This window comes from Amycolatopsis sp. NPDC021455, assembly GCF_040640995.1.
Taxonomy (GTDB): Bacteria; Actinomycetota; Actinomycetes; order Mycobacteriales; family Pseudonocardiaceae; genus Amycolatopsis.
Window position 1 is genome coordinate 1 of record NZ_JBFACT010000013.1, and the last position, 54583, is coordinate 54583.

General features: G+C 71.9%; 60 protein-coding genes and 1 tRNA gene (1 of these 61 cut by a window edge). 30 read left to right on the plus strand and 31 right to left on the minus strand.

Annotation, left to right across the window (positions count from 1 at the left end; all coding sequences use genetic code 11):
* Positions 1-120: 120 nt before the first annotated feature.
* On the minus strand, positions 121-891 hold the full coding sequence (locus AB0G28_RS17930) for a TetR/AcrR family transcriptional regulator (protein ID WP_361089559.1): 771 nt from the start codon (positions 889-891) through the stop codon (positions 121-123).
* Between the two features lie 61 nt (positions 892-952).
* On the opposite strand from AB0G28_RS17930, the gene AB0G28_RS17935 reads away from it, so the two are divergent.
* Positions 953-1366 carry a DUF1992 domain-containing protein gene (locus AB0G28_RS17935; protein ID WP_361089561.1) on the plus strand — a complete coding sequence of 138 codons (414 nt, stop codon included), beginning with the start codon at positions 953-955 and terminating at the stop codon, positions 1364-1366.
* Here AB0G28_RS17935 and yidC read toward each other — a convergent pair.
* Positions 1349-1993, minus strand: a complete 645-nt coding sequence (gene yidC, locus AB0G28_RS17940) for a membrane protein insertase YidC (protein WP_361089564.1) — start codon at positions 1991-1993, stop codon at positions 1349-1351. The two genes, AB0G28_RS17935 and yidC, sit on opposite strands and share 18 nt — an antisense overlap.
* 62 nt (positions 1994-2055) lie before the next feature.
* The gene (locus AB0G28_RS17945) at positions 2056-2352 is read right to left on the minus strand and encodes a DUF6412 domain-containing protein (RefSeq protein WP_361089566.1); all 297 of its coding nucleotides are present in this window, start codon (positions 2350-2352) and stop codon (positions 2056-2058) included.
* A gap of 47 nt (positions 2353-2399) precedes the next feature.
* On the opposite strand from AB0G28_RS17945, the gene AB0G28_RS17950 reads away from it, so the two are divergent.
* The 5 genes from AB0G28_RS17950 to AB0G28_RS17970 all read left to right on the plus strand — a co-directional run bounded on the left by AB0G28_RS17950 (position 2400) and on the right by AB0G28_RS17970 (position 6440).
* On the plus strand, positions 2400-3521 hold the full coding sequence (locus tag AB0G28_RS17950; RefSeq protein WP_361089568.1) for a metallophosphoesterase: 1122 nt from the start codon (positions 2400-2402) through the stop codon (positions 3519-3521).
* An 85-nt stretch (positions 3522-3606) separates the two neighbouring features.
* A complete protein-coding gene (locus AB0G28_RS17955) occupies positions 3607-4257 on the plus strand; it encodes a DUF998 domain-containing protein (RefSeq protein ID WP_361089570.1) in 651 nt (216 codons plus the stop codon).
* 13 nt (positions 4258-4270) lie between these two features.
* Positions 4271-5062, plus strand: a complete 792-nt coding sequence (locus AB0G28_RS17960; RefSeq protein ID WP_361089572.1) for an alpha/beta hydrolase — start codon at positions 4271-4273, stop codon at positions 5060-5062.
* Between the two features lie 183 nt (positions 5063-5245).
* Complete coding sequence (locus tag AB0G28_RS17965) at positions 5246-5764, plus strand: O-acetyl-ADP-ribose deacetylase (RefSeq protein WP_361089574.1); 519 nt, start codon at positions 5246-5248, stop codon at positions 5762-5764.
* A gap of 28 nt (positions 5765-5792) precedes the next feature.
* The gene (locus tag AB0G28_RS17970; RefSeq protein ID WP_361089576.1) at positions 5793-6440 is read left to right on the plus strand and encodes an HAD family hydrolase; all 648 of its coding nucleotides are present in this window, start codon (positions 5793-5795) and stop codon (positions 6438-6440) included.
* Here the strand turns inward: AB0G28_RS17970 and AB0G28_RS17975 are convergent.
* Positions 6430-6897 (minus strand): NUDIX domain-containing protein, encoded by a 468-nt coding sequence (locus AB0G28_RS17975; protein ID WP_361089577.1) that lies wholly within the window; start codon positions 6895-6897, stop codon positions 6430-6432. The genes AB0G28_RS17970 and AB0G28_RS17975 overlap by 11 nt on opposite strands.
* A 101-nt stretch (positions 6898-6998) precedes the next feature.
* Between AB0G28_RS17975 and AB0G28_RS17980 the strand changes: the two genes are divergently transcribed.
* Complete coding sequence (locus AB0G28_RS17980; protein WP_361089579.1) at positions 6999-7439, plus strand: DoxX family protein; 441 nt, start codon at positions 6999-7001, stop codon at positions 7437-7439.
* A gap of 27 nt (positions 7440-7466) precedes the next feature.
* Here the strand turns inward: AB0G28_RS17980 and AB0G28_RS17985 are convergent, their stop codons facing one another.
* The 5 genes from AB0G28_RS17985 to AB0G28_RS18005 all read right to left on the minus strand — a co-directional run bounded on the left by AB0G28_RS17985 (position 7467) and on the right by AB0G28_RS18005 (position 12689).
* Positions 7467-8069 (minus strand): ATP/GTP-binding protein, encoded by a 603-nt coding sequence (locus AB0G28_RS17985; protein WP_004561734.1) that lies wholly within the window; start codon positions 8067-8069, stop codon positions 7467-7469.
* A complete protein-coding gene (locus AB0G28_RS17990; protein ID WP_093948128.1) occupies positions 8050-8421 on the minus strand; it encodes a DUF742 domain-containing protein in 372 nt (123 codons plus the stop codon). Before AB0G28_RS17990 ends, AB0G28_RS17985 begins: the two co-directional genes overlap by 20 nt.
* Positions 8418-8834, minus strand: a complete 417-nt coding sequence (locus AB0G28_RS17995; RefSeq protein ID WP_093948129.1) for a roadblock/LC7 domain-containing protein — start codon at positions 8832-8834, stop codon at positions 8418-8420. Before AB0G28_RS17995 ends, AB0G28_RS17990 begins: the two co-directional genes overlap by 4 nt.
* Positions 8834-11434, minus strand: coding sequence for a nitrate- and nitrite sensing domain-containing protein (locus AB0G28_RS18000; RefSeq protein ID WP_361089581.1), 2601 nt, complete (start codon positions 11432-11434; stop codon positions 8834-8836). The genes AB0G28_RS17995 and AB0G28_RS18000 overlap by 1 nt, the downstream gene beginning before the upstream one ends.
* 598 nt (positions 11435-12032) lie before the next feature.
* A complete protein-coding gene (locus AB0G28_RS18005; protein WP_361089583.1) occupies positions 12033-12689 on the minus strand; it encodes a transcriptional regulator in 657 nt (218 codons plus the stop codon).
* 196 nt (positions 12690-12885) lie between these two features.
* Between AB0G28_RS18005 and AB0G28_RS18010 the strand changes: the two genes are divergently transcribed.
* Complete coding sequence (locus AB0G28_RS18010) at positions 12886-14742, plus strand: AMP-dependent synthetase/ligase (RefSeq protein ID WP_361089585.1); 1857 nt, start codon at positions 12886-12888, stop codon at positions 14740-14742.
* Positions 14743-14776: 34 nt separating this feature from the next.
* Here AB0G28_RS18010 and AB0G28_RS18015 read toward each other — a convergent pair whose 3' ends face one another.
* On the minus strand, positions 14777-15676 hold the full coding sequence (locus AB0G28_RS18015) for an SDR family oxidoreductase (RefSeq protein ID WP_361089587.1): 900 nt from the start codon (positions 15674-15676) through the stop codon (positions 14777-14779).
* A 354-nt stretch (positions 15677-16030) separates the two neighbouring features.
* Here AB0G28_RS18015 and AB0G28_RS18020 point away from each other — a divergent pair, with 354 nt between their 5' ends.
* Together AB0G28_RS18020 and AB0G28_RS18025 are read left to right on the plus strand one after the other, a co-directional pair.
* Complete coding sequence (locus AB0G28_RS18020; protein WP_361089850.1) at positions 16031-17275, plus strand: MFS transporter; 1245 nt, start codon at positions 16031-16033, stop codon at positions 17273-17275.
* A gap of 569 nt (positions 17276-17844) precedes the next feature.
* On the plus strand, positions 17845-19059 hold the full coding sequence (locus AB0G28_RS18025) for a GGDEF domain-containing protein (protein WP_361089589.1): 1215 nt from the start codon (positions 17845-17847) through the stop codon (positions 19057-19059).
* Positions 19060-19113: 54 nt separating this feature from the next.
* Here the strand turns inward: AB0G28_RS18025 and AB0G28_RS18030 are convergent, their stop codons facing one another.
* Positions 19114-19995 (minus strand): hypothetical protein, encoded by an 882-nt coding sequence (locus tag AB0G28_RS18030; protein ID WP_361089591.1) that lies wholly within the window; start codon positions 19993-19995, stop codon positions 19114-19116.
* Between the two features lie 321 nt (positions 19996-20316).
* Between AB0G28_RS18030 and AB0G28_RS18035 the strand changes: the two genes are divergently transcribed.
* The 3 genes from AB0G28_RS18035 to AB0G28_RS18045 all read left to right on the plus strand — a co-directional run bounded on the left by AB0G28_RS18035 (position 20317) and on the right by AB0G28_RS18045 (position 24975).
* Positions 20317-22485: a phospholipase gene (locus AB0G28_RS18035; protein ID WP_361089593.1), complete on the plus strand. Its 2169-nt coding sequence runs from the start codon at positions 20317-20319 to the stop codon at positions 22483-22485.
* Between the two features lie 144 nt (positions 22486-22629).
* On the plus strand, positions 22630-24327 hold the full coding sequence (locus AB0G28_RS18040; protein WP_361089595.1) for an LCP family protein: 1698 nt from the start codon (positions 22630-22632) through the stop codon (positions 24325-24327).
* A gap of 180 nt (positions 24328-24507) precedes the next feature.
* Complete coding sequence (locus tag AB0G28_RS18045) at positions 24508-24975, plus strand: helix-turn-helix domain-containing protein (RefSeq protein ID WP_361089596.1); 468 nt, start codon at positions 24508-24510, stop codon at positions 24973-24975.
* A gap of 8 nt (positions 24976-24983) precedes the next feature.
* Here AB0G28_RS18045 and AB0G28_RS18050 read toward each other — a convergent pair whose 3' ends face one another.
* On the minus strand, positions 24984-26435 hold the full coding sequence (locus AB0G28_RS18050) for an NAD(P)/FAD-dependent oxidoreductase (RefSeq protein WP_361089598.1): 1452 nt from the start codon (positions 26433-26435) through the stop codon (positions 24984-24986).
* A gap of 112 nt (positions 26436-26547) precedes the next feature.
* On the opposite strand from AB0G28_RS18050, the gene AB0G28_RS18055 reads away from it, so the two are divergent.
* Positions 26548-27105 (plus strand): helix-turn-helix domain-containing protein, encoded by a 558-nt coding sequence (locus AB0G28_RS18055; protein WP_361089853.1) that lies wholly within the window; start codon positions 26548-26550, stop codon positions 27103-27105.
* A 204-nt stretch (positions 27106-27309) separates the two neighbouring features.
* Entirely contained in the window at positions 27310-27726 is a 417-nt protein-coding gene (locus AB0G28_RS18060; RefSeq protein WP_361089856.1) for a hypothetical protein, read from the plus strand.
* Between the two features lie 3 nt (positions 27727-27729).
* Here AB0G28_RS18060 and AB0G28_RS18065 read toward each other — a convergent pair whose 3' ends face one another.
* Positions 27730-27951 (minus strand): DUF3618 domain-containing protein, encoded by a 222-nt coding sequence (locus AB0G28_RS18065; RefSeq protein ID WP_004559246.1) that lies wholly within the window; start codon positions 27949-27951, stop codon positions 27730-27732.
* A gap of 118 nt (positions 27952-28069) precedes the next feature.
* Here AB0G28_RS18065 and AB0G28_RS18070 point away from each other — a divergent pair.
* Positions 28070-28146 (plus strand) — tRNA-Leu (locus AB0G28_RS18070).
* A 50-nt stretch (positions 28147-28196) separates the two neighbouring features.
* Here AB0G28_RS18070 and AB0G28_RS18075 read toward each other — a convergent pair.
* Together AB0G28_RS18075 and AB0G28_RS18080 are read right to left on the minus strand one after the other, a co-directional pair.
* Positions 28197-28826 carry an NAD(P)H-binding protein gene (locus AB0G28_RS18075; protein WP_361089600.1) on the minus strand — a complete coding sequence of 210 codons (630 nt, stop codon included), beginning with the start codon at positions 28824-28826 and terminating at the stop codon, positions 28197-28199.
* Entirely contained in the window at positions 28823-30226 is a 1404-nt protein-coding gene (locus tag AB0G28_RS18080) for an MFS transporter (RefSeq protein WP_361089602.1), read from the minus strand. The genes AB0G28_RS18075 and AB0G28_RS18080 overlap by 4 nt, the downstream gene beginning before the upstream one ends.
* Before the next feature lie 81 nt (positions 30227-30307).
* Here AB0G28_RS18080 and AB0G28_RS18085 point away from each other — a divergent pair, with 81 nt between their 5' ends.
* Genes AB0G28_RS18085 through AB0G28_RS18095 form a run of 3 tightly spaced genes read left to right on the plus strand, consistent with a single transcriptional unit; the run spans position 30308 to position 33220 of the window.
* A complete protein-coding gene (locus tag AB0G28_RS18085; RefSeq protein WP_361089604.1) occupies positions 30308-30970 on the plus strand; it encodes a TetR/AcrR family transcriptional regulator C-terminal domain-containing protein in 663 nt (220 codons plus the stop codon).
* 55 nt (positions 30971-31025) lie between these two features.
* Positions 31026-32402: an amidase family protein gene (locus AB0G28_RS18090; RefSeq protein ID WP_361089606.1), complete on the plus strand. Its 1377-nt coding sequence runs from the start codon at positions 31026-31028 to the stop codon at positions 32400-32402.
* Positions 32403-32407: 5 nt separating this feature from the next.
* Positions 32408-33220 (plus strand): MerR family transcriptional regulator, encoded by an 813-nt coding sequence (locus AB0G28_RS18095; protein ID WP_361089608.1) that lies wholly within the window; start codon positions 32408-32410, stop codon positions 33218-33220.
* On the opposite strand, the gene AB0G28_RS18100 is transcribed toward AB0G28_RS18095, so the two are convergent.
* Positions 33189-34148 carry a saccharopine dehydrogenase NADP-binding domain-containing protein gene (locus AB0G28_RS18100; protein ID WP_361089610.1) on the minus strand — a complete coding sequence of 320 codons (960 nt, stop codon included), beginning with the start codon at positions 34146-34148 and terminating at the stop codon, positions 33189-33191. The two genes, AB0G28_RS18095 and AB0G28_RS18100, sit on opposite strands and share 32 nt — an antisense overlap.
* 70 nt (positions 34149-34218) lie before the next feature.
* On the opposite strand from AB0G28_RS18100, the gene AB0G28_RS18105 reads away from it, so the two are divergent.
* On the plus strand, positions 34219-35139 hold the full coding sequence (locus AB0G28_RS18105; RefSeq protein WP_361089612.1) for a helix-turn-helix domain-containing protein: 921 nt from the start codon (positions 34219-34221) through the stop codon (positions 35137-35139).
* Here the strand turns inward: AB0G28_RS18105 and AB0G28_RS18110 are convergent.
* The gene (locus AB0G28_RS18110) at positions 35133-36215 is read right to left on the minus strand and encodes an aldo/keto reductase (protein ID WP_361089614.1); all 1083 of its coding nucleotides are present in this window, start codon (positions 36213-36215) and stop codon (positions 35133-35135) included. The genes AB0G28_RS18105 and AB0G28_RS18110 overlap by 7 nt on opposite strands.
* Before the next feature lie 118 nt (positions 36216-36333).
* Between AB0G28_RS18110 and AB0G28_RS18115 the strand changes: the two genes are divergently transcribed.
* From AB0G28_RS18115 to AB0G28_RS18140, 6 genes are all read left to right on the plus strand, one after another.
* Positions 36334-37218: an AraC family transcriptional regulator gene (locus tag AB0G28_RS18115; protein WP_361089616.1), complete on the plus strand. Its 885-nt coding sequence runs from the start codon at positions 36334-36336 to the stop codon at positions 37216-37218.
* 50 nt (positions 37219-37268) lie between these two features.
* Positions 37269-38156: a hypothetical protein gene (locus AB0G28_RS18120; RefSeq protein WP_361089618.1), complete on the plus strand. Its 888-nt coding sequence runs from the start codon at positions 37269-37271 to the stop codon at positions 38154-38156.
* Between the two features lie 203 nt (positions 38157-38359).
* Positions 38360-38542, plus strand: a complete 183-nt coding sequence (locus AB0G28_RS18125) for a hypothetical protein (protein ID WP_004559256.1) — start codon at positions 38360-38362, stop codon at positions 38540-38542.
* Between the two features lie 190 nt (positions 38543-38732).
* Complete coding sequence (locus AB0G28_RS18130; RefSeq protein ID WP_361089620.1) at positions 38733-39278, plus strand: hypothetical protein; 546 nt, start codon at positions 38733-38735, stop codon at positions 39276-39278.
* Between the two features lie 24 nt (positions 39279-39302).
* The gene (gene bcp / locus AB0G28_RS18135) at positions 39303-39776 is read left to right on the plus strand and encodes a thioredoxin-dependent thiol peroxidase (protein ID WP_361089622.1); all 474 of its coding nucleotides are present in this window, start codon (positions 39303-39305) and stop codon (positions 39774-39776) included.
* A 34-nt stretch (positions 39777-39810) separates the two neighbouring features.
* On the plus strand, positions 39811-43002 hold the full coding sequence (locus AB0G28_RS18140; protein ID WP_361089624.1) for an NACHT domain-containing protein: 3192 nt from the start codon (positions 39811-39813) through the stop codon (positions 43000-43002).
* Here the strand turns inward: AB0G28_RS18140 and rdgB are convergent.
* The 5 genes from rdgB to AB0G28_RS18165 are packed head-to-tail and all read right to left on the minus strand — an operon-like array spanning position 42999 to position 46634.
* Positions 42999-43607, minus strand: coding sequence for an RdgB/HAM1 family non-canonical purine NTP pyrophosphatase (gene rdgB, locus AB0G28_RS18145; protein ID WP_361089625.1), 609 nt, complete (start codon positions 43605-43607; stop codon positions 42999-43001). The genes AB0G28_RS18140 and rdgB overlap by 4 nt on opposite strands.
* Entirely contained in the window at positions 43604-44380 is a 777-nt protein-coding gene (rph, locus tag AB0G28_RS18150; protein WP_091317310.1) for a ribonuclease PH, read from the minus strand. The genes rdgB and rph overlap by 4 nt, the downstream gene beginning before the upstream one ends.
* Positions 44381-44404: 24 nt before the next feature.
* A complete protein-coding gene (locus tag AB0G28_RS18155) occupies positions 44405-45172 on the minus strand; it encodes an MBL fold metallo-hydrolase (RefSeq protein WP_361089627.1) in 768 nt (255 codons plus the stop codon).
* Between the two features lie 29 nt (positions 45173-45201).
* Positions 45202-46008, minus strand: coding sequence for a glutamate racemase (gene murI / locus AB0G28_RS18160; RefSeq protein ID WP_361089629.1), 807 nt, complete (start codon positions 46006-46008; stop codon positions 45202-45204).
* The gene (locus AB0G28_RS18165) at positions 46005-46634 is read right to left on the minus strand and encodes a rhomboid family intramembrane serine protease (RefSeq protein ID WP_361089631.1); all 630 of its coding nucleotides are present in this window, start codon (positions 46632-46634) and stop codon (positions 46005-46007) included. Before AB0G28_RS18165 ends, murI begins: the two co-directional genes overlap by 4 nt.
* 94 nt (positions 46635-46728) lie before the next feature.
* On the opposite strand from AB0G28_RS18165, the gene AB0G28_RS18170 reads away from it, so the two are divergent.
* The gene (locus AB0G28_RS18170; protein WP_361089633.1) at positions 46729-47589 is read left to right on the plus strand and encodes an arylamine N-acetyltransferase; all 861 of its coding nucleotides are present in this window, start codon (positions 46729-46731) and stop codon (positions 47587-47589) included.
* Here the strand turns inward: AB0G28_RS18170 and AB0G28_RS18175 are convergent.
* Positions 47547-48263 (minus strand): aspartate/glutamate racemase family protein, encoded by a 717-nt coding sequence (locus AB0G28_RS18175; RefSeq protein ID WP_361089635.1) that lies wholly within the window; start codon positions 48261-48263, stop codon positions 47547-47549. The genes AB0G28_RS18170 and AB0G28_RS18175 overlap by 43 nt on opposite strands.
* 9 nt (positions 48264-48272) lie before the next feature.
* Between AB0G28_RS18175 and AB0G28_RS18180 the strand changes: the two genes are divergently transcribed.
* Positions 48273-49103 carry an MBL fold metallo-hydrolase gene (locus tag AB0G28_RS18180; RefSeq protein WP_361089637.1) on the plus strand — a complete coding sequence of 277 codons (831 nt, stop codon included), beginning with the start codon at positions 48273-48275 and terminating at the stop codon, positions 49101-49103.
* A gap of 1 nt (position 49104) precedes the next feature.
* Here the strand turns inward: AB0G28_RS18180 and AB0G28_RS18185 are convergent, their stop codons facing one another.
* From AB0G28_RS18185 to AB0G28_RS18195, 3 genes are all read right to left on the minus strand, one after another.
* Positions 49105-50055 (minus strand): cysteine synthase, encoded by a 951-nt coding sequence (locus AB0G28_RS18185; protein WP_361089639.1) that lies wholly within the window; start codon positions 50053-50055, stop codon positions 49105-49107.
* Positions 50056-50058: 3 nt separating this feature from the next.
* Entirely contained in the window at positions 50059-50331 is a 273-nt protein-coding gene (locus tag AB0G28_RS18190) for a MoaD/ThiS family protein (RefSeq protein WP_004559268.1), read from the minus strand.
* A gap of 66 nt (positions 50332-50397) precedes the next feature.
* Positions 50398-50805: a M67 family metallopeptidase gene (locus AB0G28_RS18195; RefSeq protein WP_361089641.1), complete on the minus strand. Its 408-nt coding sequence runs from the start codon at positions 50803-50805 to the stop codon at positions 50398-50400.
* An 81-nt stretch (positions 50806-50886) separates the two neighbouring features.
* Here AB0G28_RS18195 and AB0G28_RS18200 point away from each other — a divergent pair, with 81 nt between their 5' ends.
* Positions 50887-51267, plus strand: coding sequence for a hypothetical protein (locus AB0G28_RS18200; protein WP_361089643.1), 381 nt, complete (start codon positions 50887-50889; stop codon positions 51265-51267).
* Positions 51268-51272: 5 nt separating this feature from the next.
* On the opposite strand, the gene AB0G28_RS18205 is transcribed toward AB0G28_RS18200, so the two are convergent.
* The 5 genes from AB0G28_RS18205 to clpS are packed head-to-tail and all read right to left on the minus strand — an operon-like array spanning position 51273 to position 53868.
* Positions 51273-51767 (minus strand): hypothetical protein, encoded by a 495-nt coding sequence (locus tag AB0G28_RS18205; RefSeq protein ID WP_361089645.1) that lies wholly within the window; start codon positions 51765-51767, stop codon positions 51273-51275.
* Positions 51764-52006, minus strand: coding sequence for a Clp protease ClpS (locus AB0G28_RS18210; protein WP_361089646.1), 243 nt, complete (start codon positions 52004-52006; stop codon positions 51764-51766). Before AB0G28_RS18210 ends, AB0G28_RS18205 begins: the two co-directional genes overlap by 4 nt.
* Before the next feature lie 31 nt (positions 52007-52037).
* Positions 52038-53018, minus strand: a complete 981-nt coding sequence (locus AB0G28_RS18215; protein WP_361089648.1) for a P1 family peptidase — start codon at positions 53016-53018, stop codon at positions 52038-52040.
* On the minus strand, positions 53015-53572 hold the full coding sequence (locus tag AB0G28_RS18220) for a DUF2017 domain-containing protein (RefSeq protein WP_004560463.1): 558 nt from the start codon (positions 53570-53572) through the stop codon (positions 53015-53017). The genes AB0G28_RS18215 and AB0G28_RS18220 overlap by 4 nt, the downstream gene beginning before the upstream one ends.
* Positions 53569-53868, minus strand: a complete 300-nt coding sequence (clpS, locus tag AB0G28_RS18225; RefSeq protein WP_043776748.1) for an ATP-dependent Clp protease adapter ClpS — start codon at positions 53866-53868, stop codon at positions 53569-53571. The genes AB0G28_RS18220 and clpS overlap by 4 nt, the downstream gene beginning before the upstream one ends.
* 74 nt (positions 53869-53942) lie before the next feature.
* On the opposite strand from clpS, the gene AB0G28_RS18230 reads away from it, so the two are divergent.
* Positions 53943-54583 carry the beginning of a nicotinate phosphoribosyltransferase gene (locus AB0G28_RS18230; protein ID WP_361089650.1) on the plus strand. 661 nt of this gene lie beyond the right edge of the window, so only the first 641 of its 1302 coding nucleotides appear in the window; its start codon is at positions 53943-53945; the stop codon falls past the right edge of the window.

Genomic DNA, 54583 nt, shown 5'->3' on the forward strand with positions numbered 1-54583 from the left:
GTGACGGGAGTTCAGCCGTGGCCTATACCTATCGGGTGCGTCCAACGCACCCAATGTGGCGTTCGGTGCGTTGGACGCACCGAACGCCACATTGGGGCGTTTGGAGCCGACCCCTCGGTGCTAGCGGACCAGGGCCTCGATGCCGTCGAGCATCCGGTCGAGGCCGAACGCGTACGCCGTGTCGCCCTGGGCCTTGGCGCTCTGGTCGAAGCCGCCGCCGAGCCAGATCCGGTTCATCGCCGGGTGCGCGTCGACGACGAAGTAGTTCTCCCAGAACGAAGACCGCTGGTGCCACCAGGCCTCGGTCGACTGGCCGGTGCTGCGTTCGAGCCGCGCGTCCTCCGCCCCGAGCGCCGCGTTCGCGTCGACGTACGTGCCGATCCCGTTGGCCGCCGCGACCGCCTGCCGCGGCGAAAGTCCCAGACTGTCCATGATGGACAGCAGGTACTCCTGGCCGGCCAGCTGACCGGGCCCCAGCGGCGGCCGGACCCGCGACACCTCGCACAGCCACGGGTGACCGCGGTAGGCCGCCCACGTCCGTTCCGCGTACAACGCCACCTGCTCGCGCCAGTCGCCGGGCCGCGGCTCGCCCGGGCCGGGCAGCCGCCGCTCGACGAGGACGTCGTCGACCATCAGGTCCACCAGCTCGGCCTTGCCGGGCACGTAGGTGTAAAGCGTCATCGTGCCGGCGCCGAGCTCCTTGGCGACGCGGTGCATCGACGCGGCCGCCAGCCCGTCGGCGTCCGCGACCGCGATCGCGGCGGCGACGATCCGCTCGATCGTCAGCGTCGGGCGTCGGCCCCTGGTCGGTTCGGGCGCGCCGCCACGGGCGCGCCAGAGCAGCGCGAGCGTCCGGTCGACGTCTTCGGCCCCAGTGCGTTCGACGGTCATGCGTTCCCCTCGCTTCTCGCTCGGAGATTACCCTGGAAGGGGACACAGGGGGTGTGAGGAGATGACCCGACGCAAACCACCCAAGGTCTCTTTCCGCTGGTGGGTGGACCGGCAGATCGACGAAGCCCGCGAACGCGGCGAGTTCGACGACCTGCCCGGCACCGGGAAGCCGCTGCCGAAGCCCACCGGCAACGACGCGGCCACCGACTGGGTGCTCCGCGAGGTCAGGAAGGGCGGGCACGACACGAAGGCGTTGCTGCCGCCGGCGCTCGCGCTCAAGCGCGAAGTCCAGGACCTGCCGGAGCGGCTCGCCGGGGAGCGGACCGAACGGCAGATCCGGGACGTCGTCGAGGACCTCAACGCCCGGATCCGCCAGGCCTACCTGAACCACCACACCGGGCCGCCGCTCACGGTGGCGCTGGTGGACGTCGAGGAGGCCGTGACGGACTGGCGGCGCTCACGAGCCGCGTCGTAGCAACGCCCGCTCCGCCGCGGTCCACGCGGTCGTGGTGAGCAGGTAGATCCCGGCGGCCTGGGGCACGACGAGCGTCGCGAGCACGGTGCCGTAGGGCAGCAGCCGCAGCAACTTCCCGCCCGGAACGTCGGCGGCGGCGGGCTGCCGGCGCACGGAGAACCACGCGACGACGGCGAGCCCGGCCGCGATCACGAACACGAGCGGGCTGCCGGCGAGGCCGTGCGCGCCCAGCGGCGTCCCGAACAGGGTCGCGCCGAGCAGCGAGTTGGGCTCGCCGCCGATCGTGGCCGTGGTGAACAGCCGGTACATGACCATGAAGAACGGCAGCTGCAGGAGCATCGGCAGGCAGCCGACGAACAGCGAGGTCCCGGACTCCTGCTGCAGCTTCGTCATCTCCGCGGCCAGCCGCTCGCGGTCGCGGCCGTGTTTCTCCTGCAGCGCGCGGATCTCCGGCAGCAGGGCGGTCCGGGCTCGTTCGCCGCGGGCGGCCGACCGGGCGAGCGGGTGCAGCAGCAGCCGCACGCCGAGGGTGAAGACGACGATGGCCAGCGCCGTCGAGAGCGGGCCGGTGAGGGCGTGGATCAGGTGGTACGCGCCTTCGACGGGCACGTCGAGAAAGCCGAACATGGGCAGCACTCCGCAAGGTGTGAAGGAATGGGGTGAGCGGAATGGCTGCGTCGAAGTGGTTCCTACGCAGCCGTGCTGCGCGAACCGGGTGCTCGTGGGCGGCTCCGGCCCGGTCTGCCCGGGTCGCGGAGCCGGATCGACTCGGCGCGCCGGGCCCGGCGGCGCAACGCCGTCGCGCGGCTGCGCACCGGCGCCGACCACAGCGCGAGCTCGGCGCGGTGCGTGCTGCCGACCAGCAGGACGACCAGGAGGCTCGCGGCGGCCAGGGAGGCGAAGGCGACCAGCGCCGTCGGGCTCGCCAAAGCGGGGAACGCCAGCTCCAGCAACGTGTGCACGGCGCCCCCCTTTCCTTCCAGCACCAGAGTAGCGAAAACGGTAACAGCCCGATGGGCTGTAACCTGGTTCGATGAGAGGCCAACTAGTCGTCGTGCCGATCCTGGCGCTGCTCCTGCTGTTCACCGTCCCGTGGTGGACGCTCGTGCTCGCGCCGGACTGGGGCACGGCGGCCACGATCGCGGGCACCGCGGTGTTCGCGCTGGGCCTGGTGACCATGCCGGTCGCCATGGTCCGCGGCCACGCGCGGCGCCAGCAGGACGCCGCCGCCCGCCTCGGCGACTCGCTGCTCGCGGTGATCTGGGTGCTGTTCAGCTGGTCCGTCCTGAGCCTGGTGCTGCGGGTCGCGCTGCTCGGCGTCGACGACCCGGCGCGGTCGCGGATCGTCGCCGGCGCGGTCGCGCTGATCGCCGCCGGGCTGCTCGTGCACGGGAACCGCGTCGCCATGCGGGTGCCGCCGGTGAAGGCGGTCGACGTCGTCATCCCGCGGCTCGGCCCGGGGCTCGACGGCCTGCGCGTGGCGGTGCTGACCGACACCCACTTCGGCCCGATCGACCGGACGAAGTGGTCGGAGGAGGTCGTCGCGGCGGTGAACGCCCTGGAGGCCGACGTCGTCTGCCACGCCGGCGACCTCGCCGACGGCGCGGTGGCCAAGCGCCGCAAGCAGGTCGACCCGCTCGGCGGCGTCCAGGCCGGGCTCGGGCGGTTCTACATCACCGGCAACCACGAGTACTTCGGCGAGGCGCAGGCCTGGCTCGACCACATGGCAGGGCTCGGCTGGGACACCCTGCACAACCGCTCGACGCTGCTCGAGCGCGGCGGCGACCGGATCCTCTTCGCCGGCATCGACGACCCGACCGGCACGGCGTCCGGCCTGCCCGGCCACGGCCCCGACCTGGCCGCGGCGCTGGCCGACCGGCCCGACGGCGTCCCGGTGGTGCTGCTGGCCCACCAGCCGAAGCAGGTCCGCGAGGCGCGCGAGGCGGGCGTCGACCTGCAGATCTCCGGCCACACGCACGGCGGGCAGATCTGGCCGTTCCACCTCCTGGTGCGGCTCGACCAGCCGACGCTGTCCGGCCTGACCCGGCACGGGGAGACCCAGCTGTACAACAGCCGGGGCACGGGGTTCTGGGGACCGCCGTTCCGGATCTTCGCGCCCAGCGAGATCACGCTCCTCACCCTGCGCCGGGCCTGACCCGAGCGCGGCCGCCTTCGGGTGGCTGCCACCGACAAAATTTTTTGTCTTGACAGTCTCGGTCGTCGGGTGTCAGGCTGTCCGCATGACCGCCACCGCCTTGCACCCCACCCGCGCCCTGCCCACGCCGACCACCCGCGCCCTGCTGGCCTGCGGGGCCCTCGCGGGGCCCGTCTTCGTCGGCACCGGGCTGGTCCAGGGCCTGACCCGGGCCGGCTTCGACCTGACGCGGCACCCGGCGAGCGTGCTCGCGAACGGCGACCTCGGCTGGGTCCAGATCACGAACTTCGTCCTCGCCGGCCTGCTGACCCTCGCCGCCGCGGCCGGGATGCGACGGGTCCTGCCCGGCCGGTGGGGACCGAGACTCCTGGCGGGCTACGGCGTGAGCCTGCTGTGCGCGGGTGCGTTCCGCGCCGACCCGCAGGACGGCTTCCCGCTCGGCACGCCGGCCGGTCCGCCGTCCTCGGTGAGCTGGCACGGCACGCTGCACTTCGTCTGCGGCGGCCTGGGCTTCGCCGCCTTGGTCGCAGCCTGCTTCGCGATCGGTTCGCACCTGACGCCGGCCCGGGCGTGGTACTCGCGGATCACCGGAGTGCTGTTTCTCGTAGGCTTCGCAGGCGTGGCGTCGGGGTCGGCGAGCCCGGCCGTCGTCCTCGGCTTCTGGGCGGCCGTGGTGATCGCCTGGACCTGGCTCGCGACCACCTCCACCCACCTGATGCGGCGCACCGTCGCCTGAAAGGAGAATCCCCATGAGCACGACGGTTTCCGCCGACGGCACGAAGATCGCCTACACCCGGGCGGGGTCCGGCCCGGCGATCGTCCTGGTCGACGGCGCGATGTGCTACCGCGGCTCGACCCCCAACGACGCGCTGGCGAAGGAGCTGGCCGCGAAGTTCACGGTGTACACGTACGACCGCCGCGGACGCGGGGAGAGCACGGACACCGGGCCGTACACGGTCGGCCGCGAGGTGGAGGACATCGCCGCGCTGATCAAGGAGGCGGGCGGCGAAGCGTTCCTGTTCGGCATCTCCTCCGGCGCCGCACTGGCCCTCGAAGCGGCGCGCAGCCTCCCGGTCCCGAAGCTGGCGGTGTACGAACCGCCGTTCGTGGTCGACGACACCCGCCCCCGCGTCCCGGCCGACTACCCGGCCCGCCTCGACGCGGCACTGCGGGAGGGCAAGCGCGGCAAGGCGGTCAAGATGTTCATGACCGAAGGCGTCGGCCTGGGCAACGCGACGGTGGCGACGATGCGGATCATGCCGTTCTGGGCGAAGCTCAAGCGAGTGGCCCACACACTCCCGTACGACACGGCCCTGGTGGCGGACCACCAGGCGGGCCGCCCGCTGCCGGCGGCCTGGCCGGAGGTGAAGATCCCCACGCTGGTCATCGACGGCGGCCGCAGCCCGGAGTGGATGCGCAACGGCGTGTCGGCGCTGGCGAAGGTCCTGCCCTCGGCGGAGTACCGGACGCTGCCGGACCAGACGCACATCGTGAAGGCGCCCGCGCTGGCACCGGTGCTGACGAAGTTCTTCCTGAGCTAGGCGGCGATCGTCCGGTCCACGGCACCGAGGTCACGGGGCCGTCCGCGCGCAGGCGCTCGTCCAAGGCTCGCGCGGCGGCTTCGGGCACCACGTGTTCGCTCATCGCTCCGGTCCGCCGCTCCGGTTCCACCCCGCGATGAAATCCAGCAGCACCGAGCCGGTATCTCCGGCAGGATCGGTCCCGTGCGCATCCGGATCCTCGACGCCGACATCACGACCCTCGAGGTCGACGTCGTCGTCAACGCCGCCAACTCCTCGCTGCTCGGCGGGGGCGGGGTCGACGGCGCCATCCACCGCAAGGGCGGTCCCGAGATCCTCGCCGAGTGCCGGAAGCTGCGAGCCGGGCACTACGGCAAGGGGCTGAAGACCGGGCAGGCCGTCGCGACCACCGCGGGGAAGCTGCCCGCGAAGTGGGTCGTGCACACCGTCGGCCCGGTTTGGTCGGCTTCCGAGGACCGCTCCGGGCTGCTGGCCGACTGTCACCGCAACGCCCTGCGCGTGGCGCGGGACCTGGGTGCCCGGACCGTCGCCTTCCCCGCCATCTCCACCGGCATCTACCGCTGGCCGCCGGAGTCGGCCGCCGAGATCGCGCTCACCACCGTCTCCGCAGCCGATCCCGGCCCCATCGAGGAAGTCGTCTTCGCCCTGCGCGGTGAAGCCGCCGTCGAAGCCTTTCGGGCTCGTCACAACTCGCTTGCCTGAACGATCACCGAACGGGCAGGGTGCAGGCGTGTCCACCCGCGCCCTGGTTTTCGACTTCGACGGCACGCTCGCCGACACCGAGTCCGCCGTCCTGCAGGCGTGGCAGGAGGTCTTCCGGGAACACGGCACCGAGCTGCCGATGGCAGCCTGGTACGCCGTCATCGGCACGCAGCACACCACGCCCGCCATGTTCGCCCTGCTCGCCGAGCACGCTCCGGGCATCGATCCCGAAGCCATGCGGCCCCGCACGCGCGCCCGGGTCTTCGAGCTCCTCGAAACCCTCGGCCCCCGCGAAGGCGTCCAGGCCTACCTCGAGACCGCGAAGGACCACGGCCTCAAGCTCGCCGTCGCCTCCAGCTCGTCCGGGGCCTGGGTGAACCCGCACCTCGCACGGCTCGGCCTCGACCGCTACTTCGACGCCGTCCTCACCGGGGACCTCCACAAGGCCAAGCCCGACCCGGACCTCTACCTCGCCGCCCTCGACGCGCTCGGGACAGCAGCGGAAGAGACCATCGCCTTCGAAGACACCCCGCACGGCGTCACCGCCGCCAAGGCCGCCGGGCTGACCTGCGTCGCCGTGCCGAACGCCATCACCTCGAGCCTCGACTTCGGGCAGGCGGACGTCGTGCTGCCGTCGTTCGCCGCCAAGCCCCTGGAAGCGCTGCTCAGCCGCTGACCAGCGGCAGCAGCCGGTCCAGGAACGGCAGCTGGCCCTTCACCAGCTTCTCCCGCGCGACCTCGAGCGAAAACCACGCCACCCGGTCGACCTCGGGGAACTCCTGCTGCCTGCCCGATCGCGGCGGCCACTCCATCGTGAACGTCCCGGGCACCACCTCGGCCGGGTCGAGGTCGGCCTCCACCGCCCACGCCGTGACGACCTTGCCGCCCGACTGCTTCACCACGCCCAGCTCGACGTATTCGCCGTCCGGCGCCGGCAGCCCCAGCTCCTCCTCGAACTCGCGCCGCGCCGCCTTCTCCGGCGACTCGTCCGGGTCCAGCTCGCCCTTGGGCAGCGACCACGCGGCCGCGTCCTTCTTCGCCCAGAACGGCCCGCCCATGTGCCCCAGCAGCACCTCGACGTCGTCGCCGCGGCCGCGGTAGAGCAGGAGCCCGGCACTGTGTTTACCCGCCATGGAGAAAGTCTCCCAAGATTTTTCCACGAGGGTGTCGAAACCCGCCGGGCCCGCTCGACGCGTTGGCAGAAGGCAGAAGGAACCCAGGGAAGGAACCCACCATGACCGCCACCATCGCCCGCGAGACCCGGACCACCGCGACCCCGGCCAAGACCCAGGTCACCGGCATCGTGACCGGCGCGAGCCGGATCGTGATCTCGTTCCTGTTCGGCTTCCACGGCCTGCAGGGATTCGGCTTCTTCGGCGGGATCGACGGCCAGGGCGGCGGCGTCCCGTTCGGCTCGTTCCCCGGCTGGTGGGGCAGCGTCTTCGAGCTCGCCGGCGCGCTGCTGCTGCTCGTCGGGCTCGCCAGCCGGCCCGCCGCGATCCTGCTGTCGGGCGTGATGGCCTACGCGTACTTCACCGTGCACGCCCCGATGGGCCTGCTGCCGCTGCAGAACATGGGCGAGCCCGCCGCGGTCTACTCGTGGGTCTTCCTGCTGTTCGCCGCGATCGGCCCGGGCCGGTTCGCGCTCGACAGCGTGATCAAGCGACGCCGCTGAAGCCGACGCCGAACGAGCGCGGTCCGATCAGTAGCCGCCCTGGGCGGCCGCGAGGTCGGACCGCGCCATCACGTGTTCCATCAGGCTGGTCAGCACCTGCTTGGTCGACTCCCGCTCACGGGCGTCGCACAGCAGCAGCGGGACGTCCATGCCGACGTCGAGCGCCTGCCGGACCTCCTCGGTGCCGTAGCGGTACGCGCCGTCGAAGCAGTTCACGCCGACGACGAACGGCAGGTTGCGGCGCTCGAAGAAGTCCACCGCGGCGAAGCAGCTGTCGAGCCGCCGGGTGTCGGCCAGCACGACGGCGCCGAGCGCGCCCTCCGCCAGCTCGTCCCACATGAACCAGAACCGGTCCTGCCCGGGCGTGCCGAACAGGTACAGGATCAGGTCCGGGTTGATCGTGATGCGGCCGAAGTCGAGGGCGACCGTCGTGGTCGTCTTCTGCTCGACGCCGGACAGGTCGTCGACACCCTCGGACGCGGTCGTGATGACCTCTTCGGTCCGCAGTGGCGGCACTTCGCTCACCGAACCGACCATCGTGGTCTTGCCGACCCCGAACCCGCCGGCGATGAGTACCTTGACCGCGGTCGCGGTCAGGTTCCGCCGGGGGTCAGAGTTTCCGGATGCCATCAAGAACCGCCTGCAATACGTGTCGGTTGGGGGTTTCCTGTGCCGGTGCCGCGGTACGGAACAGCACCAGGTTCTGCTCGATGAGGTCGCTCAGCATCACCTTCACCACGGGCAGCGGGAGATCCACCCGGGCGGCCACCTCGGCCACCGAGACGGGCCGCTGGCACAAGGCGATGATGCGCGCGTACTCCGGTTCGAGCATGCCCGCTTCGTGCGCCGTGCGCAGCGCCACGACGAGCGTGATCAGGTCGAGCCCGAGCGTGTCCGACCGGGTGCGGCCGCCCGTGACCGCGTACGACCGGACCAGCGGACCGGCTTCGTCGTCGAACCAGGCTTCGTGCCGTGGGCTCATGGCGCGGGCTGGACGCCGGCGCCGGTACGGGGCGCGGAGGTGAGTACCTGTCCGACTCGCTTCACCATCAGGTTCATCTCGTACGCGACCAGCCCCATGTCCGCGTCCTCACGGGCCAGCAGGGCGAGGCAGGCGCCCCGCCCGGCCGCCGTCACGAACAGGAACGCGTGGTCCATCTCGACCATCGTCTGGCGGACGTTGCCGCCGCCGAAGTGCCGTCCGGTGCCGCGGGCCAGGCTCTGGAACGCCGAAGCGACCGCGGAAAGGTGTTCTGCGTCTTCCTCGGAAAGGTTGCCGGACCTTCCGATGAGCAGGCCGTCCGAGGACAGCACCACCGCCCGGTCCGCCCCGGCGACCCGCTTGACGAGGTCGTCCAGCAGCCAGTCGAGCTCGTGGGCGCCTGAGTTGACCATTACTCGCGCTCTCCGTACCTGTCGTCGTTCTCGGAAAACTCTTCGTCACGGGCCCGCCGCGTGCCCTGCTGGAAGGCGGACAGCCTGCTGCGGGCGACCTCCGGCGAATCCAGCCTGACCTCTTCGCGCTCCGCGGCCGCCGCGGGCTTGTCTTCCCGCAGCTGGGGCACGAGGTTCTGCTGACGTCGCCGTTGCGGCAGCGGCGGGCGGCCGGGTGCCTCCGGGCGGCGCGGCTGCTGCGGACGGCCTTCGGGGGTCGTCGCGGCCCGCGGTTCCTGCGGTGGCCACGCCGGCTGCTGCGCGGCCGGACGCGCCGGGCGCGAAGTCCGGGCGGGCGGCGCGGGCGGCCGGACGGCGGCCACGGGCTGGGCCTGGGTCGGCTGGCTCACCGGCTCGGACACGGACCCTACCGTGACCGGCGTCGGCACGGACGGCGGCTGAGATTGCGGCAGTGATTGCGGCTGTGCTTGCGCCGGCGTCCGCTCCGGGGTCGGCGGCGGGACGGTCACCGGGGGGACCGCCATCGGCGGCACCGGCGTGGGCGGCTGGGTCACGGTCGCGGGAGCCGTCGGGGGTGCCGGCGGGGCGGCGGCCGGCTCGGTGCGGTGGCGGGCCGGGCGGCGCTGCGGCCGCTTGAGCGGCGCGACCTCGTCGTTGGCCGTGGTCTCCGGCTCGACCGGGTTCGGGACGAGCTCCGGCTTCGGCGGGGTGATCGGCTGCTCCGGCTCGGTCTCCGCCAGGGGGGCCAGCAGATCGGTGCGCACCAGCACGATGGCCCGGGTGCCGCCGTAGGCCGACTCCCGCAGGTGCACCTGGATGCCGTGGCGGGCGGCCAGCCGCGCGACCACGAACAGGCCCAGGCGCGGCTCGTCCGACAGCGCCATGATCCCGAAGTCCGGCGGGTCCGCCAGCATCGAGTTGATCTCTTCGGTCTGGTCCGGCTCGAGCCCGAGGCCCTGGTCCTCGACCTCGATGACGACACCCTTGCCGACCACGTTGCCGCGGATCTCGACCCGCGACTGCGGCGGCGAGAACGACGTCGCGTTGTCGATCAGCTCGGCGAGCAGGTGCACGAGGTCGCCGACGACCGGGCCGCGGACGGCGATCTGCGGCAGCACCGCCGTCTTGACCCGCGCGAAGTCCTCGGTCTCGGCGGACGCGCCGCGGACCAGCTCGGCCAGCCCGACCGGGTTGCGCCACTGCCGGCCCGGCTGGCCGCCGCCGAGAATGATCAGGTTCTCGGCGTTGCGGCGGGCGCGGGTGGAGAGGTGGTCGAGCTGGAACAGCGTGTCCAGCTGGTCCGGGTCCTCCTGCTTGCGCTCGGCCTGGTCGAGCACCTTGAGCTGGCGGTGCACGATGACCTGGCTGCGGTGGGCGATGTTGAGGAACACCGTCTTGGTGCCCTCCTTGGTCTTCGCCTCGTCGATGGCGGCCGCGATGGCGGTCTGCTGCGCCTTGTTGAAGGCGTCGGCGACCTGGCCGATCTCGTCGGTGCCGTGGTCGAGGAAGTGCCCGCCCTCTTCGAGGTCGACGGGCTCGCCCGCCTGGACCCGGGCGACCAGCTCGGGCAGCCGCACCTCGGCCGCGTCGAGGGTGTCCTCGCGCAGCCGGTGCAGGCGGCCGATGAGCCGGTTCGACAGCCGGACGGCGACGAACACCACGAAGACCGCGAACAGGACCGCGACCACACCGGCGATCAGCGACTCGGTGAACGTCGAGTCCGCGTCGTCGATCGCGGCCTGGCTGGCGTTCGAGCTCTGCAGGACGAAGATGCCCATGAGCGCGTCGCCGACCTGGCGGGCGGCGGTGCGCCACTGGTCCTGCGGCACCGGCAGTTTCGCCAGGTCGCCGCGCAGGAACGCGGTCTCGACCTGGGTCACCGTCTGCCAGGGCTGGCTGGCCAGCAGCTGGTCGTACTTCGCCTTGACCTCGGGGATCATCTTCGGCGCCGACGCGTCGAGCTGCGCGTGGTAGGCACCGACCTGGCCGACGTAGGAGCGGAAGTCGTCGTTCGTGAGGCCGCCGGCGGCCAGCCCGGCGGCGGCGAGCGCGTCACTGCGCTGCATCGCGTCGGCCGCGGTGAACAGCGGGATGGCGGTCAGCCGGTCGAACGCGTTCTGGGCGCCGCGGGCGTTCTGCGCGAGCCCGGCCACACCGTCGGTGAACTGGTCGAACAGCTTGTTGTAGTACGCGAAGGCCTGGCTGATCTGCATCTGGCCGCTGTCGACGGCCTGCCGCGTCTGCGGCAGCTGCTGGAACAGCCCGAAGAACGTGGCGATGTTCTTCTGGACGCTCGCCGGGGTGTTGTCGTAGTCGGCGAAGTTGTCCTTGAGGTTCTCGATCTCCTTCGCGGCGGTCGCGTCCGTCTTCGGGCGGACGGCGGCGAGCACGGCGCGCTGGTTGCTCTGGCCGGCCAGGAGGCTCAGCGTCGCCTGGCGCTCCTGCTGCAGCGCGACGAAGAAGGGGATCGCCGGGGCTTCCGAATTCCGGATGCGGTTGGTGTAATCGCGAGCGGTGACCGCGTCGTAGATGAGGTAGCCCGCGAGGGCCACGCCGACCAGCAGCAGGGCCACACTGGGGATGAGCGCGATCGTGAGCACGCGCTTCCGAATCGAGGATCCCCGGTTGCGTCGAAGAGAAATCTGCTTCACCTGGGTCCGTTTTCCTTCCGGCAGTACATGGTTTCGGGTCGCCCGAGGTGGTCTGCACCCGGATTCCGACCAGCCGGATCAACATCACCGTGGTCTGCTTCGCCCGCGACGACGTTAGGCAGCCCTCCAGGGCGCGTCAAGTCCGTGGCGATAACGTGATCTTGGAACGGTGACCCATCCACACTTGCTGCCTGCGCTTCGAAAGTCCACCACCGCAAGTCGTGACGTTCGTCGCAGGGCGACTTTCGTTCCGCGCACGTATATGAGTACTGGAAGCGCTCCCGGTCCCGCCGCGCGTCCCGGCGGGGCGCACTACGTACGACAGCGCCGAATCGTTCGGTGACGAACATCACGACTTCGCGGCCGCGGCCTCGCATGGCCACTTCGTCCGGAGTCGACGGCGCCCCCGAAGCGAAAATAGGCAACCGGTGCGCTCATCGCCACGGATTCACCGGAAATCTCGGCGGAATTCCCGGTATTCCGCAAGCGCACCCGTCCGAACACCGGCCGTGAGCTCCGGTACCGGTTCCGGGGCGGCGGCGAGCCGTCAGCCCGGAAACTCGTCGGCGAGGGTGTTCCAGAAGAGCAGCTCGTAGCTCTGGAAGAGCCGGGCGCAGCGGTGCGCCTCGCGCTCGTCCAACCGGTGCGCGTCGAGGCCCGCCTGGATCGCGGCCAGTGCTTGTTCTTCGATCTCCGGGACGTCCGCGGCGAAGAAGTCGAAGAACGCGCACTGCTCGCCGGTGAAGCCGTAGTGCTCCCGCATACCCGCGGCGACGTCCTTGCAATACCGGCCGAAGGCCGCGAAGTTGGCGAAGATCCCGGCCGCGGTCGCCGACGACTCGCCGTTCAGCGCGAGCCATGCGACGTACGCCGGGTAGACCTGGCAGCCCGCGCGCGGCCGCTCCTTGCCGTGGTCCGGACCAGTCGCCGCGAGCAACGCGTCCAGCATCCCGTTCGCCTGCTGCTCCCCCGGGGCGAGACCGCCGAAGAAGAGGCGCGCGTGCGGCTCGTCGGCCCGGGCGGCCAGCGCGTGGAAGCTCCGCCAGTCGCTGAGCGTGATCAGCTTCTCCTCCGCGGCCAGCGCGGCGAACACCGCGCGCGGCGCGCGGCCGGCGGTGATCAGCGGCACGAGCCGGTTGTCGCCGTCGCGCGGCGCGAGTTCGGCCTGGATCTCTTCGAGCAGCTTGCGTGCCGACCGCGTCATCGGTTCCCCCTGGAGTCCGTGATGCCTCCATTGAAGCGCGGTTCCGGCGCGGACGCCCGTGTACACAGTGGACAGTCGTGGGGACCTGACCGCTATGTCCGTTTCGAGGGTGCCGCTTGACGTGGCCGCGATTCTCTATCCACCCGCGCCGGGAGCCCTTACAGTGTGGCCATCCGGAGCTCCGAGGAGGCCAGCGTTGTCCACCCCGTCCGTCGCCGAGCAGACCGAAGGCCAGACGATCCCGCGGTTGCTGCACCGCAACGCCGTCGAATACCCGGACCTGCCGGCGATCACCTCGCTCGACCTCCCCGGTGAGCCGACGCTGACCTGGCTGGAGTTCCGCACCGCGATCGCCGAAGTGTCCCGCGGGCTGGCCGGGTTCGGGCTCGCCAAGGGCGACCGCATGCTGATCATGGCGCCCGGCTGCCCCGACCACATCGTCGCCGACCTCGCCGCGACGCACCTGGCCGCGATCCCCTGCACCGCCTACGCCACGCTCAGCCCGGACCAGATCCGGTTCGTCGCGCGGCACAGCGCGGCGCCGGTCGTGGTGCTCGGCGGCGAGAACGAGCTGGCGCGCTGGCGGCCGGTGCTCGAAGACCTCCCGGCCCTGCGCCACGTCGTCGTCATGGACGAGACCGCGCTCCCCGCCGACGACGACCGCTTCGTCTCCCTCGACACCCTTCGGGCCTGGGGCCGGGATGCGCTCGCGGCCGACCCCGAGGCGTTCGAACGGTCCTGGCAGGACATCAAGCCGGACGACCCGCTGTCGATGATCTACACCTCCGGCACGACCGGCGACCCGAAGGGCGTCGTGCTGTCGCACCGCAACGCGATCCACCAGGCGTACGCGGTCACCGAGCTGCACCACGCGCCGATGCACGCGACGAACATCGCGTACCTGCCGCTCGCGCACATCGCCGAGCGGGAGCTGTCGGTCTACCTCCCGATCGTGTGGGCGGGCCACGTGCACACCCTCGCCGACCCGACGGCGGTCGCCGGCGCGCTCGGCAAGGTGCACCCGCAGAGCTTCTTCGGCGTCCCCCGAGTCTGGGAAAAGATGGTCGCCGGGTTGAAGAACATGCTCGGCAGCGTGCCCGAAGACCGGCGCAATGCGCTGCTGCAGGCGAACGAGCTGCTGCAGCAGGGCTACAAGCTGCGCAGTGCCGGGCAGCCGGTGCCGCCGGAGCTGGCCGAGAAGATCCGGCAGACCGACGAGGCGGCGCTGGCCCCGGTGCGCGCGCTGCTCGGGCTCGACAAGATCCTGGTCGCCTCCAGCGGCGCGGCCGCCCTGCCGGTCGAGATCATCTACTTCCTGGCCGGCCTCGGCGTCGAGATCTGCGAGGTCTGGGGCCTGTCCGAGACGACCGGCGCGGCGACGTCCAACTCCGCCGAGTCCTTCCGCGCGGGGACGGTCGGCAAGGCGATCGAAGGCGTCGAGGTGAAGGTCGCCGACGACGGCGAGCTGCTGGTCCGCGGCCCGATCGTGTTCCTCGGCTACCTGCAGGAGGACGGCACGATCGCCGACGCCACCGACGCCGACGGCTGGTACGCCACCGGCGACATCGGCACGATCGACGAAGACGGCTTCGTGACGATCACCGACCGCAAGAAGGAACTGATCATCACCTCGAGCGGCAAGAACATCGCGCCGACGCGGATCGAGGGCCTGCTGAAGGAGCACCCGCTGATCGGCCAGGCGGTCGCGATCGGCGACGACCGGCCGTACGTGACGGCGCTGATCGTCCTCGACGACGAGATCGCGCCCGGCTGGGCGGCGGCGAACGGCGTCGAAGCGTCGCCCGAGGAGCTCGCCGACCACCCGGCGGTGCGCGCCGAGCTGGAACGCGCGGTCGAGTCGGCCAACAGCAGGCTCGCGCGGATCGAGCAGATCAAGCGCTACCACGTGCTGCCGAAGTCGTGGACGCCCGAGTCCGGCGAGCTGACCCCGACGCTCAAGCTCAAGCGCCGGGTCATCAACGACCGCTACTCGGCCGACATCGAAGCCCTCTACGCGGCGGTCCGCGACCCCGAGCCGGCCGCGGGCTCCTGACGCAACCCCCGAGCTTTCACGTGAAAGCTCCGCCTTAGGCGGTGCGGGGCGAGGTCGACTCCGTCCACTTGCGCAGCCGCGGCGGGACGCGCTTCTCCAGGCCGTAGTTCTCCAAGTGGGCGGAGAACACCTCGTCGAACGCCTTCTGCACGGTCTCGGTGTCCCACACCGGGCGCTCGAGGATCGGCTGCTTGAGGAACGGCTGGCCCATGACGTGCAGCTGCGGGCCGTTGCACCGGATCATCTGGCCGGTGATGCCGTCCGAGCCGTCGCCGAGCAGGAACAGCACGACCGGCGCGATCCGCGACGGCGTGCGGTCCGGCGGGCAGGCGCGCAGGGACCGCTCGGACTTCCACACCATCCGGGTGTGGGCGAGCGGGCAGACGGCGTTGACGCGGATGCCGACGTCCTCGAGGTCGAGCGCCCACGAGTAGGTCAGGGACGCGACCGCGCCCTTGCTGGCCGCGTATACGCCGAGCTTGCGCTGCCCGAGCGAGGCGCCCGAGGAGATGTTGACGATCGAGCCGCCGGTGCCCGCGTCGACCATGGCCTTGATCGCGGCGAGCCCGGTGTTCACCACGCCGAGGACGTTGACCCCGATGAGCTCGCGGGCCTGCTCGGCGTCGTCCTCCCAGGGCAGTGCCTCGTAGTTCAGCCCGGCGTTGTTGACCAGCCCGTCGATCCCGCCGAACTCCTTGACGCACAGGTCGACGATCTCCTGCGCCTCGCCCGCCTCCGCCACGCTGTGCCCGCTGGCGACCGCGCGGCCGCCGTGCGCCCGGATGTTCTCCGCCGTCCGCTCGGCCAGCTCCGCGTCGACGTCGTTGACGACCACCGCCCCGCCCGCGCGCGCGACGTGCACCGCGAACGCCTCGCCCAGTCCCCGGCCGGCACCGGTCACCACGACCGCCTTGCCCTGCATCAACCCGTCCATCGTCTTCTCCCCGATCTGCGGCGCCGGCGGCGCAGCGGTCCGCCCACCCCGGCCGGCTCACCGTCCAGTCTTGGCCCATTCGGTCCAACGCGGCATCGGCACGACGACGAGCGGCCGCCGCCCTGCGCCGAGCGAGTCCGGTTCGATCAGTCCGCAGGTACCCGCGAGCCGGTCACGGCCACCACGCACCCCTCGTCGGGGGGTGCGTGCCCCGATCGGCTCCCCGAGGGAGTGAGTGACGCGCGTTCCGGGGACATCGGGGCGTAGTCGGCGGCATACTGCTAGTGCTTCCGGGAGGTCGGCGGTGACTCCCCCGGATGGGGTCGTCACTGGCGAGGCACAATGCGACGATCCATATTCACTCGATCGGGGGACGGTGGTGACGAGGTGACGACGCGTGCGACACCACGGCTCCGAGCCGTCCTGGCCAACCGCGAATTCCGCGCGCTGTGGTTCGCCGAGACGCAGTCGATGCTCGGCGACCAGCTGACCATCGTCGCGCTGGCCATCCTGATCTTCGACCGGACCGGGTCGCCGCTGCTCGCGGCCGTCGTCTACTCCCTGACGTTCCTGCCGGCGCTCGCCGGCGGGCTCGGGCTGTCGCAGCTCGCCGACCGGTTCCCGCGGCGGACGGTCCTGGTCACCGGTTCGTTCGCGCAGGCCGTGCTGATCGGGCTGATGGCCGTGCCCGGGATGCCGATGGGCTGGCTGTTCGCGCTGTTCGTGCTCGCCCGGCTGGCCAACGCGCCGTGCAACGCGGCGCAGAACGCGCTCGGCCGCGAGATCTTCGCCGACGACGACGTCTACCTGCAGAGCCAGGACCTGCGCGGGATCACGAACAACACCGCGATGCTGGCCGGTCTCGCCGCGGGCGGCCTGCTGGTGACCACCATCGGCACGTCGTGGGCGCTGGCGATCGACGCGCTGACGTTCCTGGTGTCCGCCGCCGCCGTGCGGCTGATGGTGCTGCGGCGCCCGGCGGCCGGGAACGGCGGCGCCCCGTGGTTCGGCGCCGTCCGGCAGGTTTTCGGCGACGAACGGCTGCGGGTGCTGCTCTACCTGTCCTGGCTCGTCGGCCTGGCGGTGATCCCGGAGGGGCTCGCCGCGCCGCTCGCCGCCCAGCTGGGCGCGGGCGACCAGGCGGTGGGCTGGCTGCTGGCCGCCGACCCGCTGGGGTTCGTGCTCGGCACGTTCCTGCTGTCGCGGTACGTCTCGACGGAGCACCGCCGCAAGCTGCTGGGGGTCCTGGCCGCGCTGCCGCTGGCCGCGCTGGCGGCCTTCGCGCTGCGGCCGAACCTGTGGCTCGCGCTGGTCCTGCTCGCGCTGGCCGGTGCGACCGGCGCGTACGTCATCACGGTGTCGGCCACGTTCCTCACGTGGGTGCCGAACGACATCCGGGGCAGCGCCGGCGGGCTGTACCGGACCGGGCTGCGGGTCGCCCAGGGTGTGGGCGTGGGCATCGGGGGGCTGGTGGCCCAGGGAATCGGGTCCGCGGGCACGACGGTCGCGCTCGCCGGTGCCGTGGGTCTGCTGCTGGCCGTCCCGGTCGGGTTCGCCTGGCGCCGGGTCGGCGGGGAACCGGGATCACGGCTGTCATGAGCCGCGGTTCAGAGGTCACGGTTGGCCATCGGAAGCCACCTCTCCGCTCGGTCAAGATCATGAATGGTATTCGGGCGGTCACAGGTCGCGGTTGCGCACGGTTGCCACCTCTCGGGGGTAATGGGGAGGACGTCGTGGACGGCAAGCTATACGGCAATTCGCCGGCGCATCAGAGATCGCGGTTGCTCAACGGTGCCACCTCCGTGTGGGGAGCCTGAAGATGTTTCCGGTCCGCGTTCCCGGCAGTTCCACCGAGGACCCGACAGTTCCGTTGCAGTGGGATGGTACCCGCCCACGGAATGCGTGAACACTCCGGCAGGTACCGATGAGATTACTCAGCACCCCACGTACGCTGGAAAGGAGGTGACCAATTGCATCCCGGACCAGACGACGCCGCTCCCGGCGGCGGCGCGCCGGCGGACCGAGGCGGGCCGCGGCCGCCGGTGCCGCACGAAGGACCAGCCCAGGTGACCACGCCCAGTGGTCCACCCGGGACGGTGTGGCGTGACCACCCCTACTCGCCGCGGAACTGGGCGCTCTGGCGCCGCCGCCCCCGGGTCGTATTGTTCATGCTCGGCAGCGAAGCGCTCGCCGTCGCCGTGCTCGCCATTTCCCTGGCCCATTCCCAGGCGCTCGTCCCGCGCGACTGGGTCAACTTCGGAATCCTCGCCGTCGGCGCGACCGTCCACATTCAGCTGACCCAGCGCCAGGAAGAACGGCGGCGAAACCGCAAAAAGACGGTCCTGATCGACCTCACCGCGGTGTGGACTTTTTCCGCCGCGATGATCCTGCCCGTACCGCTGATCCTCTTCGTCATCTTCGTCGTCCGGCTCCAGCATTGGTTCATCGCCCGGCGTCCGGCGCACAACTTCATTTTCTCGTCGATCACGCACGGTCTCGCCGGTGTCCTCGCCCACCTCACCTACACCTCGCTCGGGCCGCATTTCTCCGGCTCCGGCTGGAGCGACTTCCTCTACGAGTTCGGCACCATCGCCCTGACCGGCGCGATCTACGAGGCGATCCAGATCGTTTACGTCGGCGGGGCACTGGCGCTCGGCATGTCCTCCGAGCCGACCGTCCGTAACGTCCTGGGCAGCCCGGCCGACAACATGCTGGAAGCGATCACCATCGGCCTCGGCGCGGTGACCGCGATTCTGCTCGCCACCGTGCCGCCGATGGTGGCGGTGATGGCCGTGGTCACCGTGGTCTTCAATCGCCTCGCGGAACTCGACCAGCTCCAGAACGACGTCCGGACGGATCCGAAAACGGGCATTCTCAACATGCGCGGCTGGTCGGAGTCGGCGGAGCGGGCACTGGAACGGACCGCTCGATCGGGTGATCAGCTGGCGCTGCTGATGGTCGATCTCGACCACTTCAAGTGGATTAACGACACCTTTGGGCATCCGGCGGGCGACGACGTGCTGCGCACGGTTGCGCAAACCCTCGACGAAGTGACCAGACCGAGCGACTTGGTCGGCCGTTTCGGCGGCGAGGAATTCCTCATTCTGCTGCCGGACATCGACGAAGAGGCGACCTGGGAAGCCGCCGAGCGGATACGCACCGCGATTGCCAAGCTCCACATCGTGACCACGGACAAACGCGGTGACCCGGCGACGATCGCCGACCGCACGACGTCGATCGGCGTGGCCCGCCACCCCCGGCACGGCGACACCCTCGAGCGCCTGCTCCACTCCGCCGACGCCGCCGTCTACCTGGCGAAGGAGAACGGCCGCGACCAGGTCTGCTTCGCCCCGGACGGGCTCACGCCCCCAGCCGCACCGTGAGCCGGAGCGTCACGGCGGCCGGCACCGCGCCGAGGCCCGGCACCCGGAAGCGACTCACAACCGCACCGTGAGCTCCGACTTCACCAGCACATCGACGCACGACCCGACCGGCACCGCAGCCAGCCGCAGCCGCTCACCGCGATAACCCGCGGACTCCAGCCGCAGCAGCCGCGCACCCGGCGCCGGCCGCGGGTGGCACCAGTGCCGCGTGGTCGGCGTCCCGGCCGGGTCCTTGGCCACGACGAGGTACTCGTGCCCGAGGTCGTCGGTCACCCGGCCGAGGCCCTTCCACCACAGCGCCCGCAGGGTGAGCCCGTCCTCCTCGCGCACCAGCTCCACCGGCGCGGCCGACTCCACGTCGACGCGGAACCCGTGGTCGCCGATGCGCAGCGAGCGGACGTCGAGGAAAGCGCTTCCGGTCCGCACGAGGTCGCCGCCCGGCACGCGGCCGCCCCGCTCCGGCGGTGGCAGCAAGGCGGCCACCGCGAGCTCCGCGGCGAGCCGCCCGTCGTCGTCCGACGGGACCTCCGGGACACCCCGCAGCTCGCCGGCGAGGATCCGGTGCCCGCCGGCCTCCGCCCAGCCCAGCGCCGCCGCCCGCAGTCCCGGCTCGGCGCGCAGCCGGTCGAGCAACGGCCCGGCGCGGCAGCGCCTGCTGTAGCGGGCGGCCCGGACCAGCCGGGCGGTCCCCGGGCCGGCGTCGAAGAAGCCGGTCACCGCCCGGTCGAGGATCCGCAGCTGGCCGGCCAGCACCGCGCGGGCGACCGGCCCGGGATGGGTGCGCGCCAGCTCCGACGGCGCGTGGTCGTCCAAGGCACGGGCGAGCACGCGCAGTTCGGGGGTCCGCGGTTCGCGCAGGGAGGCGCCGGGGGCCAGCCGGCGCAACGCGCGCACGGTGTCCTCCACGGGCACGCGGTCGAACTCGGTCGAGGCCACAGCACGCCCTCCTGGTCGCCGTGCCCCCCGTCCCGAATCTCGGGGCTCCGGCGAAGTCCGGCACCGCGGACGGATCCGCGACGTCCTGAACGACTCGTTCCTGTCGCCGGACGTCTTGAACGAGTCGTTCAGGACATCGGACCATCGCGCTTACCGCGGCGACGACCGGCTTCGCCGTACCCCGTCCCGAGTCTCGGGGGCGCGGCCCGGCGGCGGAAGGGAAGAACGGGCAGCCGAGCGGGCAGCATAGAAGAAAGCCACCACGGATCTCGGGGGTTGTCCCCATCCCCGCGTGACGGCCGGGCTGGCACCCTGGAAGGCATGCCGGGCCCGACCGAACCACCCCGCCTCCGCCGACCGTGGTCGACGTCCGGCTGGCTGCTGCTCGTCCTGCTGGTGGTGTTCGCGTTCGGGCTGATCGCCTCGCGCCCGCCGTCGCCGCCGGACCAGGGCCCGCCCACCGGGGACGTGCTGGCCGCGCGGAACGCCATCGAGGCGCTGGTCCACCCGGGCCCGCACCCCGACGCGCTCGCGTTGCTGCCGAAGGACTTCACCGCGCTCAGCGGCGTCACCCCGGGCTCGCTGCCCGCCCGCGACGGCACGGTCCGCGCCGTGCACGTCGACGGCGGCTGCTCGACGCCGTGGGGCGACGACAACACGAAGTGGGACTACGCCGTGCCGTGCAAGGCCCACGACCTCGGCTACGACCTGCTGCGGTACGCCGACCGCAAGGGCCACCCGCTCGGCCCGGAGGTCCGGGAGGCCCTCGACGACCGGCTCTCGTACGACATGCACCACGCCTGCGACCTCAACCCGATGAACTCGGCGCTCACCTGCCGGGTCGTCGCCTCCCTCTACTCCGCCGGGCTGGTGGTCAACTCCTGGCACCAGCGCTGGGGCCCGCCGGTCGGCGACCCGATCGGCCCGATGGTGGCCGGGGTGCTGGTGATCGGCTGCCTGCTGGTGTTCCGGCTGCGCGGCTGGCTGCGGGCCCGCCGCCAGCCGCGGGTGCCGGTGCCCGGCACCCCTCCCGCGGAGGTCGGCCGGTGGGCGCTGCTCGGGGCCGGCGGGGTCGTCCTCCTGCTGCTCGGGGAGTCCGTGACGGCGCTCGCGGACTGGGCGGGCGCGCCCGAATCGGCGTTGTGGCCGCTGACCTGGCTCGCCCAGCTCGCCCCGGTGATCTTCTTCGCCGGCGGCCACCTCAACGCGGCCGGCTGGCGCTCCGAGCAGGCGGCGGGCGGCGGCTACCGCCACTACCTGGCCGAACGCGCCAGCCCGCTGCTGCGGCCGGCGCTGATCTTCGCCGTCGTGGCCCTGCTGACTCCGCTCGCGCTCGAACTGCTCGGCATCCCGGCGGGCACCACGGCGACCGTCATGCGGATCGCGCTGCACCCGCTCTGGCTGCTCGGGGTCTACCTGCTGACGATCGCCTGCGCGCCGCCGCTGCTGGCCCTGCACCGCCGGGCGCCGGTGAGCGCGGTCGCCGGGCTCCTCGTCCTGTTCACCGCCGGGGAACTGGCCGCGAACTGGTCCGGCTCGCCGTTGCCGCGCTACGCGGCGACGTTCGCGCTCGCGCTCCTCGCCCAGCAACTCGCCTTCGCGCACGCCGACGGCGTACGCCCGTCTCGGCGGCTGCTCGCCGTCGCCACCGCGGCCGGTGCCGCGGGGCTCGCCGGGGTGAGCGTCCTGCGGGGCGGGCCACCCGTCCTGCTCGGCAGCCCGGGCGCCCCGGCGGCGTTGTCGGCCCCGCCGTGGGGCGTGCTGCTGCTCGGCCTGGTCCAGCTCGGCGTGCTCGGGCTCCTGGCCGGCCCGCTGACGCGGCTGGGCGCGCGGCCCGCCGTCACCGGCGCCTCCCGGTTCGTGCTGCGCGCGCCGATGAGCCTCTACCTGGCGTTCCTCGCCGCGATGCTGCTGCTGGTCGCCGTCGTGTACCTGCCCGGCCGGATCGCCGACGGGCTCGGCTGGCTGCTCCGGCCGCGGACGCTGGTCGCCGTCGGGCTGCTCGCGGTGCCCGCGACGTGCGTGTTCTGGTGGTTCGAACGGCACACCCACGGGCCACGGCAGCCGCGCGCCGCCGAGCACGTCCGGCGGCCGGGCGAGCACCGCCGGACGGCGGTGCTCACCCGGGCCGCGGCCGGGCTCGGCATCGGCTACGCCACGCTCGGCGTGTTCGGCTTCGCGCTGACCCGCTTCGGCGGGGTGGCCGCCGACGCCGACCTGCTGGGCCTGCGGCTCGACCCGATCCAGAGCCTGGTGCACCTGCTGCTCGGGGTTTTCCTGCTGCACACGATCCGGATCGGGGCCGGCGCGGCGACCGGCACCTGGCTGGCCACGGCGCTGGCCTGCGCGCCCTCGCTGCTGTTCGCCGCCGACGGGAGCACGCCCGGCTTCCTCGGCGTCACGCTGCACGCCGTCACGGCCGGGTTCGCCCTGCTCGCCGCCGCCGGCACGCTCCTGCCCGTCCGGCGGCCGGCCAATGCGCCCTCCTGACCAGGCGAAACCGTCTCACGTGCGGGAAACTGGGTGGTGCATGACACATTCGTGGGGGGATGTGTAACGCTACGGCAACCAGGGGAAGGCACCATGCGTCCCATCCCCAGCACCACCAGTTCGAACCAGTGAGGAGTCGCCCGCGTGGATCACCCGCCTCGGAACGGGCAAGGCGGCCGCCGCCCCGCCCGGCCCTGGCAGGAAGAGCCAGGCCGGGCCGACGACCGGCGCGGCACCCCGCCGTCCCGCCGGCCCGCCCCGCGCCGGGAACCGGCGGACGCGCGCCGCGCCGGACCACCGCCTTCGCGCCGTCCGCAGCCGGCGCGCCAGGAAGCGCGGCCCGCGCCGCGAGGCCGCCGCAGCTCCTTCCGCGGCGCGAAGATCTCGCTGGCCGTCGTGTCGCTGCTGGTGGTGGGCCTGACCGGGTACGCGTGGGCCGCCATGCAGGGCCTGGTGAACGGGCTGAACTACCAGAACGTGCTCAGCGACGGCGGCGGTGGCGACAAGCCCGCCGACGGCGCCCGCGACATCCTGCTGGTCGGCCTCGACAGCCGGACCGACGCCCAGGGCAACCCGCTGCCACGCGAGGTGCTCGACGAGTTGCGCGCCGGGGAGTCCGACGGCGAGCTCAACACCGACTCGCTGATCTTCGTGCACATCCCGAACGACGGCAGCAAGGCCGTCGCCATCTCGCTGCCCCGCGACACCTACGTCGACATCCCCGGCGGCTACGGCAAGCACAAGATCAACTCGGCGTACGCCCGGGCGATGCTGCAGGCCCGCAAGGACCTGCAGAAGCAGGGCGTCACCGACCCGAAGCAGCTCGACGTCCAGGCCAACCAGGCCGGGGCGAAGGAGCTGATCAAGACCGTCGAACAGCTCACCGGCTCGACCATCGACAACTACGCCGCGGTGAACCTGCTCGGCTTCAGCGACATCACCAAGGCCATCGGCGGCGTCGAAGTCTGCCTCAACAACAACGTCAAGGACGACTACTCCGGCGCGAACTTCACCAAGGGCCAGCACACGATCTCGGGTGTCGAAGCGCTCGAGTTCGTCCGCCAGCGCCACGGCCTGCCGCGCGGCGACCTCGACCGCGTCGTCCGGCAGCAGGTGTTCATGGCCGGCATGGCGCGCAAGGTGCTCTCGGCGGGCACGCTGACGAACCCGTCGAAGCTGACCGACCTGATCGACGCGATCAAGAAGTCGGTCGTGCTGAACCAGAACTGGGACATCTTCGGGTTCGCCCAGCAGATGAAGGGCCTGACCGGCGGCCAGCTCGAGTTCCGCACCATCCCGGTGAAGAACGTCGACTACAAGACCCCCGAAGACGGCTCGGCCATCCAGGTCGACCCGGCCGAGGTCAAGAAGTTCGTGCAGGGCCTCGCCGGGCCGCAGCCGGGTGAGCGGCAACAGCAGCCGGAGCAGCAGGCGGACAGCGCGAACAAGGCGACCACCGTCGACGTCCGCAACGCCACCAGCCGCACCGGCCTCGCCGCGACCGTCGCCAAGACCCTCGAGGACAAGGGCTTCACCGCCGGCGACAAGACGACCGCGACGGCGCGCAAGACCACGGTGATCTGGGTGCCCAAGGGCGGCAAGGACGCCGGCCAGGCCGTCGCGGACGCGCTCGGCGGTTCGCCGACGATCCAGGAGGACAAGAGCGTCAAGGCCGGGCACGTGATGGTGTTCCTCGGCGCCGACTACGAGCCCCCGAGCTCGAACGCCGGGGCCAGCAGCAGCGGTGCCGGAGCGGCCGCGGGTGCCTCGTCACCGGCCGCCGCCCCGCCGGCCGACGACGAGAAGCCGATCACCGCCGAGGGCGTTCCCTGCGTCAACTGACCCGCTCGGCCACCCGCCGTTAACCCGTTCGGCCTAACTCGCGCAATCGGTATCAAAGACATGCCCGAATTCGCGTAAGGGCGAGGCCCCGGCGCACTTACATACACGTGAGGGTGCACCTGCACGGGAATCATCACAGCCACGTGGGTGCCGCGGGAGCGCACGGCAGGGGACATTGATGTGCTGATCGACGCCGAGGAGTATCAGCGGGTACTCGGAGACGAGCTTCGCAAGCTCCGGCGCAGCCGAGGATGGACGCGCAAGGAGCTGAACCAGCACCTGCAGAGCGAGATTTCGCTGCAGACGCTGGCCACCTACGAGCTGGGCACCAGACAGTGCTCGGTCGTGCGCCTGGTCGAGCTGTGCGTCGCGATGGACGAACTGCCCCAGGACCTGCTGGCCAAGGTGCACCGCCGCGTGTTCGTCGACGAGCCCGGCCGGGTCCGCGTCGACCTGCGCAAGGTCGTCGCCGACGCGTCCGCCGACCTGCTCCCCCTGCGCCGCTGGGCCGAAGACCGCCTGCGGCAGGCGGGCGAGCACGCCGGCGAGGTCGCCCTCGACCTCCCGGCCCTCGAACGCATGGGCGAGTTGTGCGGGCTGCCGACCGTGGACCTGATCGCGCGCCTCCGCCGCTACGCCTCCCGCTGATGCCACGCTCAGCCGACCAGGAAGTCCTTTCGCCGCACCTTCCGCGTGTCCAGCCAGTACCGCCAGGTGAAGCCCGGCCAGATCGTCCGGTTGACGCCCTTCGCGTCCAGGTACCAGCTCTTGCAGCCCCCGCGCGTCCAGATGCCCTTGGCGAGCTTGCGCTGGATCTCGGCGTTGAACCGCTCCTGCACCGGAGCCTTCGGCTCGATCGCGCGGCCCTCGGCCAGCCGCAGCGCTTCGGCGACGTAGGAGATCTGGGCCTCGATCATGAACACGACGGAGTTGTGCCCGAGCCCGGTGTTGGGGCCGAGCAGGAAGAACAGGTTCGGGAACCCGGCGACGGTGATGCCGAGGTGCGTCCGCATCCCCTCGGCCGCCCACTCCTTGCCGAGATTGCGGCCGTCGCGGCCGACGATCTCCAGGTCGTCGAAGGCATCGGTGACGTGGAAGCCGGTGCCGTAGACGATGACGTCGGCCTCGTGTTCGACGCCCGCCGCGTCGACGATGCTCCGCTCGCGCACCTCCCGGACACCGTCGGTCACGACCTCGACGTTGTCCCGCGCCAGCGCCGGGTAGTAGTCGTTGGAGACGAGCACGCGCTTGCAGCCCATGGTGTAGTCCGGTGTGACCTTGCGCCGCAGCCGTGGGTCCCGGATCGCGCGGTCGATGTTGCGCTTGGCCAGCCGCTGGCCGATCTTCATCACCCACGACTGGCCGTTGAAGCCGATCGCGCGCGCTTCGAGCAGCCAGTAGAGCAGCGTGCGGTAGGCGCGCTGGGCCGGCGGGAACGCCTTGAACAGCGCGCGCGTCCGGCCGGACATCTCGTGGTCGGCCTTCGGCATGACCCACGGCGGCGTCCGCTGGAACAGCGTCAGCTCTTCGACGTCCGGCGCGATCCGCGGCACGAACTGGACCGCGCTGGCGCCGGTGCCGATCACGGCGACCTTCTTGCCGGCGAGGTCGACGTCGTGGCGCCACCGCGCCGAGTGGAACGCCGGGCCGGCGAACCGCTCGATCCCGGGCAGCTCGGGGATCATCGGCAGGTGCAGGGCGCCGACCCCGGCGACCAGCGCGTTCGCGACGAACTCGTCGCCGCCCTTGGTGGCGATGTGCCAGCGGTTCTCTTCCGCGTCCCAGCGGGCGCCGGTCATCTCCTGGCCGAAGCGGATGAACCGGTGCAAGTCGTGCTTGCCGGCGACCTCGCGCAGGTAGCGCCAGATCTCCGGCTGCGGCGAGTAGGCCCGCGACCAGTCCGGGTTCTGCTCGAACGAGAACGAGTACATGTGTGACGGGATGTCGCAGGCGCAGCCCGGGTAGCTGTTGTCCCGCCAGGTGCCGCCGACGTCGTCGGCCTTTTCGAGGATGACGAAGTCGTCGCGGCCTTCCTTGCGCAGCTGGATCGCCATGCCGAGGCCGGAGAACCCGGTCCCGACGATGACGACCCCGGTCTCTTCGGCCATGCCGCCTCCCGGTTCCTGTTACCCGTCGTCCACCCTACTTGGAGTAGGTTACCACCGGTAGAGTGATCCCGTGACGACCGCGAAGCGCAAACGCATGCCCCGGGCCGAGCGGATGCGGCAGATGATCGAAGTGGCCGAACAGGTCTTTTCGGCACGCGGCTACGCGGCGGCGTCCATGGACGAGATCGCCGAACTGGTGGGCGTCTCGAAGCCGATGCTCTACGAGTACTTCAACTCGAAGGAAGGCCTGCTGCTCGCCTGCATCCGGCAGTCGCGGGCGGTGCTTCGCGAGGTCACCGAGCAGGCGACGGTCGGCGCGGTCGGCGCCGAAGACGCCCTGCGACGCGGCCTGCTGGCGTTCTTCGTCTTCATCCGCGAACGTCGCCAAGCGTGGTCGCTGTTACGGCACGAGATGGTGCTGATCGGCACACCGGCCGCCGAAGAGGTCGAGGAGACCCGCCGCCAGCAGACCGACCTGATCGCCGCGCTCATGAGCGGCCACTTCGACACCGGCGACGACCTGAGGGCGGAGGCGGCTGCGGAATTCGTGGTCGGAGCGTGCGAACGGCTCGCTATCTGGTGCGAACGGCACGACGAAGTGAGCCCCGAGCTGGCCACCGAATACGCGATGGACGTGCTGTGGAGCGGCCTGCGGGAGCGCGCGCGGTAGCCCGCGCGTGCACTGGGCCATTCGGTGGTCACGCAGAGTTGTCGTGTCTTGTGACACAGAGTTGCTCTACGGTATCGATGACACGGTACAAAGTGTGCTGGACTTTCACGACCGGAGGAGGGGCGCGGCTTCCGCGTCATGGGAACGCGGTGGCGACGTCACGGTCGCGTAAAGCATGCTGTGGAGGAGAGGGGTGTGAGGCAGATGGTGGAAGCGATCACGGCGACGTACGTCCAAGAGGACGCCGATTGGGCGATCACGGTCAGCGGCCGCGGCAAGGAGCTGACCGCCCGGGAGCCCGGCATCATCGCGGCCCGGGACCGGGCCGACCAGCTGGTCGAGCAGCTCGCGGGTGACGCCAAGACGACGGTGGTGCACCTGCTCAACGGCAGTGCGCTGGACTTCACCAGCGCGTACATGACCGCCCGGCTGACGCTTCCGAAGCTCCCGCCGCTCGAGGTCCCGCCGCCGGGCAGCGTGCCCAAGCAGCAGACCCCGGATTCGGCGGAGAAGAAGCCCCAGCTGCCGCCGAGCAAGCAGCTCCCGAAGGCCGTCGAGGACCCGAAGAAGCCGGCCACCCCGGCGCCGGCCGAGGCCAAGGCGCCGGCGAAGCAGGCCTGAGCGTTACTTCAGGAGCTTGCGCACCAGCAGGACGAGCACCAGGACACCCGCGCCGATCAGCGGAAACTTGACCTTGGGGTTGTCGAGCTTGGCGCGCACGCCGTCCTTCGCCGCGTCCGCGAGCTTCTTGGGGTCGGCCTTGACGGTCAGCTGGTCGAGCGTCGCCGCCAGGGCGGTCCTAGCCTGCTCGATCTCGCGCTCGATCGTCTCGGGGTCGCGGGCCACGTGTCCTCCTCGCCGCATGGGACTCTGGCGCCCACGTTAGCGGGCCGCCTCCCGGAGTCCCGCACCGGCACGCCCGGCGAGCCGCACCCGGCGCGCGCTACGCTTCCGGAGTACTTGGGGGCCCGTAGCCCAATTGGCAGAGGCACACGGTTTAGGTCCGTGCCAGTGAGAGTTCGAGTCTCTCCGGGCCCACCACGCAGCCAAGGTCCTGTTGGCCTCTCCGGTGTCCGGTACACGCGCGTTCCTCATCGGGCGATCGTCGGAAAGCGACGCGACCAGCGCTTGTCGTCGACCGCGTGGACGACGAACCGGGCCAGGTCACCCCGGGTGACGCTCGTGCCGCCCTTCGGGTTCACGCCGTCCTCGACGCGGTAGGCCCCCGTCGGTGGCTCGTCGACGATGCGCGCGGGCCGGACGAAAGTCCAGTCGAGCGGGCTGTCCCGAACGATGTCCTCCATCAGGCGCATGTCGCCGTAGAGGTCCCCCATCAGGGTGCGGGCGACGACTCGGTACCACAGCGGATGGTTCGGATCGTCTTGGCGCGCGCCGCTGGAGGAGAGGGCGACGAGGCGGCCGGCACCACCGGCGGCCATGGCTGCGACGAGCGTCCGGGCGCCCGACGAATAGAGCCCGTCGGCCGTCCGGCCCGGGGGCCCGATCGCCGAGATGACGGCGTCGTGGCCGGTCACGGCGGCGCGAACGCTGTCCAGATCCCGGATGTCGGCCCGGACGACGTCGGGCGCCGCGTCGCGGACGGGCCGGAAGGTCGCCGGATCACGCACGGCCGCGGTGACCGTGTGGCCGGCGTGTAGCGCTTCCTCGACGATGACGTGGCCCGTGGCGCCGTTCGCGCCGAACACGACGAGCGAACTCATCGGTCACCTTCCTTGGTCTGCGAGCGGGGAATGATCGGCACCACGAGGGCGGAGACGAGACAGGCGGCGATGGCGACCAGAACCCCGGCGACGAGGCCGGCGGTACCACCGTCGAGTCCGAAGTAGAGGGTTCCGGCGATGGCCGTCCCCAGCGCGGTGGCGAGCTGCTGCACAGCGTTGAGGCTGCCGGAGGCGCTGCCGACCTCACCGGGGTCCGCGGTGGCCAGCACCGCCTGGATCAGCGGGCCGAACAGCAGTCCGAGTCCCAAGCCGGCCACCAGCATCGGTGGCGCGGAATCCAGTTGCGGCGCGTGGAACACCGCTACACCCGCGATCCCGAGCAGGCCGAGGACCTCCACTCCCAGGCCCACGTGGAGGATCGAGCGACCGAGCCGGCGGGTCAGCCGCGGAGCGGCGAGCGATCCGAGCATGATCCCGGCGGCGACCGGGGACAGCGCCACGGCGGCCTGCAGGGCGGAGTGGCCGAGATCCAGCTGCAGGCGCAGCGAGAGAACCAGCAGCAGTCCACCCAGACCGGTGAAGAACACGACAGCCACCACGAGCCCGCCGACGAAGGCTCGCTTGCCCAGCAGGCTCGGCGCCAGAATCGGGGACGGACCGGTGCGTTGGCGGTGGCCGAGCAGGCCGAACGCCGGCACTCCCGCCGCGAGGAGGGCGAAGCTCCACCACGGCCAGCCGGCCTCGCGGCCCTGGATGAGCGGGTAGACCAGCAACGCCGACCCCACGGTCACCAGCGCCACGCCCACCGGATCGATCCGGATGCCGGGGTCGCCGGGCCCGGCGGGCATCCAGCGCACCGCGCCGAAGACCGTGAGCGCGCCGAGTGGCAGGTTGACCAGGAAGATCAGCCGCCAGTCGAGGCCACCCGGATCGAGTGCGATCAGTCCGCCCGCCAGGATCGGGCCGCCGATCCCGGCCAGGCCCATGACCGGTCCGAACAGGGAAAACGCCCGGCCACGCTCCTGCTCGCCGAACACCGCGGTCAGCACGCCGAAGCCCTGCGGGATCATCAGCGCGCCGAACGCGCCTTGCGCGACCCGGGCCGCGATCAGCACGGACGGGTTCGGGGCGGCCGCGCACGCGGCGGAGGCGAGCGTGAATCCGGTGGCACCGATGACGAACAGCCGTCGCCGGCCCCACCGGTCGCCGAGCCGCCCTCCGACGACCAGCAGCACACCGAACGCGAGGGTGTAGCCGGCGGCCAGCCACTGCAGTGTCGCCTCGCTCCCGCCGATCCCGGCGCGTACCGACGGTGCCGCGACGTTCATGACGGTGGAATCGAGCAGGTCCATCACCCCCGCGAGCAGGACGACGCCCAGCACGCGCCATCGCCACCGGTAGGGCGTCGCCGTGCGTTCGGTGGCCAGCAAGGTACTCATCTCGTCTCCATCGTTGCCGAACAGTGTTCGTAGCGAACAGTGTACGTGGCGGACGGCGTTCGTCAACGCTAGGCTGGGTGCGTGCCCGGAAGCCCGCGAACCCGCCCCGCCAAACCGGCCTTGAGCCGGGAGTCGATCGTCGCCGCCGCACTCGGCCTGGTCGATGAGCTCGGCACGGCCGCCGTGAGCATGCGCCGCGTCGCCACGGCCGTCGACACCGCACCGGCGTCGCTCTACGTCTACGTCGCCGACCGGCAGGAACTGATGGCGCTGGCGCACGATCTCGCGGTAGCCGGCGTCGGCCTGCCGACCGATGCCGACGGGAACTGGCGAACCCGGCTCGAGCTGCTCGTCGAACGCACGGTGAGCGCCCTCGCGGCCCACGGGGACATCGCGGCGGTCGGCCTGACGGATCTCACACCAGGCCCGAACTCGCTGCGCATCACCGAGGAAATGCTGCGGTTGCTGCGAGTGGGTGGCGTCGCGGACGAAGCCTGCGCCTGGGCCGCCGACCTGTTCGGGCAGTACATCGCCTCGTCGGCCCTGGAGGAAGCGGCATGGCGCCGCGAGCAGTTCCCCGGTGCGGTCACCGTGCGGCTCGACGCCGTCCACGCCGCGCTCCCCGTCGAGGACTACCCGACGATCCGTGCCCTCGCCCCCCTGTTGACCAGCGGTGACTCCGCATCACGGGCCGCCTGGAAACTCCGGGTCCTCATCGACGGAATCCTGGCCCAGCCCCGGTGATGGCCACGTTCCGGTGCTTGCACCTGACACGGTGTCAGGGGCTAAACCGGAAGCCATGACTCACCTGACAGCGACCGAAGCGGCCGCCGGGGTCCGCGGGGGCAAGATCACCTCCCGCGAGCTGACCGAGCGGCTGCTGGCCCGGATCGACCAGGTCAACCCCGCGGTGAACGCGGTCGTCGAGCTACGCCGCGAGGACGCCCTCCAGGCGGCAACCGAGGCGGACGCGGCGCTTGCGCGAGGAGACCACGTCGGCCCGCTGCACGGCGTCCCGATGACGGTCAAGGAGAGCTTCAACGTCGCCGGGATGCCCACCACCTGGGGAAACCCGGACTTCGCCGGTTACGTCCCCGACTGGGACGCCACGGTCGTCGAACGGTTGCGGGCGGCCGGGGCGATCGTCGTCGGCAAGTCCAACGTGCACCGGATGCTCGAGGACTTCGGGCAGACCGTGAGCGGCATCCACGGCCGGACCCGCAACCCGTGGGACCCCGCGCGCACGCCCGGCGGGTCGAGCGGCGGCGGTGCGGCAGCGCTGGCCGCGGGCCTGACCCACCTGGAATACGGCTCCGACCTGGTCGGCTCGATCCGGATCCCGGCGGGCTTCTGCGGTGTCTACGGCCTCAAGCCGACCGCCGGGCTCGTTCCGCAGCGCGGGTTCCAGCCGCCGGGCCCACCCGCCTTGCCCAGCGAAACGGCCTACCTGTCCTCGATCGGGCCGCTGGCGCGCTCGGCGGCTGACCTGCGGACGGCGTTGCGGGTCACCGCCGGTCCCGAGGGCGACGCGGCCAAGGCGTACCGCTGGGAACTGCCACCACCGCGGCACACCCGGCTCGCCGGCTTCCGTGCCGGTTTCGTCCTCGACCACCCCCAGGCTCCGGTGACCGACGAGGTCGGGGCCGTCCTGTCCGACGCGGTGGACGCGCTCGGCCGCGCCGGGGTGAAGCTCGTCGAGGGCTGGCCCGACGGCGTCGACCCGGTCCGGGAGGCCGAGACCTTCGGCTTCCACGTCGGCCTGTTCTTCGCCCACCAGCAGGCCGGCACCGATTTTGCCCCGCTCGCGGAAGTCGTCGAGCGGGAACGGGAACGGATGGCCACCCGCGCCGCCTGGGCCCGCTACTTCGAGGACGTCGACGTCTTCCTGTGTCCCGTCACCTTCACGACGGCCTTCGCCCACGACGACCGGCCGTTCGCGGACCGGGTGATCGCGACCCCCGGCGGGGAACGCCGGTACGACGACCAGGTCTTCTGGATCACGCACGCGTCCCTGCCCGGCCTCCCCGCGGTCGCGGCGCCGGCGGGGCTGTCGCGCGGCGGGCTGCCGGTCGGCATGCAGGTGCTCGGCCCGCAGTTCGAAGACGACACCGCGATCGCCTTCGCGGAGCTCGCGGCCGACGTCACCGGCGGTTTCACGCCGCCGCCGGGAGAATGACGCGGGTGTTCACCATCGGCGAGTTCGCCCGGCACGGCCGGGTCTCGGTCCGCATGCTGCGTCACTACGACGCGATCGGGTTGCTGCGGCCCGCGTCCGTCGACCCCGCCACCGGCCACCGCGGCTACGAGGCCGGGCAGCTGGCCCGGCTCAACCGGATCGTCGCCCTGAAGGACCTCGGCTTCACCCTCGAGCAGGTCCGCGGGATGCTGGCCGACGACGTCGGCGTGGCGCAGGTCCGCGCGATGCTGACGCTGCGCCGGGCCGAGCTGGAACAGGCGGTGGCCGCGGGCAGGGAACGGCTGACGCAGGTCGAGGCGCGGCTGCGGACGCTGGAGGACGAGGGCCTCCCGATCCCCGACATCGTCGTCAAGCGGCTCCCGGCCGTGCGGCTGGTCGAGCTCACCGGCACCGCGGCGAGCTTCCGGCCCCAGGACATCGGCCCGGTCGTGCGCCCGCTGTGCGCCGAACTCGGCGAGCGCCTGCGCGGCGCGCCCGCCGTCACCCCCGCCGGCCGCCTGACCTGCTTCTACGAACAGCTCGGCGAGGACGAGGTCGTCGTCCACGCGGCGCTCCCCGCGTCGGTGACCGACGGCGACCGCAACGGGCTGGCGGTGGTCGACCTGCCCGAGACCGAAGCGGCCACCCTGGTGCACCGCGGCGCGATCGACCTCGTGCTGCCGAGCTGGCAGGCGCTGGTCCGCTGGCTCGAGGCCACCGGCCGCCGCTCGGGTGGGCCGCAGCGGGAGCATTACCTCGATTGCCCGGAAGATCCGGCGAAGTGGATCACCGAACTGCAGGAACCCCTTCGACCGTGATGTGCGGGGCCAACGCGCGCAGGAAGTCCGGCGCGTCGAAGATCTCCCCCGCCGGCGCGACGCCCTTCACGCGGGTCCGCCCGGTCAGGATGCGCTCCACCGCTTCCACCGCGAGCGGTGCGGTGACCGCGTAGATGTCCTCGCCACGGGCGGTGAGCCGGCGTTCCTCGCCGCCCGCGCGCACCACGACGTCGACCACGAACGTCTCGGCCGAGTCGCGCGGGCCCGCCGCGGCCAGGCCGTTCGCCGCGTCGACCGTCATGTAGGTGGTCACGTCCGGCACCTTCAGGTGACGCGGGATGGTGACGATGTCGGCCATCGAGAACTCGCCGAAGACGGGCCTGGTGCCCAGCGGGGCCGGGAACGCCCACTCGCGCGTCGGCAGGGCGTCGTCGCGGTGCTCCAGCCGGCCGCCCGCGTACCGGATGCGCCTGCCGCCGCGGCGGTCCCGGGACACCCGGCCCGCGGCGAGGGTCCCGGCCGTCGGGTTCCAGCCGCTGAGCCCGTAGGCGACGTGCACCTCGTCGGCCGACGTCCAGTCGCCCATCGCCGCCGTCGCCAGCAGGTCGCCCAGGCCGCCGAAGAACGCCATCGCGGGCACCACCACGGGTCCGGTGGCCCGCTCGAAGGTGTCGAGGTTGGCTTCGATCTCGGCGGCGACGTCCACGTACGGGACGCCGGCGCGGGCGGCCGCCTCGGCCACCGGGAGCGCGGTCGCGGCGAACGGGCCCGCGCAGTTGATCACGGCCGCCACGCCGTCGAAGGCGCGGTCGAGGGCCGCCGGGTCGTCGACCGGGGCCGGCCGGCCTCCCGGCAGTTTCGCCGCGTCGCGGCCGGAAAGGACCGGGGTGATGCCGCGTTCGCGCAGCTCGGCCACCACGAAGCGGCCGGTGTGTCCGTAAGCGCCGTAAACCAGTACCGAAGTCATGGGGCAATCCTGGCGACGGCCAAGCGACGGCGAAAGTGTCCGGAACGACGTGGTCCGTACACTTTCGGACATGCACGCAGTCGCGCTGGCCGCCACCGACGGGATGCTCTCCTTCGAGCTGACCATCGCCACCGAGGTGTTCGGCGACCACCCGAGGTACGACTTCGCGGTCTGCGGCAGCCACGCCGTGCGGGTCGGCCGGTTCCTGCTGGAACCCGACCACGGGCTCGACCGGCTGGCGCGCGCCGGCACGGTGATCGTGCCGGGGTGGGCCGACGTCGACGCCGCCCCGCCCGCCGACCTGGTCGACGCGGTGCGCGCGGCCCACTCGCGCGGCGCGCGCGTGGCGTCGCTCTGCACCGGCGCGTTCGTCCTGGCCGCCGCGGGCCTGCTCGACGGCCTGCGCGCGACCACCCACTGGGCGCACACCGGCGTCCTGGCCGCGCGGTATCCGCGGGTGACGGTGGACCCGGACGTGCTCTACGTCGACAACGGCAGCGTGCTGACCTCCGCCGGCAAGGCCGCCGCGATGGACCTCTGCCTGCACCTGGTCCGCGCCGACCACGGCCCGGCGGCCGCCAACGACGTCGCCCGCCGCCTGGTCGTGCCGCCGCACCGGGCCGGCGGCCAGGCCCAGTTCGTCACCACCCCGGTGCCCACGCGCGACGACCACCCGCTGGCTTCGCTGCTCCCGTGGATCACGGCCCGGCTCGACCGGCCGCTCACGGTGGAAGACCTGGCCCGGCAGGCGAACATGAGCTCCCGCCACCTCGGCCGCCACTTCCGCTCGGCGACCGGCACGACCCCGCTGCGGTGGCTGCTGACCCAGCGGATCCGCCGCGCCCAGGAACTCCTGGAGAACACCGACTCCGGCATCGACGCGATCGCGGAGGCGGTCGGCATGGGCACCGCCACGACGTTGCGGCGCCACTTCAACCGCACGGTCGGCGTGCCACCGGACACCTACCGCCGCACGTTCCGCAGTCAGTAGCGGACCTCGCGAGCCAGCAGCGGCGGGTACACAGTGGACGGTTCGCCGTCGACCGTCGCCCCCGCGAACTGCAGCATCGCCCGCTGGGCGCCGTGCATCGGAGCCGGGTAGTCCAGCTCCGGCGCGGACACCTCGTCCAGCCTGGCCAGCTGCGCGGGGGTGAGGGTCACGTCCAGTCCGGCGAGGTTGCCGGTCAGGTGGTCCAGCCGCCGCGCGCCGACGATCGGGACGACCGTTCCGCGGCGAGCCAGCAGCCAGGCCAGCGACACCGCCGCGGACGTGGTCCCCAGCTCCCCGGCGATCTCGGCGACCACGTCGATGACGGCGAACTCCGCATCGGACGGACCGCCGACGAAAGCGGCGCGGGCCGAATCGGCGACGTCCGCGCCGCGCCGGTACTTGCCGGACAGGAACCCGTTCTTCAGCGGGCTCCACGGCACCAGCGCGAGCCCCTGGTCGAGCGCGAACGGCGCGAGCTCCCCCTCGACCGTCCGCGCCAGCAGCGAGTATTCGACCTGCAGCGCGACCAGCGGCGTCCAGCCGCGCAGCAACGCCGTCGTCTGGGCCTGCGCGGTGACCCACGCGGGGGTGTTCGAGAAACCGAGGTAGCGGATCTTGCCGGCGCGCACGAGGTCGTCGAGGGTCCGCAGGGTCTCCTCGATCGGCGTGTTGCGGTCCCAGTTGTGCAGCCAGTACAGGTCGAGGTGGCCGGTTCGCAGCCGCCGGAGCGTCTCGTCGAGCTGCGCGATGATCGACGCCCGGCCGGCGCCGCCGCCGTTGGGGTCGCCGGGGAACATGTTGCCGAAGAACTTCGACGCCAGCACGACGTGCTCGCGACGGCCGGGGTGGGCGGCGAAGAAGTCGCCGAGGATCTTTTCCGAGTGGCCGTTGGTGTAGAAGTTCGCGGTGTCGACGAAGTTCCCGCCGAGGTCGAGGTAGGTGGCGAGGATCTTCTCGGACTCTTCGACACTGCTCCCGGCGCCGCCGGCGTCCTCGCCGAAGGTCATCGCGCCGAGCGCGAACGGGCTGACGCGGAGGCCGGACCGGCCGAGGGTGACGTAGTGGTCGAGTGGCACGAAACTCTCCTTGTGTGTCGGATCGGACCACTCCAGGAAACCGCCAAGGCCTTGCCGGACGGTAGATCGATCGGCGCGGCCTCTTGCACGATCCTGCCGGCACGGCTTACCTGGACAGGTGCTCGCCGAACTCCGCGCCCTCGTGGCCGCCCACGCGCGCGCGGACCTGCGCACGCCGATCCCGGGCCTGCTTCTGTCCACAGTGGACACCAGCGAGCCGCACCACTCGCTCGCCGAGCCGTTGCTGGTGGTCATGGCCGACGGCGGCAAGCGCCTGCTGCTCGGCGAGCAGGTGCACGAGTACCGCGCCGGGCAGTACCTGCTGGTCGGCGCGGACGTGCCGGTGACCGGCCACTTCATCGGGGCCACGCCGCGGACGCCGGCGCTGGGCGTCGGCGTGGCGCTGCGGCCCGCGGCGATCGCCCCGCTGCTGCTGCGGGCGCCGCCGGCCCGCACGCCGCCGTCGTCCCCGCTCGCGACGGGGGACACGAGCCCGGAGCTGCTCGACGCCGTGCTGCGGCTGGTGCGGCTGCTCGACCACCCGTCCGACGCGCCCGTGCTCGCGCCGCTGGTCGAACGGGAAATCCTCTGGCGGCTGCTGACCGGCCCGCACGGCGAGCTCGTCCGCCGGATCGGCCTCACCGACAGCGGCCTGGCCCGGGTGAGCCGGGCGATCCGGTGGCTGCGGGACAACTACGCCGAGCCGGTGCGGATCGAGGAGCTCGCCCGGCTGAGCGGGCTGAGCGCGTCGGCGTTCCACCGGCACTTCCGCACCGCCACGGCGATGAGCCCGCTGCAGTTCCAGAAGCGCATCCGCCTGCAGGAAGCGCGGTCGCTGCTGCTGGCCGGCGCGGGTGACGTCGCGGGCGTCGGGCACCTCGTCGGCTACGACAGCCCGTCGCAGTTCAACCGCGAGTACCGCCGCCTGTTCGGCGCCCCGCCCGGCCAGGACGCGGCGCGGCTGCGCGCGGCCGCCGCACCCGCCGGGCCGCAGTTGCCCTGAGGTCCGATCCGTTCAAGACTTCCGCCACCGCCGGGTGCGACGCTGGTCGCATGCCTGTGAACCTCTCCGCGGCCGCGTCCTTCATGGCGACGCACGCCCGCGTCCTCGACCGGCGCCGTTTCGAACTGCTCACCGGCGCGACGGAGGCCCGCGCGGTACTGCAAGCCCTCGACGGCTACCGCAACCCCGACGGCGGCTACGGCTGGGGCCTCGAACCGGACCTGCGGGCGCCGGAGAGCCAGCCCGGCGGCGCCCTCCACGCCTTCGAAGTGTTCGAGGAGATCGCCCCGGACACGGCCGGGCAGGCGCACCACCTGTGTGACTGGCTGGCGTCGGTTTCCACGCCGGACGGCGGGCTGCCGTTCGCGCTGCCCGTGGCGGACCCGGCGGGGTGCGCGCCGTTCTGGGTCCAGGCCGATCCGGCGGAGGCGACGCTGCAGAGCACGGCGTTCACCGCCGGTGTCGCCCTGCGCGTCGCCCGCCACGACCGGTCCGTGCGCGAGCACCCGTGGCTGACGGCGGCGACGCGGTACTGCTTCCGCGCCATCCGCGAGCTTTCTTCGGCGCCGCACGCGATCGCGCTGTCGTTCGCGGTGCGGTTCCTGGACGCCGCCGACGACTTCCACGCGGAGGCTTCCTCGCTGCTGGACCACCTGGCCACGTTCGTCTCGCCCGACGGGCTCGTCCCGGTCGCGGGAGGTTCGGACGGCGAAACCCTGCGTGCCCTGGACTTCGCGCCCCTGCCGCACCGCCCGGCACGCCGGTTGTTCGCCGACGGCGTCGTCGAAGCCGAACTGCGCCGGCTCGCCGGCGAGCAGCAGGACGACGGCGGCTGGCGGGTGGATTTCGCGAGCTACTCGCCCGCGGCGGCACTCGAATGGCGCGGCTACGCGACCGTCCGTGCGGTCTCGATCCTGCAGCGCAACGGAGTCCTCTGAGCTTCTACACGATCGACGCCAAGGTCCACCCGGCCGTGGGTTGTCGAGTGGCGCGTGGTGAGCGGAGCGGGGCCGCCGTTCGCCCATCCGGGGGCGACCCACCTGGCGGACCCGGCCACTCGGCCGGGCGATCGCACGCGCCTTCCGGTCGGCCCGGCCGAACCCGTACTGTGACCGGGGAAGCCGGTTCCCGGAGGTGAAGCATGTCGTCGCGCAACCCGTTGCGCTGGTTCGCCCGCTGGGCCGACTGGTTCGAGGAACGCGGCGTGTACGTGCCCGGCGAAGAGAGCCGTGCGGTCGACCCGGTCCGCGATTTCGGCTGGCTGATGGCCGCGTGGGTGGCCGGTGTCGCGATCTTCATCCTGTTGTTCGCCCTCGCGGTTTAAGTGGCATGTGGGCAAAGATTGTCACCAGCCGTGCCGTTCCGGTCACGGATTGGCCACGGGGCGGCACCAGGTGCGCGACAACCCCCCGTCGCGCCTCGTAACCGCGCGCGATCACGGCCAGAGTGGAGCGGGTTCGCCCGGCATCCCCGTTGCCGAACGGCACCCCGACCCGCCGACTGGAGTACCCGCGATGGCGCTCGCGCGCACGTGCAAGATCATGTTCACCACAGGATTGCTGAGCCTGACGGTGGCGTGCGGGGTCCCTTCGGCGCAAGGCGGCACCGCCGCGCTCGGCGCGGCCGGCTCACCAGCCGGCGCCGGAGCGTCGGCTTCACCGGCGGGCAACGACCTGAAGTTCGGCGCCGACCACCGGTTCGCCGGCGGCCTCACGATCTCCGTCGGCTCCCCGAAGTCGTTCCGGCCCAGCCCGTCGGCGTACCCGCAGAGCCCGCGCGGCGCGGTGTTCGACGTCGAGCTGACGAACGACGGCTCGACGACGTACAAGCTTTCGGGCCTCACGGTCACGGCCACCTCGGCGGGCACCCCGGTCAAGCAGGTCGTGGACACGACCCAGGGGTTCACCGGCATCACCGACGCGGGCAAGGACGTGCTGCCGGGCCGTTCGGTGCACCTGACGCTGGCGTTCGCGGTGCCGCAGGAGCAGACGCAGCTGAGGCTGCAGATCCGCCCGAGCGCGACCGAACCCACGGCGGTCACCTACTGCGGCCCGGCCTGAGCCGGCGCGGTTAGGCTCGGGGGCATGACCGAGCGACTTTCCCCCGGCGACGAAGCCCCGGACTTCACCCTGCCCGACAGCGAGGGCAAGGAGGTGTCGTTGCGCGACTACCGCGGCGAGTCCGTCGTGGTGTACTTCTACCCGGCGGCGAGCACCCCGGGCTGCACGAAGCAGGCGTGCGACTTCCGCGACAACCTCGCCGAGCTGAACGACGCGGGCTACCGCGTCATCGGCATCTCGCCGGACACGCAGGCGAAGCTGGCGAAGTTCGCCTCGAACGAGAGCCTGACGTTCCCGTTGCTGGGCGACCCGGACAAGACGGTGATTTCCGCTTGGGGCGCGTACGGCGAGAAGAAGAACTACGGCAAGACGTACCTGGGCGTGATCCGCTCGACGTTCGTCGTCGACCCGGCGGGCAAGATCGCCCACGCCTGGTACAACGTCCGCGCGACCGGCCACGTGGCGAAGCTGATCCGCGACCTCGGCCTGGCCGCCTGAGCGTTCCACCGGCGGTCTGAGGGCGGGAGGGCAGTTGACGGGCCTGGAAGCACCGGCGCTGAAACTCGGCGGGCAGATCGCTTCGTCCGCGGCGAAATCGTGGCTGCAGCGGCGAAAAGCCGGCTTCGAGCGATCGGCGGACCTGATCGAGCTGGCGGCCGGTGAGCTGAAGGGACCGCTGGAGCGGCGCAAGCTGGAGAACCTCGTCCAGGCCATCGGGACGCAGGTGGCCGAACAGCTGGAGCAGGTCCTCGCCGACCGGTTCTCGACACTGCCGCAGAACGAGATCGACGCGGCCTTCCTCGCCGTCGAAGACGCGGTGGGCAAGGCGGACCTGTCCGACGAAGCCCTGCTCGCCGCGGACGCGGATGCCGAGCAGCTGGCCAGGAAGATCCGCGGCGACCTGCCGCGTGAACGGCTCCTCGCGCCCCAGGCGGCGGCGCTTTACGAACTGGCGCTGGACCAGGCGTGCCGGCACCTCGTGCAGGTGGTGCGCCACCTGCCGTCGTTCCAGCCCAGGGCGCTCGCGGAGGTGCTCGGGCGGCTCAGCCGTCAGGCTGACCAGCTCGACGAGCTGCTGGCCAGAGTGCCGAAGACGAGCCTCAAGGCCCCGGAGGGCGTCGACCGCGACGCCGAGTTCGAGACGACGTATCTGCGCCACCTCGCCCACGCCCTCGACCGGCTCGAGCTGCTCGGCTTGACGATGGACGACCAGCCGGCGCTGCCGTTGACGGTCGCCTACCTGAGTTTGAGCGTCTCCCCCGAGGGCGAGCCACGGCGGACCGGCCGCCGCACCGACGAGCTGTGGTTCGAGAAGCGGCACAGCCGGGTCCACAGCGCCAACATGCGCGTGGAAACAGCGCTGGGCGAAGCGACCCGGGTCCTGGTACGCGGCGAAGCAGGCTCGGGAAAGACGACGCTGCTGGACTGGCTGGCGGTGACGGCGGCCCGCGGCGGGTTCACCGGGAAGCTCGCCGGCTGGAACGGCCGGGTACCGTTCCCGATCCGGTTGCGCAGCTTCGCCGCCGAGCCGTTGCCGCGGCCGGAGGAGTTCGTCGGCCACATCTCGCCGGTGCTGGCGCCACCGGACGGCTGGGCACGGCGGATCCTCGAGTCCGGCCGGGGCATGGTCCTGGTCGACGGCGTCGACGAAGTCGGTGCCACCCATCGCCGGGAGGTCAAGGCCTGGCTGCGGGAGCTTTCGCTGGCGTTCGAAAACACCTTGTTCGTCGTCACGTCCCGCACGGCCGCGGCGGACCAGCGCTGGCTGGCCCAGGAGGGCTTCGACTGCCTCCTGCTGGAGCCGATGAGTGCCGACGACATCGAAGCGCTGGTGGCCCGCTGGCACAAAGCCGCCGACGCCGGTGGCACAGTACGGCAAGGCACCGACCTGCCCGCCGCCCAGCAGCGGCTGCTCAACCAGCTGGACAGCCGGCCGCACCTCCGGATGCTGGCCGCGAGTCCGTTGCTGTGCGCGATGTTGTGCGCGTTGAACCTGGCTCACCGGTCCGAGCTGCCACGCGACCGGATGGACCTGTACCGCAAAGCCCTGTCCATGCTCCTCCACCTGCGCGACGCCGAGCGCAAGATCGACGTGATCCTCACCGAGGCGCAGAAGCAGATCCTGCTGGGCGACCTGGCGTGGCGGCTGTCGCTGGCGTCGAAAGTGGAACTCCCCAAGAACCGCGTCCGCGAGCACATCGCCCGCCGGCTGCCGTCGTTGCCGCACGTCGACCACACCCCGGACGAGGTGCTCGACCACCTGCTGGAACGCAGCGGCGTCCTCCGCGAACCGGTGCGCGACCGCGTGGACTTCGTGCACCGGACGTTCCAGGAGTGCCTGGCCGCGAATGAGGCCACCGAACAGGACCACCTGGAAACCCTGGTCGAACGAGCCCACCTGGACACCTGGTGGGAGACGATCGTGATGGCCTGCGGCCACGCGAAGCACCACCAGGCCGGGGCGCTGCTGGCGGGGATCCTGGACCGGGCCGACGAAGAGCCTCGGCACGCACGCCACCTGCGCTTGCTGGCGGCGGCCTGCCTGGAGACGGTCAGCAACGCGGATCCGGAGGTCATCGCGCGGGTGGAGGCGGTGATCCGCGGACAGCTGGTGCCCCCGCGAAGCATGCGGGAGACGCAGTCATTGGCGTCGATCGGCCACCGGGTCTTGCGCTACCTGCCGCCGACTTTGGCGGACCTTTCGGACGCAGCCGCCGCGGCGACGGTGCGAGCCGCAGCGCTGACAGCCGGGGACGACGCGCTTCAGCTGCTGCGAAGCTACGCTCAGGACAGCCGCCCTTTGGTGCAGGACCAACTGACCGAAGCCTGGCAGTATTTCGAACCGGAAAGGTTCGCCGCGGAGGTCCTGAGCGACTCCCCGCTGGCCGGCGGCGAAGCGTCGGTCGAGTCTTCTCGCCTGCTGCCCCACGTCGGCCGCCTGAAAAACCTGACCAAGCTCACTGTGGGCTTGTCGTCCGCCGACGAGCAGTCAGATCTCGACTTCCTCGGAGACGTCCCGCACGTGCAGCACCTCTCGCTGCACTTCCCGGCCGATCAGGCCGTCGACGTTTCCCCGCTGGCGAGGCACCGCGAGCTGATCGAAGTTTCGCTCTATTTCGCGCTGCGATACAAGAACATCAAGAAACTGCATGCCTTGCCATCGTTGCGGAGCGCGACCTTCTTCCGGTCTTCCCCCTGGCGAAGCCTGGACGCCATCAGCGGACTGACTCGGCTGGAAGAGCTGTACCTGGACCAACTCCACCGCCTTGACGGTATCGGCGCCTTGGCCGAGCTGAGCAACTTGACTCGCCTCCGGCTCTGGGAATGCACCCAGCGCACACTCAGCGGCGACACCGCTCTCGTGAAGCCGACGGACGTGGCGCTGTACGGTGCCTTCGGCGGCTCGAAACGGGTGCTTCCGGGCGGCATGATCGCGGCTGCTTTCCCCAACGCCGAACACCTGGACCTTCAGCACATCGACCTCGAGGACGCACACGAGCTCGCGAAACTGCCCCTCGAGACGTTGGCCGTGATGGGTCCGGCCGAGCTGGACCTTCGGCCGTTCAGCGGCCTGCAGACATTGCGTAAACTCGCCCTGATGGGCACCGGTCACGCCCTCGACCTGAGCCCCTTGGCGGGTGCCAACGTGACGATCGAGGTCTGGAACACACCGCTGACCGGCGCGGAAGAACTCGGCCCCGGCGTGAACCTGATCGTCCACTAGCTTCCGGCTAGTTCCCGCAACGCCGGGAGAAGGGCGCGCAGCGCCCGCCCGCGGTGCGAAGCCGCGTCCTTCTCCGCCGGGTCCATCTCCGCCGACGTCCGCGACTCGCCGTCCGGCCGGAAGATCGGGTCGTACCCGAACCCGTTGGTACCACGGCGTTCCCGGATCAGCGTCCCGCGCCACTCGCCGCGGACCACCGTCTCCTCCCCCGACGGAAGCACCAGCGCCGCGGCGCACACGAACTGCGCCCCGCGCCGCTCGTCCGGGACGTCCCGCAGCTGCCCCAGCACCAGATCCAGGTTCGCCTCGTCGTCGCCGTGCTTACCGGACCACCGGGCCGACAACACGCCCGGCATGCCGTTCAACGCGTCCACCGCGAGCCCCGAGTCGTCGGCGATGGCGGGCAACCCACAGGCCGTCACCGCGTCGCGGGCCTTCGCCACCGCGTTGCCCTCGAAGTCCGGGGCCGTCTCGGGTGCCTCCGGGAACGGAGGCACGTCCGCGAGACCGAGCACCTCGATGCCGGAAATGCCTTCCGCGGCAAGGATCCGCCGGAGCTCGCCGAGCTTCTTCGCGTTGCGCGTGGCCAGAAGCAGCTTCGTCACTTCGAGCCCTTCTTCTTGTCCGGACGCGGCTCCGGCAGCTCGCCGGGGTACGGCAGCGCCAGTGCCTCGTTCTGCAGCCGGGTCAGCTCGGCGCAGCCGGCCAGCGCCATGTCCAGCATCGTGTCCAAAGTGGACCGGGCGAAGGTCGCGCCCTCGCCGGTGCCCTGGACCTCGATCAGCGTGCCCGCGTCCGTGGCCACCACGTTCATGTCGACCTCGGCGCGGGAGTCCTCTTCGTACGGCAGGTCGAGCCGGACCCGGCCGTCGACCACGCCGACGCTCACCGCCGCCACCGACGACGACAGCGGCTGCGGGTCGTTGAGCCGGTTCGCCGCGCCCAGCCACGTGATCGCGTCCGCCAGCGCCACGTAACCGCCGGTCACCGCGGCCGTGCGGGTGCCGCCGTCGGCCTGGATGACGTCGCAGTCGATGACGATCGTGTTCTCGCCCAGCGCCGCCAGGTCGATGCAGGCCCGCAGCGACCGGCCGATCAGCCGCGAGATCTCGTGCGTGCGGCCACCGATCCGGCCCTTGACCGACTCGCGGTCACCTCGCGTGTTGGTCGCCGACGGCAGCATCGCGTACTCGGCCGTCACCCAGCCGAGGCCCGAGCCGGCCCGCCAGCGCGGCACGCCTTCGGTGACGCTCGCCGCGCACAGCACCCGCGTGTTGCCGAATTCGATCAGCACCGACCCCGCCGGCCACTGCTGGAACCCCCGGGTGATCTTGATGTCGCGGAGCTGGTCGTCGGTCCTGCCATCTTTACGAGCCACGGGTGCACTCTATGACCGTCCGCGTCAGACGTCGTAGACGGCACCCTGCTTGACGACCTCGGCTCCGGGAAACTCGGCCGACGCCTCGCCCAGGACCGCACCGGCGTCGGTCCACGGCGCGATGTGCGTGAGCAGCAGCCGCCCGGCCCCGGCGTCACGCGCCAGCTCGCCGGCCTGCTTCCCGGACAGGTGCACCCCCGCCGGCCGCTCCGTGGAGTCCGTCCAGGACGCTTCGGCGAGCAGCAGGTCGACGCCGTCGGCGAGCTCGTTCAGCGCCGCGCACGGCCCGCTGTCGCCGGTGAAGGCGAGGATCCGGCCGCCGTAGGAGATCCGCAGGCCGTACGCCGGGGTCGGGTGGTCGACCTCGGCCGCGACGACGTCGAACGGCCCGATCCGGAACGGTTCCGGCCGCAGCGGGCGGAAGGCGTAGACGTCGGTGAGGTCGGTGACGGCCCGCTCGGTCTCGTTGGGCGCGTACGCGTTCGCCAGCCGCGTCGGCGCGTCCGGCGGCGCGTACAGCGGCAGCAGGCGCGGCCGCGCGGGGTACGGCGGCGCCGGGTGGTAGCGGCGGAGGACGGTGAGCGCGCTGACGTCGGCGCAGTGGTCCGGATGCAGGTGCGTGAGCACGAGGGCGTCCAGGTCGAACGGATCGGCCACGGCCTGCAGCTGCGCCAGCGTGCCGTTGCCGAGTTCGAGGCCGAGCAGGAAGCCTTCGGCCTCGATCAGGTAACCGGACGCCGCGGCGTTCGGCCCGGGGATGCTGCCGGAGCACCCGAGGATGGTCAGTCGCACTTCGACACCCTAAGCGCCGGAGGTATCGTTTACGCGGTCGTGGGAGCGAGGACACCCGGGGCGAAGCCCATGAACCGCTGGGCCAGCCGCGTGAACGGCTCGGCCGAGCCGGTGGCGAGGAACTCGTGCCGCGGCGGTGTGTCCCTCGTGGTCAGCAGGTCCCCTTCGGTGAGGACGCGAACGAGGTCCTTCGCGGTCTCCTCGGCGCTCGAAACGAGCGTCACCTCCTGCCCCATCACGATCTGCAGCACGCCCTGCAGCAGCGGGTAGTGCGTGCAGCCGAGCACGAGCGTGTCGACCCCGGCGTCGAGCAGCGGCTGGAGGTAGCCCTGCGCGAGCCCGAGCACCTGGCGCCCGGTCGTGATGCCGCGCTCGACGAAGTCCACGAACCGCGGGCAGGCGACGCTGGTGAGCGTGATGCCGGGTGCCGCGGCGAAGGCGTCTTCGTAGGCCCGCGACCGCACGGTGCCTTCGGTGCCGATCACCCCGACGCGGCCGGTGTGCGTGGCGATGACGGCGCGCCGCGCGGCGGGCAGGACGACCTCGATCACCGGGACGTCGTAGCGCTCGCGGGCGTCGCGCAGGCAGGCCGCGGACGCCGTGTTGCAGGCGATGACCAAGGCCTTCACGCCGCTTTCCACGAGCTCGTCGAGCGCCGCGAGCGCGTAGCTGCGGGCGGTGGCGATCGGGAGCGGGCCGTACGGGTTGTGCGCCGTGTCGCCGACGTACCGGAGCTGCTCGGCGGGGAGCTGCTCGAGGATCGCCCGCGCGACCGTCAGCCCGCCGACGCCGGAATCGAACACACCGATCGGGGCATCAGCGGGCGGAGACGTCACGCTTCGAGGTTACCCGGCGCCGCCTTGCGGGACCGCCGGGTGGTCAGCCAGGCCGCGAGGACGCCGGCCAGCGCGCCGAAGAGGTGTCCCTGCCAGGAGACGCCGGGCTGGCCCGGCAGCAGCCCGGCCAGCATGCCGCTCCACACGCCGAGCAGGACGAGCGCGACGACGATCTGCCCGGCCGCGCGGTTGAAGATGCCGCGGACCAGCAGGTAGGCGAGCCAGCCGAAGGCGAGGCCGGACGCGCCGACGGTGACGCCGTCCGACGGCCCGATCAGCCACACGCCGAGCCCGGACACCACCCAGATGATGGCCGTGACCAGCGCGAACCGGCCGATCCCGGCGGCCATCGCGAGGAACGAGAGCACGAGCACCGGCACCGTGTTCGCGAACAGGTGCGACCAGCCGGCGTGCAGCAGTGGCGCGAACAGCACACCGTCCAAGCCGGACAGCGCCCGCGAGTGGATACCGCCCTGGTCGAGGTCGCCGGGCAGGATCACGTCGGCCAGCTCGACCAGGTAGAGCAGCAGGGTGAACGACAGCGCGACGAGCGCGGCCGCCTTCGGTCGCGGCGGCAGCACGCGCTTGGCGGCGTCGGTTTCCGGGGCGGGGTTCGAAGTGCTCACGCCTTCGAGGCTACGTCGGGTCGCGGGCCCGCCACCTCGGGTGAAATCCCTGATCCGGCGGTTTTGTCGGAGGTCACCGCTAACGTCTGCGGGCATGGGGAACATCGACGTCACCGGATACCTCGAGCGGCTGGGCCTCGGCGCCGAGCCGCCCGGCCTCGCGGCCTTGAAGCGGCTGCACGCGGCACATGTGGAGCGAGTGCCGTACGAGGCGTTGGAGATCCAGCTGGGCCGGCCGACCCCGCTCGAGCCCGCGGCGTCGGTCGCGCGGATCCTGCGGGGCCGCGGCGGGTACTGCTACCACCTGAACGGGGCATTCTCGGCCTTGCTGCGGGCCCTCGGCTACCAGGTCACGCGGCACCTGGCCGGGGTGCAGGGCGGGCCGGGCGACGCGCCGGGCGCCGACCGGAGCCACCTGGCGCTGACCGTCACCGGGCTCCCGGACGCGCCGGGCACGGCGTGGCTGGTGGACGCCGGGCTCGGCGACGGCCCGCACGAGCCGCTCCCCCTACGGGAAGGCACCTACGTCCAGGGCCCGCACACCTACCGGCTGCGGCGGTCGGAGGTCGTGCCGGGTGGCTGGCGGTTCGACCACGACCCGTCGGGCAGCTTCACGGGCATGGACTTCGCGCCCGGTGCGGCGGAAATGGCCGACTTCGCGGAGAAGCACGCGTGGCTCTCGACGGCGCCGGAGTCCGGGTTCGTGCGGGTCTGCGCGTTCCTGCGGCGGGACGCGACGGGCGCCGACACCCTCCGGGCGCTCACCCTGAACCGCCACGGCGCCAAGGAGCTGCTCGAGTCATCCGAGGGGTGGTGGGCGGCGGTGGATGACGTGTTCGGCATCCCGGCCGCGCTGTTCACGGCCGAGGAGCGCGAGCGGGTGTGGCGGCAGGTCGTCGCGCAGCACGAGGCTCACGTGGGTGGCAAGGGCAGCGAGGTGGTGCCCAGCGCGTAGTCCACCGCCGCGTCGGCGTGCAGGCGGGTCGTGGGGAACGTCGGCACCGGCGAGTCCGCCGGGCCGACGAGCAGCTCGATCTCCGTGCAGCCGTAGATGACGCCTTCGGCGCCCGCTTCGACCAGGCGCGCGATCACCGCGCGGTAGGCCTCGCGGGACTCGGGCTTCACCACGCCGAGCACCAGCTCGTCGTAGATGACCCGGTGCACGAGGTCGCGGTCTTCGGCGCCGGGCACGAGCACGTCGAGCCCGTGCGCGGCCAGCCGGTCGCGGTAGAAGGGCTGCCCCATGGTGAATCCGGTGCCGAGCAGGCCGACGCGGCGGACACCGGCGGCCTTGACGGCCGCGGCGGTGGCGTCGCCGAGGTGCAGCAGCGGGACGCCGAGGCCATCTTCCAGCTGTGCGGCCACCTTGTGCATGGTGTTGGTGCAGAGCACGACGAAGTCGGCACCCGCCGCCTCGAGGGCCTTGGCGGCGCGGTTCAGCTCGGCCCCGGCGTCGTCCCAGCGGCCGTCGGCCTGCATCCGCTCGATGGCGGCGAAGTCGACGGAGTAGAGCACGGTGTGCGCGGAGTGGAACCCGCCGAGAACGGCCTTCACCCGCTCGTTCACGAGCCGGTAGTACTCGATCGACGATTCCCAGCTCATCCCGCCCAGCAGCCCGATGACCCTCATACTCCCAGCATGCCCGAACCGCGCACGGCCTTCGCCGGCGTCTCGAACGTCCTGGTCACCGACGGAAGCTCGGCCGTGCTGGTCGACGGCTTCTTCTCGCGGCCGTCCCTGCTGAAGCTGGCGGCGACGCGCGTGGCGCCGGACCGCGCCCGGATCGACGAGGCCCTGCGGCGCCTCGGTGTCACGGAGCTGGACGCCGTCCTGGTCGCGCATTCCCACGTCGACCACGTGCTCGACGCGCCGGTCGTCGCCGAGCTGACCGGCGCCACGCTCGCCGGCTCGCCCTCGACCCGGAAGGTCCAGGAGGGCTACGGCCTGGCCGCCGAGCCGTTCGAGGAACTGGTGCCGGGCAAGCCCGCCGAGTTCGGCGCCTTCACCGTGACGCCGGTCGAGACCGCGCACAGCGCGGGCGACCGGGTGCCGGGCGAAATCACCGAGCCGGTCCGGCTGCCGGCCAGGTCGAAGGCCTTCAAGACCGGGCGGTGCTACTCGTTCCACATCGCGCACGCGGCGGGGAACGTGCTGGTCCACGCGTCGGCGAACTTCGTGCCCGGCGCGCTGGGCGGGTACCGCGCGGACGTCGTCTACCTCGGCATCGGCGCGGCCGGCAAGCAGACCGAACAGTGGCGGGAACGCTACTGGCGCGAGACGGCCGGGTCGGTCGGCGCGCGGACCGTCCGGCCGATCCACTGGGACGCGTTCTGGCGGCCGCTGAGCAAGCCGCTGAAGCCCCTGCCGAAGGTGTTCGACGATCTGGGGACGACCATGGCCACCTTCGAGCGGCTGGCCGCGGCCGACGGCGTAACCCTCGCCATGCCGGAACTCTGGAAGCGGGTGTAGCTCAGGCCCAGAGCTGCCCGTCGAGCCGCTCGGCGGCCTCGTCCAACGACCCCGAGTACGCCCCGGTGGACAGGTACTTCCACCCGGCGTCCGCGACGACGAACGCGACGTCCGCCCGCTCCCCCCGGGCCGCGGCCTTCTCGGCCACCGCCAGGGCGGCGTGCAGCACCGCGCCCGTCGAGATGCCCGCGAAGATGCCTTCGTGCTCCAGCAGCTCACGCGTCCGGCGCAGCGCGTCGTACGCGCCCACGGAGTACCGGCCGTTGAGCACCGAAGCGTCGTACAGCTCCGGCACGAAACCCTCGTCGAGGTTGCGCAGGCCGTACACCAGCTCGCCGTAGCGCGGCTCGGCCGCGATGACCTGGACGTCCGGCTTCGCTTCGTGCAGGTACCGGCCGACACCCACCAAAGTCCCCGTCGTGCCGAGGCCGCCGACGAAGTGCGTCAGCGTCGGCAGGTCCTTGAGCAGCTCGGGCCCGGTGCCGCGGTAGTGCGCGTCGGCGTTGGCCGGGTTGCCGTACTGGTAGAGCATCACCCAGTCCGGGTTCGCCTCGGCCAGCTCCTTCGCCCGCCGGACGGCCTCGTTCGAGCCGCCCGCGGCCGGCGAAAACACGATCCGCGCGCCGTAGGCCTGCAGCAGCTGCTTGCGCTCGGTCGAGGTGTTCTCCGGCATCACGCAGACCAGCCCGTAGCCCTTGAGCTTGGCGGCCATGGCCAGCGAGATGCCGGTGTTGCCCGACGTCGGCTCCAGGATCGTGGAGCCCCGGCGCAGCTTGCCCTCGCGCTCGGCGGCTTCGATCATGGCCAGCGCGGGCCGGTCCTTGACCGAGCCGGTCGGGTTGCGGTCCTCCAGCTTCGCCCACAGGCGCACGTCGTGCGTGGGCGAGAGCCGGGGCAGCCCGACCAGCGGGGTGCCGCCGAGCGCGTCGAGCAGGGACTCGAAGCGAGCCATCGATCAGCCACCGGCCACGGCGGGGAGGATGGTCAGGGTGTCGCCGTCCTTGACCTCGGCCTCGAGCCCGCCGGCGAAGCGCACGTCCTCGTCGTTGACGTAGACGTTGATGAAGCGGTGCAGCTTCTCCTCCTTGACCAGGCGCGCCTTGATGCCGGCGTGCCGGGCTTCGACGTCGTCGATGACCTCGAGGACGGTCGCGCCCTTCGCCTCGACGGACTTCTCGCCGCCGGTGTGGGTGCGCAGGATGGTCGGGATGGAGACGGTCACGGCCATGGGTTCTTACCTCCGGTGGGTTCTTACCCGCAGACGCCGGTGGCGCGGCGGTTATTCCGGCGGGGCTCAGTCGATGATCTCGACCGGCTCCTCGGTGATCTCGGCGTCCACGATCCGGTACGACCGGAACTCGTGCACTTCGGGGTCGCGGGTCGACACGAGCACGTAGTGCGCGCCCGGCTCGGCGGCGATGGACGCGTCGGTCCGCGACGGGTACGCCTCGGTCGCGGTGTGCGAGTGGTAGATGACCACCGGCACCTCGTCGTTCGCGTCCATCTCCCGGTACAGCTTCAGCAGGTCGCCGGAGTCGAACTCGTAGAACGTCGGCGACCGGGCCGCGTTCAGCATGGGGATGAACCGCTCGGGCGAGTCGGAGCCCTCGGGCCCGGCGATCACCCCGCACGCCTCGTCGGGGTGGTCACGGCGGGCGTGGGCGACGATCTCGTCGACGAGTTCACGGCGGATCCGGAGCACACCGACATCTTAGGTGGTGGACACGGCACGTCCAGATGATGAGACATACCGCTCACCAGGCGTTCTTGGGATACTGGCCGCGTGCCGCTGTCGTCGAAAGTACGCGATCGGTGCCGGATGTACCTCGGCACGGAGGAGCGGATCCAGTACCTGATCCCCGGCATGTCGCTGTACGTGAACCGCATGCGGGCCCGGGTCGGTTTCCTGGTCATGGTGACCGACCGGCACGTCACCCTCCTGGCCTGCAGCCGCTGGAGCCTGAACCGGCCGAAGCAGATCTGGGAACGCCTGCCGCGCGACACCGAGCTGGGTCCGCTGGACATCCACCCCTCGCTCGGGCCGATCCTGTCGGTCGGCGGCATCGACCTGGAGATCGACGAGGAGTACATCGCGGCGGTCCGCGCGGCGAACCTGGAGATCAGCGGCGACGGCCTCCCGGAGGACCCCTACCCGGGCGGCTGACCGCCTCAGAGCTCCAGGAACACCGGCACGTCGGCCCGGGCCAGCGCCGCCGCGGCGACGTGGCTTTCCAGGTCCTGGAGCCAGGCGACCGTCCGCTCGGCGCCCCAGCGCGTCGCGAACAGCGGATCGAGCGACACCTCCCAGCGTGGCTGCCGCAGGTACGCCGACTGGGCGTGGACGAGGACGAGCCGCAGGTCGCGGGCGCCCGCGCGGTCGAGCTCCAGCTCCGTGCCGCCGGGCCACGCCTCGAGCACGCGGGAGAACGCGGCCACCACCTCGGCGCGCATCGCGGCGCCGTGCCGGTCCCGGAAGGCCGCGCTGGGCTCGCGGTGCCGGTAGGCGTCGGGGAACAGCTTCGTGTCGGCGATCCCCTTGCGCCCGGAGGCGGCCAGCCGGGCCGCCACCTCGGTGAGCGTGTGGTGCAGCACCGACGCGGTGTTCGGCGCCAGGGCGAGCCGGATGCGGCCGGACCACGCCGTGACGTGCGCGAAGTCGGTCACGGGGCCGGCTCGAGGGTCGCGCGCAGGCCGCGGACCTGCAGGGCCGCGGCGAAGTCCTCGGCCGGCCCGGCAGGCAGCGGGTCGAGTGCGGCCGAGCCGGCGGTGTGGATCCGCTCCGCGGCGGCCAGGGATTCGCCGTCCGGCAGGTCCAGCAGCTCCGCCAGCACCAGCGCCACTCCGGCGGAACTGTTCACATTGTCGTCGTGGATCCGGACGACCCACTTCTCGTCGAGCTGCACCCCAGGATGATCCGAGCCGGGCCGCCCGGCGTTACGCGAACGCCTCCGGCCAGACGTCCCGGTAGGCGGGCACCCCGCCCGCGGTCGTCGCGGCCAGCAGGCCGTGCACCATCGCCCGGGCGAACACCCGCGCCGCCGCCGAGCACAGCGCGTCGAGCGCCGCCGGCCGGGCCGCCGCGCCGAACGGCCCGCTCGCCTCCGGCAGCTCACGCGCACCCGTGGCCAGCGCGAACACCGTGTCGCCGTCGAACATCGTGTGCGCCGGACGCACCGCGCGCGCCAGCCCGTCCTGAGCCGCGACCGCCAGCCGTCGCGCTTCGGCCTTCGAGAGCGCCGCGTCGACGGCGACGACCCCGATGGTCGTGTTGAGGTCCGTCCGGCGGGACGGCAGGTCGGCGGGCCGCGACGGCCACGTCACGCCGAAGTCGCCGTGGTCGGCCGCGTAGGCACGGCCCGTCGTCAGGTCCACGGCTTCCCCGGCCGCGTTGACCGCCGCCAGCGCGCCGACCGTGTACTCGCCGACGACCTCGCTGGCCGAGCCGATCCCGCCCTTCAGAGACCCGACAGCCGCGCCCGCGCCCGCGCCGGCCGTTCCCTGGGCGAACGAGACCGAAGCCGCTTCGCAGGCCTCGTACCCGAAGGACGCGTCGGGCCGGTTGCCCCACTCACCGCGCGGCAGGTCGAACAGCACGGCCGCGGGCACGATCGGGACGACCTCGTGCGGCTGCGTCCCGACGGGAAAGCCCAGGTTGCGCTCCGAAAGCCACCGCATCACGCCGTCGGCCGCGGCCAGGCCGTACGCCGACCCGCCCGACAGGCACACCGCGTTGACCCGCTGCACCAGGTTCTCCGGTTCGAGCAGGTTCGTCTCCCGCGTGCCCGGCGCGCCGCCGCGCTGGTCGACCGCGCCGACCGCGCCGTCGGGCACCAGGACCACCGTCGTCCCGGTGGCCCAGCCGTCGCCGACCCGCTCGTGGTGCCCGACCAGGACACCGGGCACGTCGGTGATCATCCGGTCAGCGCCTGGATCAGCGTCTCCTGCACCCAGGTCAGCCAGTGGTAGACGCCGAGGTGCGGCGCCCGCGGGTCGTCCTCGGGCAGTTCGTCGGGCATGTCCTCGGTGACGTCGAGCGCGGTGCCCAGCGCCAGCCGGACGTCGTTGAGCGCGCCCAGCCAGGCGTCGGCCTGCTCCTCGGTCAGCCGGACGTGGCCGCCGTCGCGGGGCAGCGTGTCGAGCACGATCTTCGCCACGCCGACCTTGATGTCGAGCAGCTCCGGCTCGTGCAGCGACCGCATCGCCGCGGAGGAGTCGATGTCCTCCCGCGACGGGTTGTCCGGGTCGAGCTTGTGGAAGTCCGGGAGCAGCCGCGAAAGAACCGGGTCGTCCGGGGACTCGGTGGGCCCGGTCCGGATGCCGGTCAGCTCGGCGAGCTCGTCCTGCGGCGCCTCTTCGGCCCGCGCGGTGAGCATGTCCTCGAGCTGGCTGACCAGCCCGCGCAGCACGGCCGCTTCCTGCTGCTCGAACCCGGCGTGGATCACCGCGCCCTTGCGCCGCCAACCGTTCACGACGGCTGCTCCATGGTGGCCCAGAGGCCGGCCGCGTGGAGTTTCGCCACGTCCGTCTCCACCTTCTCCTTGCTGCCGGACGACACGATCGCCTTGCCCTTGTGGTGCACGTCCAGCATCAGCTTGGTGGCGTGGTCGCGGCTGTAGCCGAACAGCTTCTGGAAGACGTACGTCACGTACGACATGAGGTTGACCGGGTCGTTCCACACCACGGTCCGCCACGGTGTGTCCGACTCGGCGACTTCGGCACCGACCGGTTCGACCTGCGTCTGTTCGGATGCGACAGGCGTGGACATGCACCCCATGGTGTCACGGAGGGGACGGGGTACGCCGCGCCAGGTCCGGCCATGTGGGTGAATAGGCTTACCCCATGGGTTCACCGGAGCCGGTCACGGCCAGCACTGCGCTGCTCACCGACCACTACGAGCTGACCATGCTGGGCAGCGCGCTCGCCGACGGGACGCACGCGCGGCCCTGCGTATTCGAGGTTTTCGCCAGGAGGCTGCCGGACGGCCGCCGCTACGGCGTCGTCGCGGGCACCGCCCGGGTGCTCGACGCGATCGCGGACTTCCGCTTCACCGACGCCGAACTGGCGCAGCTGGAAGCGACCGCGGTCGTCGACGACGCGACGCTCGCCTGGCTGGCGGACTACGAGTTCTCGGGTGACGTCGACGGCTATCCCGAGGGAGAGCTGTACTTCCCGGGCTCGCCGATCCTCACCGTCACCGGCTCGTTCGGCGAGTGCGTGCTGCTGGAGACGCTGGTCCTGTCGATCCTCAACCACGACAGCGCCATCGCGTCCGCGGCGGCCCGGATGTCCGGCGCCGCGCACGGCCGCCCGATCATCGAGATGGGCGGCCGCCGCACGCACGAGTACGCCGCGGTCGCCGCCGCGCGCGCCGCCTACCTGGCCGGCTTCGCGACGACGTCCAACCTGGAAGCCGGGCGCCGCTACGGCATCCCGACCCGCGGCACCGTCGCGCACGCCTTCATGCTGCTGCACGACAGCGA

Coding starts and splice junctions, on each gene's coding strand:
- AB0G28_RS17955 (WP_361089570.1), top strand. CDS start 3,607: ATGACCGCCACCGCCTTGCACCCCACCCGCGCCCTGCCCACGCCGACC.
- AB0G28_RS18035 (WP_361089593.1), top strand. CDS start 20,317: ATGCCGGGCCCGACCGAACCACCCCGCCTCCGCCGACCGTGGTCGACG.
- yidC (WP_361089564.1), bottom strand. CDS start 1,993: ATGTTCGGCTTTCTCGACGTGCCCGTCGAAGGCGCGTACCACCTGATC.
- AB0G28_RS17950 (WP_361089568.1), top strand. CDS start 2,400: ATGAGAGGCCAACTAGTCGTCGTGCCGATCCTGGCGCTGCTCCTGCTG.
- AB0G28_RS18180 (WP_361089637.1), top strand. CDS start 48,273: ATGCCCGAACCGCGCACGGCCTTCGCCGGCGTCTCGAACGTCCTGGTC.
- AB0G28_RS18055 (WP_361089853.1), top strand. CDS start 26,548: ATGCGGCAGATGATCGAAGTGGCCGAACAGGTCTTTTCGGCACGCGGC.
- AB0G28_RS18080 (WP_361089602.1), bottom strand. CDS start 30,226: ATGAGTACCTTGCTGGCCACCGAACGCACGGCGACGCCCTACCGGTGG.
- clpS (WP_043776748.1), bottom strand. CDS start 53,868: ATGTCCACGCCTGTCGCATCCGAACAGACGCAGGTCGAACCGGTCGGT.
- AB0G28_RS17995 (WP_093948129.1), bottom strand. CDS start 8,834: ATGGTCAACTCAGGCGCCCACGAGCTCGACTGGCTGCTGGACGACCTC.
- AB0G28_RS18090 (WP_361089606.1), top strand. CDS start 31,026: ATGACTCACCTGACAGCGACCGAAGCGGCCGCCGGGGTCCGCGGGGGC.
- AB0G28_RS18025 (WP_361089589.1), top strand. CDS start 17,845: ATGCTCGGCAGCGAAGCGCTCGCCGTCGCCGTGCTCGCCATTTCCCTG.
- bcp (WP_361089622.1), top strand. CDS start 39,303: ATGACCGAGCGACTTTCCCCCGGCGACGAAGCCCCGGACTTCACCCTG.
- AB0G28_RS17960 (WP_361089572.1), top strand. CDS start 4,271: ATGAGCACGACGGTTTCCGCCGACGGCACGAAGATCGCCTACACCCGG.
- AB0G28_RS18005 (WP_361089583.1), bottom strand. CDS start 12,689: ATGACGCGGTCGGCACGCAAGCTGCTCGAAGAGATCCAGGCCGAACTC.
- AB0G28_RS17980 (WP_361089579.1), top strand. CDS start 6,999: ATGACCGCCACCATCGCCCGCGAGACCCGGACCACCGCGACCCCGGCC.
- AB0G28_RS18130 (WP_361089620.1), top strand. CDS start 38,733: ATGGCGCTCGCGCGCACGTGCAAGATCATGTTCACCACAGGATTGCTG.
- AB0G28_RS17975 (WP_361089577.1), bottom strand. CDS start 6,897: ATGGCGGGTAAACACAGTGCCGGGCTCCTGCTCTACCGCGGCCGCGGC.
- AB0G28_RS18185 (WP_361089639.1), bottom strand. CDS start 50,055: ATGGCTCGCTTCGAGTCCCTGCTCGACGCGCTCGGCGGCACCCCGCTG.
- AB0G28_RS18100 (WP_361089610.1), bottom strand. CDS start 34,148: ATGACTTCGGTACTGGTTTACGGCGCTTACGGACACACCGGCCGCTTC.
- AB0G28_RS18105 (WP_361089612.1), top strand. CDS start 34,219: ATGCACGCAGTCGCGCTGGCCGCCACCGACGGGATGCTCTCCTTCGAG.
- AB0G28_RS18060 (WP_361089856.1), top strand. CDS start 27,310: ATGGTGGAAGCGATCACGGCGACGTACGTCCAAGAGGACGCCGATTGG.
- AB0G28_RS18125 (WP_004559256.1), top strand. CDS start 38,360: ATGTCGTCGCGCAACCCGTTGCGCTGGTTCGCCCGCTGGGCCGACTGG.
- AB0G28_RS17990 (WP_093948128.1), bottom strand. CDS start 8,421: ATGAGCCCACGGCACGAAGCCTGGTTCGACGACGAAGCCGGTCCGCTG.
- AB0G28_RS17985 (WP_004561734.1), bottom strand. CDS start 8,069: ATGGCATCCGGAAACTCTGACCCCCGGCGGAACCTGACCGCGACCGCG.
- AB0G28_RS18050 (WP_361089598.1), bottom strand. CDS start 26,435: ATGGCCGAAGAGACCGGGGTCGTCATCGTCGGGACCGGGTTCTCCGGC.
- AB0G28_RS18170 (WP_361089633.1), top strand. CDS start 46,729: ATGGGGAACATCGACGTCACCGGATACCTCGAGCGGCTGGGCCTCGGC.
- AB0G28_RS18120 (WP_361089618.1), top strand. CDS start 37,269: ATGCCTGTGAACCTCTCCGCGGCCGCGTCCTTCATGGCGACGCACGCC.
- AB0G28_RS18175 (WP_361089635.1), bottom strand. CDS start 48,263: ATGAGGGTCATCGGGCTGCTGGGCGGGATGAGCTGGGAATCGTCGATC.
- AB0G28_RS17935 (WP_361089561.1), top strand. CDS start 953: ATGACCCGACGCAAACCACCCAAGGTCTCTTTCCGCTGGTGGGTGGAC.
- AB0G28_RS18190 (WP_004559268.1), bottom strand. CDS start 50,331: ATGGCCGTGACCGTCTCCATCCCGACCATCCTGCGCACCCACACCGGC.
- AB0G28_RS17930 (WP_361089559.1), bottom strand. CDS start 891: ATGACCGTCGAACGCACTGGGGCCGAAGACGTCGACCGGACGCTCGCG.
- AB0G28_RS18075 (WP_361089600.1), bottom strand. CDS start 28,826: ATGAGTTCGCTCGTCGTGTTCGGCGCGAACGGCGCCACGGGCCACGTC.
- AB0G28_RS18215 (WP_361089648.1), bottom strand. CDS start 53,018: ATGATCACCGACGTGCCCGGTGTCCTGGTCGGGCACCACGAGCGGGTC.
- AB0G28_RS18015 (WP_361089587.1), bottom strand. CDS start 15,676: ATGGACGGGTTGATGCAGGGCAAGGCGGTCGTGGTGACCGGTGCCGGC.